The organism is Acinetobacter sp. Tol 5, assembly GCF_019702905.1.
Taxonomy (GTDB): Bacteria; Pseudomonadota; Gammaproteobacteria; order Pseudomonadales; family Moraxellaceae; genus Acinetobacter; species Acinetobacter bereziniae.
In genome coordinates, this window is the sequence record NZ_AP024708.1 from 1,268,774 (window position 1) to 1,326,444 (window position 57,671).

43 protein-coding genes (1 of these 43 cut by a window edge) are annotated in these 57,671 nt (G+C 39.6%); 28 read left to right on the forward strand and 15 right to left on the reverse strand.

Annotated elements, in window-relative coordinates; all coding sequences use genetic code 11:
* From TOL5_RS05910 to gltA, 3 genes are all read right to left on the reverse strand, one after another.
* Nucleotides 1–1,343, reverse strand: the 5' portion of a protein-coding gene (locus tag TOL5_RS05910) for an aminopeptidase P family protein (RefSeq protein WP_221260675.1). It extends 460 nt beyond the left edge of the window; the window shows 1,343 of its 1,803 coding nt (coding positions 1–1,343); it begins with the start codon at nt 1,341–1,343; its stop codon lies off the left edge, out of view.
* Entirely contained in the window at nt 1,340–2,908 is a 1,569-nt protein-coding gene (locus TOL5_RS05915) for a peptide MFS transporter (RefSeq protein WP_221260676.1), read from the reverse strand. The genes TOL5_RS05910 and TOL5_RS05915 overlap by 4 nt, the downstream gene beginning before the upstream one ends.
* Before the next feature lie 263 nt (nt 2,909–3,171).
* Nucleotides 3,172–4,446: a citrate synthase gene (gene gltA / locus TOL5_RS05920; protein WP_004829431.1), complete on the reverse strand. Its 1,275-nt coding sequence runs from the start codon at nt 4,444–4,446 to the stop codon at nt 3,172–3,174.
* 1,078 nt (nt 4,447–5,524) lie between these two features.
* Between gltA and sdhC the strand changes: the two genes are divergently transcribed.
* The 9 genes from sdhC (at nt 5,525) to sucD (ending at nt 17,326) form a co-directional block, all read left to right on the forward strand.
* On the forward strand, nt 5,525–5,914 hold the full coding sequence (gene sdhC, locus TOL5_RS05925) for a succinate dehydrogenase, cytochrome b556 subunit (protein WP_004829430.1): 390 nt from the start codon (nt 5,525–5,527) through the stop codon (nt 5,912–5,914).
* Complete coding sequence (sdhD, locus tag TOL5_RS05930) at nt 5,914–6,279, forward strand: succinate dehydrogenase, hydrophobic membrane anchor protein (RefSeq protein WP_004717289.1); 366 nt, start codon at nt 5,914–5,916, stop codon at nt 6,277–6,279. Before sdhC ends, sdhD begins: the two co-directional genes overlap by 1 nt.
* Nucleotides 6,280–6,291: 12 nt before the next feature.
* Nucleotides 6,292–8,190 carry an FAD-dependent oxidoreductase gene (locus TOL5_RS05935; protein ID WP_121774311.1) on the forward strand — a complete coding sequence of 633 codons (1,899 nt, stop codon included), beginning with the start codon at nt 6,292–6,294 and terminating at the stop codon, nt 8,188–8,190.
* A gap of 14 nt (nt 8,191–8,204) precedes the next feature.
* Nucleotides 8,205–8,915 carry a succinate dehydrogenase iron-sulfur subunit gene (locus tag TOL5_RS05940; protein ID WP_004829428.1) on the forward strand — a complete coding sequence of 237 codons (711 nt, stop codon included), beginning with the start codon at nt 8,205–8,207 and terminating at the stop codon, nt 8,913–8,915.
* Nucleotides 8,916–9,539: 624 nt separating this feature from the next.
* Complete coding sequence (locus TOL5_RS05945; protein WP_005032931.1) at nt 9,540–12,377, forward strand: 2-oxoglutarate dehydrogenase E1 component; 2,838 nt, start codon at nt 9,540–9,542, stop codon at nt 12,375–12,377.
* The gene (odhB, locus tag TOL5_RS05950) at nt 12,377–13,591 is read left to right on the forward strand and encodes a 2-oxoglutarate dehydrogenase complex dihydrolipoyllysine-residue succinyltransferase (protein ID WP_121774312.1); all 1,215 of its coding nucleotides are present in this window, start codon (nt 12,377–12,379) and stop codon (nt 13,589–13,591) included. The genes TOL5_RS05945 and odhB overlap by 1 nt, the downstream gene beginning before the upstream one ends.
* A gap of 60 nt (nt 13,592–13,651) precedes the next feature.
* Nucleotides 13,652–15,088 carry a dihydrolipoyl dehydrogenase gene (gene lpdA / locus TOL5_RS05955; protein WP_121774313.1) on the forward strand — a complete coding sequence of 479 codons (1,437 nt, stop codon included), beginning with the start codon at nt 13,652–13,654 and terminating at the stop codon, nt 15,086–15,088.
* Nucleotides 15,089–15,256: 168 nt separating this feature from the next.
* Nucleotides 15,257–16,423 (forward strand): ADP-forming succinate--CoA ligase subunit beta, encoded by a 1,167-nt coding sequence (gene sucC, locus TOL5_RS05960; protein ID WP_121774314.1) that lies wholly within the window; start codon nt 15,257–15,259, stop codon nt 16,421–16,423.
* A gap of 12 nt (nt 16,424–16,435) precedes the next feature.
* The gene (gene sucD, locus TOL5_RS05965) at nt 16,436–17,326 is read left to right on the forward strand and encodes a succinate--CoA ligase subunit alpha (RefSeq protein ID WP_004829423.1); all 891 of its coding nucleotides are present in this window, start codon (nt 16,436–16,438) and stop codon (nt 17,324–17,326) included.
* Nucleotides 17,327–17,422: 96 nt separating this feature from the next.
* Here sucD and TOL5_RS05970 read toward each other — a convergent pair whose 3' ends face one another.
* Nucleotides 17,423–18,184 (reverse strand): 3-oxoacyl-ACP reductase, encoded by a 762-nt coding sequence (locus tag TOL5_RS05970; RefSeq protein ID WP_004829422.1) that lies wholly within the window; start codon nt 18,182–18,184, stop codon nt 17,423–17,425.
* A gap of 724 nt (nt 18,185–18,908) precedes the next feature.
* Between TOL5_RS05970 and TOL5_RS05975 the strand changes: the two genes are divergently transcribed.
* The 5 genes from TOL5_RS05975 to TOL5_RS05995 all read left to right on the forward strand — a co-directional run bounded on the left by TOL5_RS05975 (nt 18,909) and on the right by TOL5_RS05995 (nt 34,284).
* Nucleotides 18,909–23,615, forward strand: coding sequence for an Ig-like domain-containing protein (locus tag TOL5_RS05975; RefSeq protein WP_221260677.1), 4,707 nt, complete (start codon nt 18,909–18,911; stop codon nt 23,613–23,615).
* The gene (locus tag TOL5_RS22400; RefSeq protein ID WP_228740320.1) at nt 23,509–26,988 is read left to right on the forward strand and encodes an Ig-like domain-containing protein; all 3,480 of its coding nucleotides are present in this window, start codon (nt 23,509–23,511) and stop codon (nt 26,986–26,988) included. Before TOL5_RS05975 ends, TOL5_RS22400 begins: the two co-directional genes overlap by 107 nt.
* Nucleotides 26,988–33,167, forward strand: a complete 6,180-nt coding sequence (locus tag TOL5_RS05985) for an FG-GAP-like repeat-containing protein (protein WP_228740311.1) — start codon at nt 26,988–26,990, stop codon at nt 33,165–33,167. The genes TOL5_RS22400 and TOL5_RS05985 overlap by 1 nt, the downstream gene beginning before the upstream one ends.
* Nucleotides 33,168–33,443: 276 nt before the next feature.
* Nucleotides 33,444–33,923 (forward strand): hypothetical protein, encoded by a 480-nt coding sequence (locus TOL5_RS05990; RefSeq protein WP_227561518.1) that lies wholly within the window; start codon nt 33,444–33,446, stop codon nt 33,921–33,923.
* A 139-nt stretch (nt 33,924–34,062) separates the two neighbouring features.
* A complete protein-coding gene (locus TOL5_RS05995) occupies nt 34,063–34,284 on the forward strand; it encodes a hypothetical protein (RefSeq protein ID WP_221260678.1) in 222 nt (73 codons plus the stop codon).
* A gap of 187 nt (nt 34,285–34,471) precedes the next feature.
* Here the strand turns inward: TOL5_RS05995 and rsmD are convergent, their stop codons facing one another.
* Both rsmD and mrdA read right to left on the reverse strand, forming a co-directional pair.
* The gene (gene rsmD / locus TOL5_RS06000; RefSeq protein ID WP_035300050.1) at nt 34,472–35,020 is read right to left on the reverse strand and encodes a 16S rRNA (guanine(966)-N(2))-methyltransferase RsmD; all 549 of its coding nucleotides are present in this window, start codon (nt 35,018–35,020) and stop codon (nt 34,472–34,474) included.
* Between the two features lie 4 nt (nt 35,021–35,024).
* Nucleotides 35,025–37,091: a penicillin-binding protein 2 gene (gene mrdA / locus TOL5_RS06005; RefSeq protein ID WP_005032912.1), complete on the reverse strand. Its 2,067-nt coding sequence runs from the start codon at nt 37,089–37,091 to the stop codon at nt 35,025–35,027.
* A gap of 276 nt (nt 37,092–37,367) precedes the next feature.
* On the opposite strand from mrdA, the gene TOL5_RS06010 reads away from it, so the two are divergent.
* The 5 genes from TOL5_RS06010 to TOL5_RS06030 all read left to right on the forward strand — a co-directional run bounded on the left by TOL5_RS06010 (nt 37,368) and on the right by TOL5_RS06030 (nt 40,851).
* On the forward strand, nt 37,368–37,907 hold the full coding sequence (locus TOL5_RS06010; RefSeq protein ID WP_005032911.1) for a hypothetical protein: 540 nt from the start codon (nt 37,368–37,370) through the stop codon (nt 37,905–37,907).
* Nucleotides 37,908–37,967: 60 nt separating this feature from the next.
* Nucleotides 37,968–39,284: a membrane protein gene (locus TOL5_RS06015; protein ID WP_005032908.1), complete on the forward strand. Its 1,317-nt coding sequence runs from the start codon at nt 37,968–37,970 to the stop codon at nt 39,282–39,284.
* 83 nt (nt 39,285–39,367) lie between these two features.
* A complete protein-coding gene (gene adk, locus TOL5_RS06020) occupies nt 39,368–40,021 on the forward strand; it encodes an adenylate kinase (protein WP_004829407.1) in 654 nt (217 codons plus the stop codon).
* Between the two features lie 91 nt (nt 40,022–40,112).
* On the forward strand, nt 40,113–40,328 hold the full coding sequence (locus TOL5_RS06025) for a hypothetical protein (protein ID WP_121774718.1): 216 nt from the start codon (nt 40,113–40,115) through the stop codon (nt 40,326–40,328).
* A 172-nt stretch (nt 40,329–40,500) separates the two neighbouring features.
* The gene (locus TOL5_RS06030) at nt 40,501–40,851 is read left to right on the forward strand and encodes an SH3 domain-containing protein (protein ID WP_046761604.1); all 351 of its coding nucleotides are present in this window, start codon (nt 40,501–40,503) and stop codon (nt 40,849–40,851) included.
* A gap of 346 nt (nt 40,852–41,197) precedes the next feature.
* On the opposite strand, the gene nth is transcribed toward TOL5_RS06030, so the two are convergent.
* Together nth and TOL5_RS06040 are read right to left on the reverse strand one after the other, a co-directional pair.
* Entirely contained in the window at nt 41,198–41,875 is a 678-nt protein-coding gene (nth, locus tag TOL5_RS06035) for an endonuclease III (protein WP_046761589.1), read from the reverse strand.
* Entirely contained in the window at nt 41,872–42,672 is an 801-nt protein-coding gene (locus TOL5_RS06040) for an RnfABCDGE type electron transport complex subunit B (protein WP_042087562.1), read from the reverse strand. Before TOL5_RS06040 ends, nth begins: the two co-directional genes overlap by 4 nt.
* A gap of 347 nt (nt 42,673–43,019) precedes the next feature.
* On the opposite strand from TOL5_RS06040, the gene gdhA reads away from it, so the two are divergent.
* On the forward strand, nt 43,020–44,363 hold the full coding sequence (gene gdhA / locus TOL5_RS06045; RefSeq protein WP_042087559.1) for an NADP-specific glutamate dehydrogenase: 1,344 nt from the start codon (nt 43,020–43,022) through the stop codon (nt 44,361–44,363).
* A 96-nt stretch (nt 44,364–44,459) separates the two neighbouring features.
* On the opposite strand, the gene TOL5_RS06050 is transcribed toward gdhA, so the two are convergent.
* The 4 genes from TOL5_RS06050 to rlmH all read right to left on the reverse strand — a co-directional run bounded on the left by TOL5_RS06050 (nt 44,460) and on the right by rlmH (nt 47,488).
* A complete protein-coding gene (locus TOL5_RS06050) occupies nt 44,460–44,879 on the reverse strand; it encodes a DUF4377 domain-containing protein (RefSeq protein ID WP_042087557.1) in 420 nt (139 codons plus the stop codon).
* A gap of 242 nt (nt 44,880–45,121) precedes the next feature.
* Nucleotides 45,122–45,892 carry an META and DUF4377 domain-containing protein gene (locus TOL5_RS06055; RefSeq protein WP_042087556.1) on the reverse strand — a complete coding sequence of 257 codons (771 nt, stop codon included), beginning with the start codon at nt 45,890–45,892 and terminating at the stop codon, nt 45,122–45,124.
* Between the two features lie 166 nt (nt 45,893–46,058).
* Nucleotides 46,059–46,835: a dioxygenase gene (locus tag TOL5_RS06060; RefSeq protein WP_121774719.1), complete on the reverse strand. Its 777-nt coding sequence runs from the start codon at nt 46,833–46,835 to the stop codon at nt 46,059–46,061.
* Between the two features lie 170 nt (nt 46,836–47,005).
* On the reverse strand, nt 47,006–47,488 hold the full coding sequence (rlmH, locus tag TOL5_RS06065; protein WP_004829391.1) for a 23S rRNA (pseudouridine(1915)-N(3))-methyltransferase RlmH: 483 nt from the start codon (nt 47,486–47,488) through the stop codon (nt 47,006–47,008).
* A 182-nt stretch (nt 47,489–47,670) separates the two neighbouring features.
* Between rlmH and TOL5_RS06070 the strand changes: the two genes are divergently transcribed.
* The 3 genes from TOL5_RS06070 (at nt 47,671) to TOL5_RS06080 (ending at nt 50,670) form a co-directional block, all read left to right on the forward strand.
* Complete coding sequence (locus TOL5_RS06070; protein ID WP_392390145.1) at nt 47,671–48,585, forward strand: M28 family peptidase; 915 nt, start codon at nt 47,671–47,673, stop codon at nt 48,583–48,585.
* A gap of 80 nt (nt 48,586–48,665) precedes the next feature.
* Nucleotides 48,666–49,562, forward strand: coding sequence for a site-specific tyrosine recombinase/integron integrase (xerA, locus tag TOL5_RS06075; protein ID WP_162987692.1), 897 nt, complete (start codon nt 48,666–48,668; stop codon nt 49,560–49,562).
* Between the two features lie 736 nt (nt 49,563–50,298).
* Nucleotides 50,299–50,670 (forward strand): hypothetical protein, encoded by a 372-nt coding sequence (locus TOL5_RS06080; protein ID WP_004829387.1) that lies wholly within the window; start codon nt 50,299–50,301, stop codon nt 50,668–50,670.
* A 6-nt stretch (nt 50,671–50,676) separates the two neighbouring features.
* On the opposite strand, the gene TOL5_RS06085 is transcribed toward TOL5_RS06080, so the two are convergent.
* The 3 genes from TOL5_RS06085 to TOL5_RS06095 all read right to left on the reverse strand — a co-directional run bounded on the left by TOL5_RS06085 (nt 50,677) and on the right by TOL5_RS06095 (nt 52,400).
* A complete protein-coding gene (locus TOL5_RS06085; protein WP_004829386.1) occupies nt 50,677–51,222 on the reverse strand; it encodes a GNAT family N-acetyltransferase in 546 nt (181 codons plus the stop codon).
* A gap of 63 nt (nt 51,223–51,285) precedes the next feature.
* On the reverse strand, nt 51,286–51,840 hold the full coding sequence (locus tag TOL5_RS06090) for a GNAT family N-acetyltransferase (protein WP_121774722.1): 555 nt from the start codon (nt 51,838–51,840) through the stop codon (nt 51,286–51,288).
* 65 nt (nt 51,841–51,905) lie between these two features.
* Complete coding sequence (locus TOL5_RS06095) at nt 51,906–52,400, reverse strand: Lrp/AsnC family transcriptional regulator (protein ID WP_121774723.1); 495 nt, start codon at nt 52,398–52,400, stop codon at nt 51,906–51,908.
* A 114-nt stretch (nt 52,401–52,514) separates the two neighbouring features.
* On the opposite strand from TOL5_RS06095, the gene TOL5_RS06100 reads away from it, so the two are divergent.
* The 5 genes from TOL5_RS06100 to TOL5_RS06120 all read left to right on the forward strand — a co-directional run bounded on the left by TOL5_RS06100 (nt 52,515) and on the right by TOL5_RS06120 (nt 57,667).
* Nucleotides 52,515–53,123: a LysE family translocator gene (locus TOL5_RS06100; RefSeq protein ID WP_121774724.1), complete on the forward strand. Its 609-nt coding sequence runs from the start codon at nt 52,515–52,517 to the stop codon at nt 53,121–53,123.
* A gap of 478 nt (nt 53,124–53,601) precedes the next feature.
* On the forward strand, nt 53,602–54,351 hold the full coding sequence (locus tag TOL5_RS06105) for an electron transfer flavoprotein subunit beta/FixA family protein (protein ID WP_004829381.1): 750 nt from the start codon (nt 53,602–53,604) through the stop codon (nt 54,349–54,351).
* Between the two features lie 17 nt (nt 54,352–54,368).
* A complete protein-coding gene (locus tag TOL5_RS06110) occupies nt 54,369–55,301 on the forward strand; it encodes an FAD-binding protein (RefSeq protein ID WP_121774725.1) in 933 nt (310 codons plus the stop codon).
* 819 nt (nt 55,302–56,120) lie between these two features.
* Nucleotides 56,121–56,789 carry a hypothetical protein gene (locus TOL5_RS06115; protein WP_227543995.1) on the forward strand — a complete coding sequence of 223 codons (669 nt, stop codon included), beginning with the start codon at nt 56,121–56,123 and terminating at the stop codon, nt 56,787–56,789.
* A gap of 23 nt (nt 56,790–56,812) precedes the next feature.
* Nucleotides 56,813–57,667, forward strand: coding sequence for a zinc ribbon domain-containing protein (locus tag TOL5_RS06120; protein WP_046761584.1), 855 nt, complete (start codon nt 56,813–56,815; stop codon nt 57,665–57,667).
* Nucleotides 57,668–57,671 lie beyond the last annotated feature (4 nt).

Below are 57,671 nucleotides of genomic sequence, written 5' to 3' on the forward strand. Positions count from 1 at the left end.
TCAATGCCTTCTGGGAAGACAGTTTGAGCAAGCGCAATATGACATTTCAATACCAGCGTATAATCACGTTTTTGTTCAATACTTGTGTTTCCGATAGGAACAACTCGGGTGATATCTGTTGTACCATCTGCATACTGTGCACCTGAATCAATCAGTAACAAGCCGTCACCCGTGATTTCACTGAAACTTTCTTCAGTTGCTCGATAATGCGGTAGTGCCCCATTGGCATTAAAACCTGCAATCGTTGAAAAACTTAGTCTTAGAAAGTCCTTTTGCTTGGCGCGAAAACCAGTGATCATCTCATCAATCGTCAATTCATTGATGGATTCATTATTTGTTAGCGCTGTATCTAGCCATTGAAAAAAATGGCACAAAGCAACCCCATCTTTGATCATGGCATTGCGCACATGCTGAATCTCTGAGGGGTGCTTTTGGGATTTAAATAATGTGCTGGGATTAATGTCTTGAACTAAATGGCTTTTCTGCTCAATCGCCTGTGTATGGGCAATCGATGTTTTTGCTGGATCAATTAAAATATTTTGTTGTTTAAGTTCGACCAAAAACTCGATGCTGGCGTTATAAGGTAAGATTTCGATGTTATCCAAAGCAAATCTTCGCTGCATTTCAGTCGAAAGTTTTGCATCATCAATGAAAAGCACAGTTCGAGAATGATCTATAAATAAGTGTGCTAAGAACACGGGATTATATTCAACATCACTGCCTCTGCAATTTAAAATCCAAGCAATATCATCGAGTGCAGAAATAAAATGCCCCGTTGCTTTTTTCTGAATAAGTTTGTGACGGATCGCAATTATTTTTTCTAAACGTGTTTGTGCATTGAAATCATCTGCCATTTGCCAAATGGGTTGTAGGGGCAGTGATGGGCGTTCAGTCCAAATTTCATCAATTAAATCGAAGTCTGTTTGGATGAAGAAATTGTGTTCTCTTGCAAGCGCAGATAATGCGCTATATTGTTGAGTTGAAATGGTATTTCCATTGACACAAATTTTTGCATCTTTGGCTAAATGTTGTGAAAGCCAAGACAAATGTGTTGAAGCAGGATCAGGTGTCTGCTTTTGTAAAACGTAACCTGTATTTTCCAGTTGCTGTTCAGCTTGTACCCAATATCGACCATCTACCCATAAACCTGCAAAGTTTTGAGTGACTACAATTGTGCCAACTGAACCTGTAAAGCCTGTTAGCCATTGGCGTATTTTCCAATAATCAGGTAGATACTCTGACATATGTGGATCTGCACTCATGGCGATAAAAGCATCCTGCTGATATTTCTTCATAATTGTACGAAGGTTTTCTAATTTGTTGGCAGGTGATAAAGCGTTCATACTTTTTCCAATTGCATATCAAGAGATTTTTGAGAGGGAGTCGATGATTGATTGAGTAATTTACGAATCGGTTTTTTCATTAACCATAGAACGAGTGCCCCTAGAAGTAAAGCGATGACACATCGCATAAATAGGAGGGGTAATTGCTCAACTTCATTGATAGAAACATGACCACCGATTAAACCTGCCATCAAATTCCCTAAAGCAGATGCTGTAAACCAAAGTCCCATCACTTGTCCACGAATGATGGTTGGAGCAAGTTTGGTCATTGTTGAGAGCCCAACAGGGCTTAAGCATAATTCACCTAGCGTTAAAAGCAGGAGGCTTGATGCGATCCACAATGCAGAAACAGTTCCACCATTTTGGGTGATCAAGTAACTGGCAATGCTCATCACGAGGAAACCACCCGCAGCGAGGAGTAAAGCAATAATGAATTTGGTGATATAGCTAGGGTCACGATTTTGTTTGCCCAATTTAACCCAAAGCCATGCCAGGATCGGCGCGAAAATAATAATGAAAAGTGGGTTAATCGATTGAAACCAAACGGCGGGTATTTCAAAGCCAAAGAATTGGCGGTCTGTAAAGTCTTGGGCGAAAAGATTAAAAGATGTTGGTTTTTGTTCAAATGCTGACCAGAACAGTGCAGCAGTGATAAGTAAAATAAAACAGATGATGATTTGTTTTTTCTCGGTATTATTCAAACCTGCAAAGAGCAATAGATAGCAGAAATATAAGGCAATACAAATACAAATTGTGATTGTGAAATATGTGGCGATCTGAATTGGATTGATGTTGATTATGCCAAGAGAAACTAGAGCGATAATCAGACCAACAACTGCAAGAAATCCTATGATCATTTGGGGTGCTTTAGGATTGTAATGTACAGGACGAGCCCAGTTATTTTCATTGCCACGCACATGATTAAATTGTTTTAATTGAGGCACAGTGATTAACTTAAAAATCAGTAAGGCGATTAACATTCCAACCCCACCGATACCGAATCCCCAGTGCCAACCATGTTCTTTTACCAATAAACCAGTCAATAGTGGGGCAGTCAATGAACCTAGATTAATTCCAATATAAAAAATGGAAAATCCTGCATCACGCCGTGAATCTTGAGCCTGATATAAAGTGCCAACAATGACGGAAATACAGGTTTTAAATAAACCAGAACCGACCACAATCAAAACTAAACCAAAATAAAAAAAGAAATGTCCAAATAAGGCTGCCAATGCAATGGATAAATGTCCGAGTGCGATGATCAGTGAGCCATACCACACAGCGCGCTCTTGACCGAGATAATTGTCAGCAACCCATCCACCCAATACGGTCATTAAATACATACTGCCTGCAAATAAGCCGACAATTGCTGATGCTGTTGGACGATCTAAACCGAGACCGCCATCAGCAACTAAAGCCGCCATATAGAGGATTAATAGAGGGCGAATACCATAATAGGAAAAACGTTCCCAAAGCTCGGTAAAAAATAAACCTTTTAATGGCTTAGGGTGACCAAAAAAAGCTTGGTCTGGGTCGTGCACTTGTTTGGATAAATGTTGAGGCATCTTCAATTCCTTTGAAAATGTATGATTAAAAATTTTTAAACAATATATAAAATAAAGTTATTGGTTGGATGTTTTATAAAGTAGTGATTTGTAAGCTTTATCGAGAACATATGAATTTGAGCTTTCAATACTTATTATTAATATTGTTATATTTTGATTTTTAAAAGAATTTTAAAATAAATAGATTGTGCCAGCTGGTATGAATATGTAATAAAAAACCACCCCAAAGGGTGGTCTCTTGTTCGATCTGAACGCGTAACGAATTAACGTTTGATATCGCGTTGAGTTTCGCCAGTATAAAGCTGACGAGGACGACCGATCTTGTAAGGTCCGCTGTGCATTTCTAACCAGTGGCTGATCCAACCCACAGTACGTGCAAGCGCAAAGATTACAGTAAACATTTCTGTTGGGATACCAATCGCTTTAAGGATGATACCTGAATAGAAGTCAACGTTCGGGTAAAGTTTACGTTCAATGAAGTACGGGTCGCTTAACGCAATACGTTCAAGTTCCATTGCAAGCGCAAGTTGTGGATCATTGATACCAAGTGCACTTAACACTTCGTCACAAGTCTCTTTCATAACTTTCGCACGTGGATCGAAGTTTTTATAAACTCGGTGACCGAAGCCCATAAGTTTAACTTCTTTAGTTTTAACTTTTTCCATGAACGGCGCAACGTTTTCTACAGTGCCAATTTCATCAAGCATCTTAAGAACGGCTTCGTTTGCACCACCGTGAGCAGGTCCCCAAAGCGCAGCAATACCTGCAGCAATACAAGCGTAAGGGTTAGCACCAGTAGAACCAGCTAAACGTACTGTAGACGTAGAGGCATTTTGTTCATGGTCAGCATGAAGCGTAAAGATACGGTCCATTGCTTTAGCAAGAATAGGGTTAACTTTATAGTCACGATCTGCTGGAGTAGCAAACATCATGTATAAGAAGTTTTCAGCATAGCTTAAATCGTTACGTGGATATACGAACGGTTGACCGATAGTATATTTGTAAGTCCAAGCAGCTAAAGTAGGAATTTTAGCAACTAAACGAACTGCAGTGATTTCACGGTGATCTACGTTTTCAACGTCAAAACCATTGTGATAGAACGCAGATAACGCACCTACCACACCACACATCACAGCCATTGGATGAGCATCACGACGGAAACCATTGAAGAAACGGCTTACTTGGTCATGAACCATAGTGTGGTTGCGGACTTTGTTTTCGAAGTCTGATTTTTGTTCAGCAGTTGGAAGCTCACCGCTTAACAATAAATAGCAAGTTTCTAAGTAAGAAGCTTGAGTCGCAAGTTGAGCAATAGGATAGCCACGGTGTAAAAGAACGCCTTTATCACCATCGATGAAAGTGATTTTAGACTCGCAAGAAGCTGTCGCCATAAAACCAGGATCAAAAGTAAAGTGACCTGAAGCCAACACATCCTTAACGTCGATTACATCTGGGCCCAATGTGCCGCTGTAAATTGGTAATTCAATTTTTTTGCCATCAAGCTCTAGAACGGCTTTCTTGCCAGTTGCTGCAGACATTCAATAGATCTCCTGTCCTGGTGGATATTTTATCTAACTTGCTTAGTCATCTTGTAATGCACAAGTCAGACGGATCAAAAATTGCTATTTAGCTTAGTGAGTACTGAAATTTTGTCAATTATACTTATGGATGAAAAAGTCATGTTTTCATCTACAGTTAGTCCAACTTTAACCAGTTAGATTGAGCATCAAATTTCAGAGTCGGTCAGTATAATAAGGTAAATTCAGAGTGAGGTGCAGAAAAATAATTAGGATTGCTAGACAGGAAATGGCATTTTAGACCAATATTTTGATGTTTTTGTAAGCCAAATTCCTTAGATTCCATGTTTTAAAAACTTCTAAATTTCACGACTTACATAGCTTTTAATGTAATGGCAGTATGAAAAGCATCCAAATGAAATGATGAAATATTTATTTTCATTTTAGTGCTTAATTGATTAAAAAATAGTTTTTGCAATCTAGTTTTTGGTACAAAAAACACCCAAAACAACCGTTAAATCAGGTTTTGCATGTTGTTAAAACAAGCAAATGTGCGGAATATTGAGCAGTCAAAATTGAATTATTCACAAACTAAGTCGTTCTTTCTTATTGTAAAGCTTTAAATTAAATCACAGAATAAAATAATGACCATTAAAAATGAAAATAAAGCGATATTTAGAAGCGACATAATGGGTATCTGTATAGGGTTAAATTGAATACAGCATTTAAAATTCTAGGATAATGGTAGGAGAGGACGCTTTTGTCCGTATTGTTGTGCTTTAGTCTAAATTTATGAAAATAATATCCACCATTATGATGTCGAAAAGTATTATGTTTAAAAATCATAAAAAATAAAGAGATAGCGCTAAATGCTTGATTTGAAATACTGATATAAGCTTACAAATGAATGTAAATGATTCTTATTTGAGTGTTTTTTAAAGAAAAAGCCAATTCCGACAGTTTGTAATTTGACTGTTCACGTTTTATAATTCAGTGTCGTTTAAAGTTCAGACAATTTAACTTGTCTGACAATGCTAGCTTTCCTTCGAATTAATTCCAACAAACTCCGGATGGAGTTTTTACTTACAGGATGCCCGCTGTGAAAAGCAACAGACCTGTCAATTTGTCCATGGGTCAAGTTTTAGATGTAAACTTAAAATCCCCTGTGGCTATTGCATCAATTCTACACCGTCTTTCAGGTGTCATCGTATTTTTACTCGTACCGGTACTTTTGTGGCTTTTAGACAAGTCTTTGTCTTCGCCTGAAGGTTTTGCTCAAGTTCAAGCAATCTTTGGTGGCTTCGTTGTACGCTTCATCGTATGGGTATTTGTCGCTGGTTTATTATTCCATTTCATTATGGGTATTAAGCATCTACTTGCTGACCTAGGTTTTGCTGAAGAGTTGCAAAGTGGTCGCGTAGCAGCAACTATTGCATTAATCTTGGCTGTGATAGCAATTATCGCATCATTCGTATGGATTGTTCTCTAATGAAAAGTGCTACAGGTTTAACGGGGTCAGGTTCTCGTGATTGGTATATCCAACGCGTAAGTGCTGTTGTTCTAGCTGTTTATACTGTTGTGGTATTAGGTTGGATTCTGTGCAATGGCGGATTTAACTATGAGCAATGGTTCGGCTTTATGATGACACTTCCAATGAAGATTTTATCTTTATTGGCAGTCTTATCTCTTGTTGCGCATGCTTGGATTGGCATGTGGCAAGTATTCACTGACTATGTGACTACTCGTCAAATGGGGCCTTCAGCTTCAGGTTTACGCATCGTGTTAACTTCAGCAGTGATTATTGCTGTAATTGCATATGCGATCTGGGCAATCCAGATTTTTTGGGCGAATTGATAGGAAGATGTCATGGGCGCTTTAACCCCTAAAGAAGATTATTCAAATATTCCAAGCCAGTTCTTCGATGCAGTCATCGTTGGTGGTGGTGGTTCAGGTATGCGTGCTTCATATCAACTTGCTCAAGCAGGTTTGAAAGTTGCAGTGCTAACTAAAGTATTCCCAACACGTTCTCATACTGTTGCGGCACAAGGTGGTATCGGTGCATCACTTGGTAATATGCAAGATGATAACTGGCACTATCACTTTTATGACACAGTAAAAGGTTCTGACTGGTTAGGTGACCAAGATGCAATCGAGTTCATGTGCCGTGAAGCACCTAAAGTTGTTTATGAACTTGAACACTTAGGTATGCCATTTGACCGTAACGCTGACGGCACAATTTATCAACGTCCGTTTGGTGGTCACTCTGCGAACTATGGTGAAAAACCAGTTCCTCGTGCATGTGCTGCTGCTGACCGTACAGGTCATGCGCTTCTTCATACGCTGTATCAAAGCAATGTGAAAATGGGTACTCAATTCTTTGTTGAGTGGATCGCATTGGATTTAATTCGTAACGAAGCAGGTGATGTACTCGGTGTAACTGCAATTGACCAAGAAACAGGCAAGATTGCAGTATTCCAAGCAAAAGCAACTTTATTCGCTACGGGTGGTGCTGGTCGTGTTTATCGTGCATCGACCAATGCTTATATCAATACGGGTGATGGTCTAGGTATGGCTGCACGTGCTGGTATTCCATTACAAGATATGGAATTCTGGCAATTCCACCCAACGGGTGTTGCTGGTGCGGGTGTGTTGTTGACTGAAGGTTGTCGTGGTGAAGGTGCAATCCTTCGTAACAAAGACGGCGAACCGTTCATGGAGCGTTATGCACCAACTTTGAAAGACTTGGCACCACGTGACTTCGTATCACGTTCAATGGACCAAGAAATCAAAGAAGGTCGTGGTTGTGGTCCTAAAGGTGACTATATTCTTCTTGATATGACGCACTTAGGTGCGGACACGATCATGAAACGTTTACCTTCAGTATTCGAAATTGGTAAGAAATTTGCCAACGTGGATATTACCAAAGAGCCTATTCCAGTGGTACCAACAATCCATTATCAAATGGGTGGTATTCCAACGAATATTCATGGTCAAGTGGTTATTCCTGAAGTAGCTAAAAATGAACCAGGCTTCTATGCTGGATTTGATAAAGCAGCCAATGAATATACAACCAATGGCACAATGAATTACACAGTACCTGTAAAAGGGTTCTATGCAATTGGTGAATGTTCATGTGTATCTGTACATGGTGCAAACCGTCTGGGTACTAACTCACTTCTTGACTTGGTTGTATTCGGTAAAGCTGCAGGTGAGCACATCATTGATTATGTGACAAAACACCACGGTGATGATTATCAACCACTTCCAAATGATGTGCTTGAAAACACTTTGAAACGTATTCGTCATTTAGATGATTCAACTTCTGGTGAAAATGCCCAAGAAGTTGCAGATGCGATTCGTGACATCGTTCAAGACCACGCAGGTGTATTCCGTACTCAAGCATTGCTTGATGAGGGTGTTAAACAAATCCTTGCGATTGAACCACGTGTACGTAACATTCATTTGAAAGACAAATCAAAAGTATTTAATACAGCACGTATTGAAGCTTTAGAAGTTGAAAACTTATATGAAGTCGCAAAAGCAACCTTGATTTCTGCTGCTGCGCGTAAAGAATGTCGTGGTGCGCACACAGTTGTGGATTATGAATTGCCTGCTGATGATGAGCACTATTCATATGGTCGCCGTGATGATGAGTGGATGAAACATACGTTATGGTATTCAGCAGATAATCATCTTGAATACAAACCTGTACGTTACAGCCCATTGTCTGTAGACCCAATTGAACCTAAACCACGTACATTCTAATCGGGAGAGATAAGATGAGTAGAGGTACTCGTACGTTCGAAATCTACCGCTATGATCCTGATAAGGATAAAGCGCCGTATATGCAAACTTTTAAACTAGAGTTGACAGATAAGCATCGTATGTTGCTTGATGCACTTCTAGCATTGAAAGTTCAAGACGAATCATTGACATTCCGTCGTTCTTGCCGCGAAGGTATTTGCGGTTCTGATGGTGTGAACATCAATGGTAAAAACGGTCTTGCTTGCTTATGGAACTTGAACGATTTACCTGAAAAAATCGTCATTCGTCCATTACCTGGTTTGCCAGTGGTTAAAGATTTAGTTGTGGATATGAATCAGTTCTACGATCAGTATGACAAAATTCAGCCATTCCTGATCAATAATCAACCTGCGCCACCTAAAGAGCGTTTACAATCTCCAGAAGAGCGTGAACACTTAAATGGTTTGTATGAATGTATTCTTTGTGCATGTTGTTCAACTTCATGCCCATCATTCTGGTGGAACCCGGATAAATTCTTGGGTCCTTCAGCATTGTTGAATGCATATCGCTTTATCATTGACTCTCGTGATACAGCGACTCAAGACCGTTTATCACGTCTTGATGACCCATTCTCATTGTTCCGTTGTAAAGGAATCATGAACTGCGTATCTGTATGCCCTAAAGGTTTAAACCCAACAAAAGCAATCGGTCATATCCGTAGCATGTTGCTTGACCAAGCAGGTTAATACGACGTCAATAAAGAGCGCACATCCTAGATGTGCGCTCTTTTTTTTATGCAAATTCATTGAGGAGAGAGCAGGAAAAGAGAATGTTGTTTTTTATTGTGATGATTTGCGATAAAAGCGTTGAAAACAGAACAACTGACCCGATATAAATGGAGGGATAATAATTGATTATTTCTTGTATGTATTTCGCTAATTTATAGATGGTATGTGTCAAAAAAATCAATTGAAGTGGCAGATCATGTTACGATTTAACAAACCACTATATGTGAAAAAGTGACTTTGTTTTTGGTACATTTTTTCAACATAAGTGTGACTCAGATCGGTTTATAAATCTTTTTTATAGATGCCGTTTAGAACCGCTTTAGAAAAAGCAAAAAGTCTTTTGTTTTTTCTAAGTCGATTTGCAAAAAATTGCTCAGCCTCGGTTGAGTATATAAGTGAGTGATGATGCCAATGAAGGCGTTATGATTCATTGTATGCATTAGTAATAAGCTAATGTTTATAACGCCCCATGGTCATTAGTACCTGATGGGTGAATGTCAATTTACCGATTTGGCATTATCAATCATGGGAGTGCTTAAAAAGCACCCTCTAATGTTTTTGCAATAGGAAATGGGTCCACAAATGCAAGAAGTTGCTGACGCATTGCGTCTTGATACTGAACTTTCCGCTGACAGCGCAGCGTATATTGAAGAGCTTTACGAACAGTACCTTTCTTCTCCAACCTCAGTAGGTGAGGATTGGCGTCAATATTTCGATAAATTCCCTAAAGGCGACCAACCACACGGAAATATTCGTGAGCAATTCTTATTATTAGGTCGTAATTCAAGTCGTGTTCAGCCAGTGGTTCAAAGCGAAGTAAGTACTGAGCATGAACGTCGTCAAATCGGTGTATTGCAACTGATTGCAGCATATCGTAACCGTGGTCATCAAAAAGCAAAACTTGATCCACTTGGTTTGGCTAAACGCGAAGACGTGCCTGATTTAGACCTTGCTGCCCATGGTTTAACCAAGTCTGATTTAGATACGGTTTTCAATGCGGGTAACTTGGCGATTGGTAAAACTGAAGCCACTTTAGGTGAAATGGTTAACGCAATGGAAGCGACGTATTGTGCTTCTATTGGTGTAGAATATATGCACATCGTTGACACAAAAGAAAAACGTTGGATTCAGCAACGCCTTGAAAGTGCGCGTGGTCAATTTGGCTTTTCAGCAGATCAAAAGAAACATGTACTTGAACGCTTAACAGCGGCTGAAGGTTTAGAAAAATTCCTTGGCAATAAATATGTTGGTGCTAAGCGTTTCGGTGTGGAAGGTGGTGAATCTTTCATTCCTATGGTAAACGAACTGATTCAACGTGCAGGTTCTGTAGGTTGTAAAGAAGTCGTTATCGGTATGCCTCACCGTGGTCGTTTAAACTTACTTGTCAATATCATGGGTAAAAACCCTGCTGATTTATTTGGTGAGTTTGAAGGTAAAGCACTGAATAAAAAAGGTTCAGGTGACGTAAAATACCATCAAGGTTTCTCTTCAAATGTAATGACACCTGGTGGTGAAGTTCACTTGGCTTTGGCATTTAACCCATCACATTTAGAAATCGTTGGACCTGTTGTTGAAGGTTCTGTACGTGCTCGCCAAGTCCGTCGTAAAGACATTGGTGGTGATGACGTATTGCCAGTGATTGTTCACGGTGATGCTGCATTTGCAGGTCAAGGTGTCAACCAAGAAACCTTCCAAATGTCACAAACTCGTGGTTATACCGTAGGTGGTACAGTTCACATTGTAGTGAACAACCAAGTGGGTTTCACAACCTCTGATCCACGTGATGCGCGTTCAACAGAATACTGTACTGATATCGCTAAAATGATTCAGGCACCGATCTTCCATGTCAATGGTGATGATCCTGAAGCAGTATTGTTTGTTTCTCAATTGGCACATGATTTCCGTCACACATTCCGTAAAGATGTTGTGATTGACATGTTCTGTTACCGTCGTCGTGGACACAACGAAGCAGATGAGCCAGCAGCAACTCAACCGATGATGTATCAAGTCATTAGCAAAAAGCCGACGACCCGTACGCTTTATGCTGACCAATTGGTACAAGAAAAAGTATTAGACCGTGCATCTGCTGATGCGATGGTTGAAAAATACCGTGAAGATCTTGAAGCAGGAAATCACGTTGCAAATGCATTGGTGCTTGAGCCAAACAAAAAAATGTTTGTTGATTGGACACCATACCTTGGTCATGACTATACCGATGATTGGGATACAACATTCCCGATTGAGCGTTTAAAAGAACTTGGTACAAAAATGCGTGAGCTTCCAGAAGGCTTCGTGATGCAACGCCAAGTTTCAAAAGTGATTGATGATCGCTTTAAAATGCAAACAGGTGAAATGCCACTCAACTGGGGTGCAGCAGAAACTCTAGCATATGCTTCTATTCTTGATGATGGTTATTTGGTTCGTTTGACAGGTGAAGACGTTGGTCGTGGTACATTCTCACACCGACATGCAAAACTACATAACCAAGTTGATGGTTCTGTTTACATCCCACTTTGTCATATCAAAGAAAATCAACCACGTACTGCAATTTATGACTCTTTATTGTCTGAAATGGCGGTTCTTGCATTCGAATATGGTTATGCAACAACATTGCCAAAAAGCTTAGTGATTTGGGAAGCTCAGTTCGGTGACTTTGCAAACTGTGCGCAAGTGGTAATTGACCAATTTATCTCATCTGGTGAAACCAAATGGGAGCGTGTTTGTGGTTTAACACTTCTTCTTCCACATGGTTTCGAAGGTCAAGGTCCAGAGCATTCATCTGCACGTCTTGAACGTTTCTTACAGTTATGTGCTGAAGAAAACATGCAAGTGATTACACCAACAACACCTGCACAAATTTTCCATGCAATGCGTCGTCAAGCGGTACGTCCAATCCGTAAACCGTTGATTGTGACTTCGCCTAAATCATTGCTTCGTCACAAACTTGCAACATCTACTTTAGATGAGCTTGCAACTGGTACGTTCCAGACTGTGATTGATGAAGTGGATCAAATCAACAAACAAGATGTAACACGTGTTGTACTTTGTGGTGGTAAAGTTTATTACGACTTACTTGAAAAACGTCGTGAAGAAAATTTGAACATTGCAGTTGTACGTGTTGAACAGTTATATCCGTACCCAGAAAAACGTCTTGCAGAAGTTCTTGCGACATATCCAAACGTGAAAGAACTCGTTTGGTGTCAAGAAGAACCGAAAAACCAAGGCGCATGGTTGTTCATTGCTCCTCGTTTATATGAAGGTGTAATGAAATCTGGTCTACAAGTTCAAATTAGCTATGCAGGACGCGAAGCTTCAGCTGCACCTGCATGTGGCTCACCATATTTGCATGCAAAACAACAAGCTCAGCTCGTAAATGACGCTTTAGCGATCGTGGCTGATCAATCAGGAGAATCTAAATAATGGCAACCGAAATTAAAGCACCTGTGTTCCCAGAGTCAGTTGCTGACGGAACAATCGCAACTTGGCACAAACAACCAGGTGAAGCAGTATCACGTGATGAAGTGATCTGTGATATTGAAACGGATAAAGTTGTTTTAGAAGTTGTTGCTCCTGCTGATGGTTCTATTTCTGCAATCATCAAAAATGAAGGTGATACAGTTCTTTCTGCTGAACTAATCGCAACATTTGAAGAAGGTGCAGTTTCTGGTGCAGCTCAAACTCAAGCAGTTCAATCTGAAGAGAAAGTTGAGCAAGCTGCTGCACAAACTCAAGCAGGTAATGCACCTGTTGTTGAGCGTGCTCAAGTGCAAGATCAAGCACCTGCAGTACGTAAAGCACTTACTGAAACAGGTATTGCTGCTGCAGATGTTGATGGTACTGGTCGTGGTGGTCGCATCACCAAAGAAGATGTTGCCAATCATCAAACTAAACCAGCTGCTGCTCCTGCAACCCCATTGAGTGTTGCTGTAGGTGAGCGTATCGAGAAACGTGTTCCAATGACGCGTTTACGTAAACGTGTTGCTGAGCGCCTTCTTGCTGCAACTCAGCAAACTGCAATGTTGACAACGTTTAACGAAGTGAACATGAAGCCAATCATGGAAATGCGTAAGCAATACAAAGATGCTTTCGAAAAACGTCATGGTGCACGTCTAGGCTTTATGTCATTCTTCGTTAAAGCGTGTACTGAAGCGCTTAAACGTTATCCAGCTGTAAATGCATCAATTGATGGCGATGACATCATCTATCATGGTTACTATGATATTGGTGTTGCGGTTTCTTCTGATCGTGGTCTTGTTGTTCCAGTTCTTCGTGATACTGACCGCATGAACTATGCTGAAGTTGAATCTGGTATTGGTGCATATGCTGCTAAAGCACGTGAAGGTAAATTGTCTATCGAAGAAATGACTGGTGGTACGTTCACAATTACCAACGGTGGTACTTTCGGTTCATTACTTTCAACGCCTATTTTGAACCAACCACAAACTGCAATCTTAGGTATGCACAAGATCCAAGAGCGTCCTATGGCAGTGAATGGTCAAGTTGAAATTCTTCCAATGATGTATTTAGCGCTTTCTTATGACCATCGTATGATTGATGGTAAAGAAGCAGTTGGTTTCTTGGTAACGGTTAAAGAGTTACTTGAAGAGCCAGCTAAACTTATCCTTGACCTTTAATTCTTTAGAATAACATCACAAGCTTAGGGCGATCCTCTAGGCTTGTTCTTGGAGATAAGCATGTCTCAACAGTTTGATCTTGTTGTAATCGGCGGTGGACCAGGTGGTTATGAAGCGGCAATTCGCGCTGCACAACTTGGTTTTAAAGTTGCGTGTATCGAAAAACGTGTACACAAAGGTAAGCCATCTTTAGGTGGTACTTGCTTGAACGTGGGATGTATTCCTTCTAAAGCATTATTAGATTCTTCACATCACTATGAAGACACACTTCATGGCTTAGATGTACACGGAATCTCAGTTGAAAATGTACAACTTGATCTTCAAAAGCTTCTTGCTCGTAAAGACAAAGTTGTTGACAATTTAACTGGCGGTGTTGCTCAGCTCCTTAAAGGAAATGGCATCGAATGGTTACAAGGTACTGGTAAATTACTTGCGGGTAAAAAAGTTGAATTTACACCATTAGAAGGTGGTGACGTTCAAGTTTTAGAGCCTAAATATGTGATTCTTGCGACTGGTTCTGTTCCTGTAAATATTCCAGTTGCAAAAGTAGATGAAGACTTAATTGTTGACTCTACTGGTGCACTTGAATTCCAAGAAGTACCTAAGCGTTTAGGTGTGATTGGTGCTGGTGTAATTGGTCTAGAACTTGGTTCAGTATGGCGTCGTCTGGGTGCTGAAGTTGTTGTGTTTGAAGCATTAGATACATTTTTACCAATGGCGGACAAAGCTTTGGCAAAAGATTATCAAAAACTTTTAACGAAACAAGGTTTAGATATTCGTATTGGCGCTAAAGTTTCTGGTACTGAAATCAACGGTCGTGAAGTGACTGTTCAGTACAACCAAGCTGGTGAAGATAAAACTCAAACTTTTGACAAATTGATTGTTTGTGTAGGTCGTAAAGCATATGCAGAAGGTTTGTTGGCTGAAGATTCAGGCATTAAATTGACTGAGCGTGGTTTGGTTGAAGTAAACGATTGGTGTGCAACATCTGTTGATGGTGTATATGCGATTGGTGACTTGGTGCGTGGTCCAATGCTTGCACATAAAGCAATGGAAGAAGGTGTAATGGCTGTTGAGCGAATGCACGGTCATGCTGCACAAGTAAACTATGACACCATTATTTCTGTGATCTATACACATCCTGAAGCGGCTTGGGTAGGTTTAACTGAAGAACAGGCTAAAGAAAAAGGTCACGAAGTTAAAACTGGTCAATTCCCGTTTGCTGTGAATGGTCGTGCTTTAGCTGCAAATGAATCAGCAGGTTTTGTGAAATTCGTTGCGGATGCTAAAACAGATCGTTTATTGGGTATGCATATCATCGGTCCTGGCGCTTCAGACATCGTACACCAAGGTATGATTGCGCTTGAGTTTGTATCTTCTGTAGAAGATTTACAATTGATGACTTTCGGTCACCCAACATATTCAGAAGTCGTTCACGAAGCTGCTCTTGCAGTTGATGGTCGTGCGATTCACGCCATCCAACGTAAACGTAAATAAAACAAAAAAGAGCGGTTTCGACCGCTCTTTTTACTTTTGATGGTTGTTTTTAATTGAATAATCATCTAAGAATACAACAACAATTTTTAATAAATGCCAATAGTTATTGTGATGGAAGTCTAGGTATTGGTGTGTCATAACAATGTGAAAAGTAGTAAAAGGTAAAAGATGAATCTACATGAGTATCAAGCGAAAGCGCTGTTGAAAAAATATGGTATGCCAGTTCAAGAAGGCATTTTAATCACTACTCCAGAAGAAGCATCAGCAGCATTTGACCAGATTAGTGGCAAATTCGCGGTGATGAAAGCCCAAGTTCATGCAGGTGGTCGTGGTAAAGCGGGTGGTGTGAAAGTTGTTAAGTCAAAAGAAGAAGCAGCTGAATACGCAAAAAATTTATTAGGTACGCGATTAGTCACCTATCAAACTGATGCAAATGGTCAGCCTGTAAATAGTATTCTTGTTTGTGAAGATGTATACCCAGTAGAGCGTGAATTGTACCTCGGTGCAGTTGTCGATCGTTCTAGCCGTCGCGTGACCTTTATGGCGTCGACTGAGGGTGGTGTGGAAATCGAAAAAGTTGCAGAAGAAACACCAGAAAAAATTATTAAAGTTGAAGTTGATCCATTGGTGGGTTTATTGCCTTTCCAAGCACGTGATGTTGGCTTCCAATTGGGTCTTAAAGACAAACAAATCAATCAGTTTGTAACGATTATGACGGGTGCATATAAAGCATTTGTTGAAAATGATTTTGCATTGTTTGAAATTAACCCACTTTCAGTTCGTGAAAATGGTGAAATTTTGTGTGTAGATGCAAAAGTTGGCATCGATTCAAATGCGTTATATCGTTTACCTGAGATTGCTGCAATGCGCGACAAATCTCAAGAAAATGAACGTGAGCTAAAAGCATCTGAATTTGATCTAAACTATGTTGCATTAGAAGGTAACATTGGTTGTATGGTGAATGGTGCAGGTCTTGCGATGGCGACCATGGACATTATCAAACTGTACGGTGGTCAGCCTGCTAACTTCCTTGATGTAGGTGGCGGTGCAACGAAAGATCGTGTTATTGAAGCTTTCAAAATTATTCTTTCAGATAGTTCAGTACAAGGTGTTCTGATCAATATCTTTGGTGGTATTGTTCGTTGTGACATGATTGCTGAAGCGATTATTGCAGCGGTTCAAGAAGTAAATGTGACTGTGCCTGTGATTGTTCGTTTAGAAGGAAACAATGCAGAGTTAGGTGCAAAATTACTTGATGAATCAGGTTTAAAATTAATTTCTGCAAACGGTTTAGCCGATGCGGCAGAAAAAGTTGTTGCTGCAGTGAAAGCGTAAGGAGTATCAATCATGAGCGTATTAGTAAATAAAGACACAAAAGTATTGGTACAAGGCTTTACGGGTAAAAATGGTACATTCCATTCTGAGCAATCAATTGCATATGGCACAAAAGTTGTTGGTGGTGTAACACCAGGTAAAGGTGGTCAAACGCATATCGGTTTGCCTGTATTTAATACGATGCGTGAAGCAGTAAAAGAGACAGGTGCTAATGCAACCTCGATCTATGTTCCAGCTCCATTTGTATTGGACTCAATCGTTGAAGCGATTGATTCAGGTATTGAATTGATCGTTGTGATCACTGAGGGAGTTCCGACTTTAGACATGCTTAAAGCAAAACGTTACCTTGAAACTTATGGTAATAATGCTCGTTTAATCGGTCCTAACTGTCCAGGGATTATCACACCGGGTGAATGTAAGATCGGGATCATGCCAGGTCATATCCATCAGCCAGGTAAAATCGGGATTATTTCACGTTCTGGTACATTGACTTATGAAGCAGTTGCACAAACAACCAAGCTTGGTCTAGGTCAGTCGACTTGTATCGGTATCGGTGGTGACCCAATTCCGGGTATGAACCAAATTGACTGCTTAAAACTTTTCCAAGAAGATCCACAAACTGAAGCAATCATTATGATTGGTGAGATTGGTGGTTCTGCGGAAGAAGAAGCTGCTGAGTATATCCAGTCAAATGTCACTAAACCAGTGGTGGGTTATATCGCTGGTGTTACTGCGCCTAAGGGTAAACGTATGGGACATGCTGGTGCGATTATCTCTGGTGGTAAAGGTACTGCTGAAGAGAAATTTGCTGCATTTGAAAAAGCAGGCATGGCATATACACGTAGTCCTGCTGAACTCGGTTCAACAATGCTTGATGTATTGAAAAAGAAAGGTTTGGCTTAATCCCAGTATTTCAAAAATGATCTAAAAATGAGAGCCTTAAGGCTCTCATTTTTGTTTTAACTGTTTATTTTATTTGCTTCAATCTTCGCTATATCATTAACCTTTGACTAAGCCACCGTCAACGATGAGGTTTTGTCCTGTCACTGCTCTAGACCAAGGCGATAAAAATAACAATATTGCATCTGCAAACTGCTCAGGGGTTGTGACTTCTTGTAATGGTGTCGATGCAGCAATTAAGTCAAAGACTTGATCTGGTGTTGCACTACTGGCATCAGTCTTACGTAATAGTCCACCTGAAAGCATATTGACATTGATTCCATACTGTCCAAGATCATGTGATGTTGTTCGAGTAAAAGCCAAAAGTGCTGCTTTCGCTGCTGTATAATCATGATATGGAACCACAGGATTTTGTACGAGGTTTGTTCCAATATTAATAATACGACCAAAATGATCTTTCTTCATATCTTCTAAGGCAGCTTGAGTTGTATTTAAAGCTGCTTTAACAGCACTGTCTAATTGCTGTTGCATGCTATGCCAACTCAGCGCTTCGACTTTAGGACGTAAGTCTCCATCAAATTTAAAAGATAAAAGTGCATTATTAATGACTGAAGTAATTGCATGCCCATAATGCAATTTAGCTTTTTTGAACATCAAGTTCACTTGGTCTTCGTCAGTCACATCTGCCTTGTAAATAAATACTTGTTCAGCATGTTCTCTGGCAAGTTGTTGTGCGGATTCTTCGCTATTGAAATAGTTCACAACAACCCTTGCACCTTCTCGTATTAAAGCATGAGTAATGGCAAGACCTAAGCCACGTGCACCACCCGTAACGAGAATAATTTGATCACGTATTTCCATGCGAATCATCCACTGAATTGAAATAAGTTAGAGTTTAGCATTTTTATGCTAAGCATTTAAAATGGGTTAATCTTGTATAAATTTTAGTATTTTATTTTAAATATTAGCCTAAAGGCTTTTGCATTAGTTAAACAATGATCAACATTTCATAGTTGAAAAAGTTTCACTACTTCTAAGAAATTATCTTAAAAGCATCATTTCCTAAGAACAACAAAATTATAGATATAAGCGCCGAAATTCTCTTGTGTATTTACGACAAGATGGTGGGTATAACAAAGATGGATGTTTGGTTAAAAGTAAACTTATATTTTTTAACATTTCATTCTTGGATTATTTGAATTTGACTATTTATCTAGTGTGTTTTGGTTTGCATTAATTTTGTATATTGTGTTCTATTTAATGTTAAAAATTAAATGTATTTTATAACGATGATTATTTAATTTAATAGATTATTAAATTTGATAAAAACAATAAATAATAAGGTGTTGAAAAATATTGATTTAAATTATTTTATTTAATTTTTGATTAATTTTTTTTATAAAATCATTAAAAAACATAAATATATGTTGTGACTTTTTATATTAGTTATTTTGTTTAGTGCGTTTTATATTTCAATAATAAAATACTAAAAAATAGTTCAATTCAATTAAGAGTGCTCTCAAAAACGTTGCAAATAAAAACATGAAATTCAAAACATTTAATGAAATTATAAAGGGAAAAAATTATGTTAAATATTCAAATAGTTTCTAAAGAAACTCATCAGGTTTTAGACTTAAAGGGCTCAACCGATGTGAAGTTGGTTGAAAATTCAGTTGTTATTATTAATGTGAAAAAAGAAGATATTGCATCAACAGAAAGAGTGGGAAATGCATTGGTCATTCTGTTAAAAAGTGGTGAGAAAATTTCAATTGAGAATTTTTTTGCTAGCCATTCAGATAATGACATTGTTTTAAAAGATGACCAGAATAAATTATTTTTGTTGGAATTAAATCAGACACAAGATGTTTTAGAAACTATAAACTATATTTCTATCAATGATATAGAACCACTTCTATATCATGATGCAAATATTGAGATTCTACCTTGGGTGATTGGTGGAGCTTTAGGTATAGGTGCTATTGCTGCTATAGCCAATAACGATTCATCCATTGATAAAAAAAATGGAGATGTGACTCCACCCAATCAGCCTCTTGTTCATTCGACTAATGGTCGTTTAATTACAGGAACAGCAGAAGCAGGAAGCACAGTAAATATTACTGATAGTTCAGGTAAAGTCATTGGTACTACAACAGCAGGACCAGACGGTAAATTTACATTTACACCAACAACCCCTATTCCAGATGGTACAGCGCTTAAAGTAACAGCTGTAGATGCATCTGGAAATGTTAGTCCGCCTGCGCAAGTCATTGTGGATAGTACTGCACCAGCTCAACCTATCGTTAATCCTACAGACGGTAGTCCAATTACAGGAACAGCAGAAGCAGGAAGCACAGTAAATATTACTGATAGTTCAGGTAAAGTCATCGGTACTACAACAGCAGGACCGGACGGTAAATTTACTTTTACACCAACAACACCTATTCCAGATGGTACAACGCTGAAAGTAACGGCTGTAGATGCATCGGGAAATGTTAGTCCGCCTGCGCAAGTCATCGTGGATAGTACTGCACCAGCTCAACCCATCGTTGATCCTACAGACGGTAGTCCAATTACAGGGACAGCAGAAGCAGGAAGTACGGTAAATATTACTGATAGTTCAGGTAAAGTCATTGGTACTACAACAGCAGGACCAGACGGTAAATTTACATTTACACCAACAACACCTATTCCAGATGATACAGCGCTTAAAGTAACAGCTGTAGATGCCTCGGGAAATGTTAGTCCGCCTGCGCAAGTCATTGTGGATAGCACTGCACCTGCTCAGCCCATCGTTAATCCTACAGACGGTAGCCCAATTACAGGGACAGCAGAAGCAGGAAGTACAGTAAATATTACTGATAGTTCAGGTAAAGTCATCGGGACAACAACAGCAGGACCAGACGGTAAATTTACATTTACACCAACAACCCCTATTCCAGATGGTACAGCGCTTAAAGTAACAGCTGTAGATGCATCGGGAAATGTTAGTCCGCCTGCGGTAGTAATAGTAGATAGTACAGCACCAACAGTCATTATTAGTATGAGTGATACGATTCTAACTATAGGTGAATCAGCGCTTGTAACGTTTAGTTTTAGTGAGATCGTAAAAAACTTTGGTAATGATGATATCTTGGTATCAAATGGGACGTTAAGTCCAGTAAGCAGTAATGATGGTGGTCTAACTTGGACAGCCATTTTCACACCCAACGCAAATTTCTTGGCAAGCAATAATAAAATTAGTGTGATTGCAGGAAGTTTTACAGATATTACAGGTAATGTTGGTATTGGTGGTGTTGGTCCCAACTTTGCTATCAATACTACAACTGCCCCAGCAGCACCAGTGGTCAATGTCACAGGCAATCCAGATGGTTCGGTGACGGTAAGTGGCACAGCTGAGCCAAACAGCAACATTGAAATCCGCTATCCAGATGGCAGTACTGTGACGACGCCTGTGGACAGTTCAGGTAATTACGGACCTGTGACTTCTGCGATCAACCAACCGACAGGTACGGTGAGTGGCACAGTGACCGATGCTTCAGGCAACACTGGACCAAGTACCAGCACCAACTATGTTGACAACATTGATCCAGCAGCGCCTGTGGTCAATGTCACAGGCAATCCAGATGGTTCGGTAAGTGTCAGTGGCACAGCTGAGCCAAACAGCAACATTGAAATTCGCTATCCAGATGGCAGTACTGTGACGACGCCTGTGGACAGTTCAGGTAATTATGGACCTGTGACTTCTGCAATCAACCAACCGACAGGTACGGTGAGTGGCACAGTGACCGATGCTTCAAGCAACACTGGACCAAGTACCAGTACCAATTACGTTGACAACATTGATCCCGCAGCACCAGTGGTCAATGTCACAAGCAATCCAGATGGTTCGGTGACGATAAGTGGCACAGCTGAGCCAAACAGTAACATTGAAATCCGCTATCCAGATGGCAGCACAGTCACCACAGCGGTGGACAGTTCAGGTAATTATGGACCTGTGACTTCTGCAATCAACCAACCGACAGGTACGGTGAGTGGCACAGTGACCGATGCTTCAGGCAACACTGGACCAAGTACCAGCACCAACTATGTCGACAACATTGATCCAGCAGCGCCTGTGGTCAATGTCACAGGCAATCCAGATGGTTCGGTAAGTGTCAGTGGCACAGCTGAGCCAAACAGCAACATTGAAATCCGCTATCCAGATGGCAGTACTGTGACGACGCCTGTGGACAGTTCAGGTAATTATGGACCTGTGACCTCAGCGATCAACCAACCGACAGGTACGGTGAGTGGCACAGTGACCGATGCTTCAGGCAACACTGGACCAAGTACCAGCACCAACTATGTTGACAACATTGATCCAGCAGCGCCTGTGGTCAATGTCACAGGCAATCCAGATGGTTCGGTAAGTGTCAGTGGCACAGCTGAGCCAAACAGCAACATTGAAATTCGCTATCCAGATGGCAGTACTGTGACGACGCCTGTGGACAGTTCAGGTAATTATGGACCTGTGACTTCTGCAATCAACCAACCGACAGGTACGGTGAGTGGCACAGTGACCGATGCTTCAAGCAACACTGGACCAAGTACCAGTACCAACTATGTTGACAACATTGATCCAGCAGCGCCTGTGGTCAATGTCACAGGCAATCCAGATGGTTCGGTAAGTGTCAGTGGCACAGCTGAGCCAAACAGCAACATTGAAATCCGCTATCCAGATGGCAGTACTGTGACGACGCCTGTGGACAGTTCAGGTAATTATGGACCTGTGACTTCTGCGATCAACCAACCGACAGGTACGGTGAGTGGAACGGTGACCGATGCTTCAGGCAACACTGGACCAAGTACCAGTACCAACTATGTCGACAACATTGATCCAGCAGCACCAGTGGTCAATGTCACAGGCAATCCAGATGGTTCGGTGACGATAAGTGGCACAGCTGAGCCAAACAGTAACATTGAAATCCGCTATCCAGATGGCAGCACTGTGACGACGCCCGTGGACAGTTCAGGTAATTATGGACCTGTGACTTCTGCAATCAACCAACCGACAGGTACGGTGAGTGGCACAGTGACCGATGCTTCAGGCAACACTGGACCAAGTACCAGCACCAACTATGTCGACAACATTGATCCAGCAGCACCAGTGGTCAATGTCACAGGCAATCCAGATGGTTCGGTGACGATAAGTGGCACAGCTGAGCCAAACAGTAACATTGAAATCCGCTATCCAGATGGCAGCACTGTGACGACGCCCGTGGACAGTTCAGGTAATTATGGACCTGTGACCTCTGCGATCAACCAACCGACAGGTACGGTGAGTGGCACAGTGACCGATGCTTCAGGCAACACTGGACCAAGTACCAGCACCAACTATGTCGACAACATTGATCCAGCAGCACCAGTGGTCAATGTCACAGGCAATCCAGATGGTTCGGTGACGATAAGTGGCACAGCTGAGCCAAACAGCAACATTGAAATCCGCTATCCAGATGGCAGTACTGTGACGACGCCTGTGGATAGTTCAGGTAATTATGGACCTGTGACTTCTGCAATCAACCAACCGACAGGTACGGTGAGTGGCACAGTGACCGATGCTTCAGGCAACACTGGACCAAGTACCAGCACCAACTATGTCGACAACATTGATCCAGCAGCACCAGTGGTCAATGTCACAGGCAATCCGGATGGTTCGGTAAGCGTCAGTGGCACGGCTGAGCCAAACAGCAACATTGAAATCCGCTATCCAGATGGCAGCACTGTGACGACGCCCGTGGACAGTTCAGGCAATTACGGACCGGTGACCTCAGCGATCAACCAACCGACAGGTACGGTGAGTGGCACAGTGACCGATGCTTCAGGCAACACTGGACCAAGTACCAGCACCAACTATGTCGACAACATTGATCCAGCAGCACCAGTGGTCAATGTCACAAGCAATCCAGATGGTTCGGTAAGCGTCAGTGGCACGGCTGAGCCAAACAGCAACATTGAAATCCGCTATCCAGATGGCAGCACTGTGACGACGCCCGTGGACAGTTCAGGCAATTACGGACCGGTGACCTCAGCGATCAACCAACCGACAGGTACGGTGAGTGGCACAGTGACCGATGCTTCAGGCAACACTGGACCAAGTACCAGCACCAACTATGTCGACAACATTGATCCAGCAGCACCAGTGGTCAATGTCACAGGCAATCAACCAACCGACAGGTACGGTGAGTGGCACAGTGACCGATGCTTCAGGCAACACTGGACCAAGTACCAGCACCAACTATGTCGACAACATTGATCCAGCAGCACCAGTGGTCAATGTCACAAGCAATCCAGATGGTTCGGTGACGATAAGTGGCACAGCTGAGCCAAACAGCAACATTGAAATCCGCTATCCAGATGGCAGCACAGTTACCACAGCGGTGGACAGTTCAGGTAATTATGGACCTGTGACTTCTGCAATCAACCAACCGACAGGTACGGTGAGTGGCACAGTGACCGATGCTTCAGGCAACACTGGACCAAGTACCAGCACCAACTATGTCGACAACATTGATCCAGCAGCACCAGTGGTCAATGTCACAGGCAATCCGGATGGTTCGGTAAGCGTCAGTGGCACGGCTGAGCCAAACAGCAACATTGAAATCCGCTATCCAGATGGCAGCACTATGACGACGCCCGTGGACAGTTCCGGTAATTACGGACCGGTGACCTCTGCGATCAACCAACCGACAGGTACGGTGAGTGGCACAGTGACTGATGCTTCAGGCAACACTGGACCAAGTACCAGTACCAATTACGTTGACAACATTGTGCCAACACAAATCGCAACGATTACAGGTGTAAATGACAATGTCGTCCCAAATACGGGTCATATAGATAACGCTGGATATAGTAATGACACATCACCACAAATTTTAGGTGAAATTAGTGCTGTTTTAGGTGCAACAGAAGTCGTTGCGATTTATCGGAATGATGGTAATACAAATATTAGAGTTGGAACGGCAACCATTACAGGTACTGGCACAACTTGGGTATTTGATGATAGTGGTTTAAGTGATGGCATAAGTTACACCTATACTGCACGTGTAGAAGATGGTGCTGGTAATCAGGCGAATTTATCAAATGCATATGTATTGAACATAGATACAACCCCACCTTCAGCAAGTACAACGATTAATATCGTTTCGATTACTGATGACACTGGGCTGAATACAACCGATTTTATTACCAATGATACCAGTCTGACAATTAACGGTACGGTTGGAACTTTGGCAGTGGGTGAAACTGCACAAATCAGTATTGATGGCGGTTTGAATTGGATTGATCTGACTGTAAATGCAGGAACATGGCATTATGAGGATATTCGGATACTTTTTGAAGGAGAATATACTTATCAAGTACGTGTAGTTGATGCAGCTGGAAATATTGGTCAGAGTGATGATCAGATAGTGATTGTTGATTTAACAGGACCTTCAGTCAGCACTTTATTGAATATTACATCTATCAGCACAGACAGTGGGACGAGTTCGACGGATTTTATCACCAATGACCAATCAATTACCGTGAATGGTGTTGTCGGTACATTGGCAGCAGATGAACAAGTTCAAATAAGTGTGGATGGTATCAATTGGGTAAATTTAATCGTTATAGGAGGTACATGGAGTTACCAAGACCCTCGGGTTTTAAACACAGATGGTGATTATACATATCAGGTTCGTATTGTTGATATTGCAGGTAATATTGGTGCAACAGACAGCCAAACAATACAAATAGATACGGCTGCTCCAACACAGAATGCATTTATTAATAGTTATATAGATTTAGTTGCCCCTAATACAGGATTAATGGGAGACAATACAGAAACCAACGATACTACCCCGACATTAATTGGCTCGGTCTCTGCTGGGGTGCAAGCGGGCGATATTCTTGAGTTATATGAAAATGGTACATGGATCGCATCGATTACATTGAGTGCTGGTGATACCACTTGGACGTATTCATTGTCTGGTTTGAGCAACGGTGTGACTTATCAATATACTGTTCGTATTGTTGATATTGCTGGTAATACAGGTGTGATGTCACCTACGTTTACATTAACTGTTGATACTATGGCGCCGACTACAACTGTTAGTATCGACAGCTATACAGATGATGTAGGTCTTTTTCAAGGAAATTATAATAACAATACAACAACGGATGACACCACACCGCTCTTAAAAGGTACTTTGAGTAGTGCTTTAAGTTCAGGGGAGGTTGTTGAAATTTATGATGATAGTAATGCGCTGCTAGGTGTTGCTGTTGTTGATGCTACAGGAACAGGATGGAGTTTCCAATTACCATCACTGAGCAATGGAAGTTACACTTATTATGCAGTCGTTGTTGATGCGGCAGGTAATCATGGGACAAATTCTGCGAACTTCACACTGACAATTGATACGCTTGCACCCACCCAGACCACTACTATTGACAGTTTCACTGATGATTTGGGCACGAATACTGGAGATTATCCAAGTGGCTCACATACCGATGATACAGCGCCTCGGTTAAATGGAACCATCAGTGGTGGTGCATTGGCTGCAACGGATGTTGTCCTCGTTTATGAAGGGACAACACAAATAGGTGTTGCAACCTTAAATGCCAGTCGCACAGCTTGGACCTTTGATGTTGCAGGTTTAGTGAATGGTGACAATAAAAATTATACAGCAGTTGTTGCGGATGCGGCGGGGAATTTAGGAACTTTTTCATCTCCAGCATTTAGAATAATTGTTGATAATGTGGCGCCAACACAAACCGCAAGCATCACCAGTTATGTTGATTTTGCTGGTCCTGTTATTGGAATCTTTGGCAATGGTACAACAACGGATGATACTAAGCCTACATTGAATGGTACACTGAGTAGCTTAATTCCAGCGGGTACAGAAATTCGTATTTATGAAGGTTCTGTTTTTATTGGTGTGGCTATGACTACAGGTGGTACAAGTTGGTTTTTCGAATTACCTACATTAGCCGATCCAAGTACCCACACTTATACAGCCAGAGTTGCAGACGAAGCAGGCAATGAATCTCCTGCATCAGCACCATTTACCCTGACAGTTGACTCCACTGTATTACCTGAAGCTATCAATATTAATGCTTTTAACGACAATTATGGCGAAAATATGGGGTATTATTCATCAGGTAGTCAGACTGATGATACCTCGCCAGAATTAATAGGAGTTTTAGGCGCTGCATTGAACCCTGGAGACAAAGTATTGGTGTATCAAGTTGATCCAGTACTGGGTACACCAACACTGTTAGGGGAAGCAGATGTTTTTGAAACGTCTTGGAGTTACGTGCTCTCTGGCTTAAGTGATGGTCGTTATTATTACCGTGCAGAGGTGGTGAACAGTTTTAATAGTGTGTTAGCACAATCCAATTTACTGGACTTGATTGTAGACACGATTGCACCGACAGAGGTTCCATCAATCACTGTTTATAATGATACTGTAGGATTATTTCAAGGTGATTTTATCAGTGGTACAACGACTGATGATACGCACGCGCTTTTAAAAGGAACACTTGATACTGCGTTAATGTCAGGCGAAAGTTTACATATCCATGATAATAATGGCAATTTGGTTGGTATTGCTCAGTCACAGGCACAACTTGGTCTTTACCTTTATCGTTAGTGACAGATGGTACTTATACCTATACCGCTGTTGTGGTCGATCAGGCTGGTAATGAAGGACCTGAGTCAGCTGCCTTCACATTAATATTGGATACAACACCACCAACTCAACAAGCGATCATTAATAGTTTTACAGATGATGTCATCATGAACACTGGTGATTATGGATCAGGTAGTTATACCAATGATACGCTGCCTGTTTTAAACGGTACACTCAACACAGGTTTAGGTGCCAATGAAGTATTGCGTATATATGAAGGCTCAACCTTTTTAGGTATTGCAACCGTTACAGGTTTAAATTGGACTTTTGAATTTACAAACATTTTAAGCAACGGTAGTCATGATTTTACTGCACGTGTGATGGATGCTGCGGGCAATCAAGGACCGATATCCAACGCCTTTAATTTAATCGTTGATACCATCGCCACCTCACAAACAGCCAATATTAACAATTATATTGATAGTTCGGGTGCTGTTACTGGATTGATGGGGAGCAATACTACGACGGATGATACCACCCCAACCTTGATTGGGGCGGTCACGGCAGGCGTACAAGCTGGTTATACCATTAACCTTTATCAGAATGATGTTTTAATCACTTCAATCGTATTAGCAAATGGTCAGACTTCATGGAGTTATACACCGAATATCTTAGGTTTTGGCACATATAATTACTATTTCAAAGTTGCAGATCAAGCGGGTAATGAAGGCACTGCAAGTCCGATCTTTAGCTTAACTGTTGATGCAACAGCCACACTCAGTTCCATCATGACCGATACCGCTTATGGTCAGGCAGGCAATTACTCTACCAATAATGATGCAGTCAATACTGATTTGATCACTCGTGATAGTACACCAATATTGAATGGTACCATCAGTCGTGCTTTGGAAGCGAATGAGCAAGTGACGATTAGTCTGGATGGTGGGAACAGTTGGATTGTGGTACAAACGACTTTGGGTGCAACCAGTTGGGCGTATACTCCACAATCATCTGGTTATACAGTATCGACAATTGTTCCATTACAAGTACGGATTGAAAATACCGTGAATGGAACGCATGGCTCAACCACTACAACGACATATACCGTTGATTTAATAGCACCATCGATGACTTTGAGTAACCCAGACTTTGTCAATCCTGGTTCGATCGATGCTGATGGTGACAAAACAATTCTTGCAGGTGCGGTCCAGTTTAACAGTAGTGTAGATGGTACAGCTGAAGTTGGCAGTGTTGTGGCGCTGATCAATGATATAAACAACGATGGTATTTATACAGAAGGTGTCGATAGTGTCCTCAATGTTGCAACAGTCGCAGCAGGTGGAACATGGAATATGTCATTGAGTTTGACAGCAGGTCAGTACCATCTGGGTTATGTCATTTGGGATGCAGCAGGGAACCGTAGTCGTCTAAGCATGACTTCTGATGTAGATGTTGTGAACAACTTGGGTAATGCGCCATATACCAACAGTGCTTTTGGTACCAATGCAACATTGGGTTATGGTAGCAGTATGGTCATTAACACGAATGGACACTGGACTTTTGTCAATGACCAAGCGGTTTATGCTGGTGCTTCAACGACAAGTTATACCACCACAGCTTTGACACTCACATCTGGTACGGTCAGTTCATATTCTTTCGGTGATTACAATCTGGATGGAAATATTGACATCATCGGCACAGACAGTGCTGTAACTTCGACTGCCCCGATTTGGACGGGCATTGCTGGCGGAGGTTTTACTGCTGGTAATGTAAATGCTGGACAGCTTATCGCTCGTGGTGGTTCTGTATTCTTGGATATGGATGGTGATGGATATTTGGATGCTGTGGTTGGTGATAGAGGAAACGACTCCTCAGCATTTTTGAAAAATAATAGTGGTGTATTCAGTGTCTATGGACGGGCATCAGGTAACCCGACAGCCACTGGTCTAAGTACATTGACCATGGATCGAGAAAATTCAGCAGTAGATTTAAATAATGATGGTAAAGTCGACCTCGCTTTGCATGCTACCACTAGCCAATCAGGGGTAACAGGCGCTTATACATTAAGTTTGTTGCTAAATAGTGGTAGTAGCAGTGCAACGGGTGCGAACTGGACTGAAACACAGGTCATTACCAATGTGTTCGGAGCCGCTAGAGCAGATGATTCGACCACCCCATTATCGATGACTTGGGCAGACTTTAATGGTGATGGTTATCTCGATTTATATTTAAATACAACTCAAACAGGAACCTCCGCCAATAGCAAAATTTTCCTCAATAACGGTGGTAGCTTATCAAGCAATGGAATTGCAATTGCAAATGATAGCCTAGCTGGAGAAGCATCTGTTGCTGTCGACTGGAATGGTGACGGCAAAATGGATGCAATAGAGGTCGATTATACGACGGGTATTGCGAATCTATATACCAATAACGGTAATGTGGCTACGGGATGGGCGACTACGCAATTGGCTGATATGGGAAATAGCACGTTAAATGGTATCGCCGCTGCTGACTATGATTGGGATGGTGATATTGACCTGTTAGCCAGTTTTAATACGAGTACACAGACACAGTTAATCAGCAACACCAACCAAGTCAAAGATGGAACAGCTTTGCATCTGCGTATTGTGAATGCAGAAGGTCATAACGTCTACTATGGTAATACCGTCCAGTTGTTCGATTCTTCGGGGCGTTTAGTATCCACCCAAATCATAAATCCACAATCAGGAAATTGGGTCAATGATGGTTCTGCTTTGGTCAACATTTTCGGATTGGATCCATCACAAAGCTACACAGTCAAATTATTGGCGAATGATCACGGCGTCACGACGACGTACTCATGGAACGTTACTCCAGGCAGTGCGGTTGACGCACAAGTGTTGACCACAACAGCTGTGACCACTGCCAATGCAACAACATTGGTAGGCACTGGCTATAACGATACTTATGTGGTTTCTAATGTGGTAGGGGGCACCACAGCTTATAACGGCGGTGGTGGCTGGAATTTACCTGTTATGAAAGGCGAAAGCAAAACTTGGGTCGCTTCAGGGGGTATGGATATTATTGATTTCCGTAATGCATCTACAGGTGTAACGGTTAATCTGCAAGCTGGTACGGTATCGGGTTGGGGGACGGTTAGTAATATCACCAATGTTGAAGGAGTGCGAGGTAGTGCACAGTCCGACACATTGAGCGGTAATGCGTTTGATAACATCTTTGAAGGTCGTGGTGGGGATGACATTATTAACCTAGGTTCTAACGCTGGAAATGATCGTTTAGTGTATAACCTGATCAATCCTGCTGATCATGTGACTGGAGGGAATGGTACTGATACGATCAATGGTTTTGTGGCTGGGAGTTTAGCTTTTGCGCCGAATTCTGATGCAGATATCATTGATCTGAGCGGTTTATTGACAGCTTATACTGGCACAGCCTATGTCTACTTTGATGCTGGTACTGGAAGTTATATGCTGGATAGAGCGTCTATAGGTTTGTATAAATATTTGCAAGTCAGTACAGTGGGTAACGATACAGTTATTTCAGTTGATTTAGCGGGTACTGGGAACTTCACTACTCCCTTATTGACACTCAAGAACATCAGCTTAAGTCTGGAATACTTATTGGCAAATGGACAACTGTTACTGGGTTCTTCAACTGCCGCTTTAATTCATATCAATGCGCAAACCACTACAGATACTACGCCAATCGTGAGTGGAACCATTCCTTATGGCTTAAATATTGGTGAGGTTTTACAAATAACCGTAAATGGAACGACCTATAGTACGGCAAACAATACTGTGGTCGTAGATCCTATCAATCACACTTGGTATGTGCAATTGCCTGTCGGTGTAGTCAATGTCGGGCGCTATGATGTAGTGGCAAACATCGTGGATGCGAATGGCTCGATAATCATGAGTGATGCAAGTCGTATGGAATTGGAAGTGCTCAGTTCCTCAGGTTCATTGACGCCTGCTTGGGGGGATGCTGATGTTGGTAATGTCCTTGGTGGTGCAACCATGACACTGGGGCAAAATGGTTTATGGTCATTCTTCCAAACCAGTACAACGAGTGATGTTGGAACGATCTATAACAGTACTGGGTTGAATACCTATACCAATGTCAGTGTGACTGGCGGAAGTGGTGGATTGTCAGGTGCATCATTTGTTGATTTTAACCGTGATAGTTTTATGGATATTTTCACAAATACCAGTACAGGTGCTTCATCGCAAAGTGTATGGACCACGACCGATGGTATCAATTATAACCATCAGATACTGGTAAGCGGCACATCGATGTGGAATGGTGCTGTGGTTGCTTATGATAAAACAGGTGATGGTTATCTTGATTTTGCCTATGGTGATACTGGCGGTGATTCAATGACATTCATTACCAATACGGCTGGAAGCTTATCCTTAATGGCTGGTGGAGCACAAGGTAGACCAGTAGGAATTACAGGAAATACTGATTCTGAGGTTTCTGCAGTCGATTTGACCAATGATGGTGCTGTAGATGTGATTCAGCATACAATTTCTTCCTCGACACCAACAGCAGGTGGTGCTTATGCCTTGACTTTATTGACCAATGTACAAAGTGCTGTTAATACGTTTATCCAGACAAATATTGCAGGCGTATTTAGAACAGGAGCAGCAGGTGATCCAGCTTCTGCGACCGCGATGACATGGGCTGACTTCAACAATGACGGTAAAATGGATTTATTCCTTGGCGCTGGTCGAAATGCTGCAAATACTGCGGATAGTACAGTGAGCCGTGTTTACTGGAACAGTGGCACAGGAAGTCTGTTTGGAACAGCTTCTGGGACTGCGGGCGGTCAGGCAACTTACCTTTCAGATACTTTAGATGGTGGTGCTTCAGTCGCAGTGGATTGGAATCATGATGGTAAAATGGATATTGTGGAATTGCCGCGTTCTGGCGTCAGTGCAGTACCAAACCTATATACCAACAATGGGGCAGGAAGCTTTACGCAAAGTACACTGGGAACTGCAATTACAGGTGTGAATGGAGCTTTAGCAGTAGATTATAATTGGGATGGTGCAGTCGATGTATTGGCTTATAAAGGCGATGCCAATACGATCTTATTGCAAAACAACAATATGGTTGCAGATGGTACCAGTTTGCATTTACGTATTTTGGATGCCAATGGTCTAAACGTCTACTATGGCAACACTGTACAGCTTTACAATAGTGCGGGTACATTAGTCACATCACAAATATTGAATCCACAATCAGGTGTATTTGGTGCAGATGGTTCAGGTATCGTCAACTTCTACGGCTTGAATGCGAATGACAGCTACACCGCTGTATTGATTAAGAGTGTCAATGGTGTATCTCAGGATGTGGGTGGTTCAGCAAGCCTAGGCGGAAACAGCATTGAAAATATTAACCTCAGCTGGGCAGGTTTAACCGCTGGTGCAGCGACCCAAGCTTATGTCTTATCAGGTGAAGCAACGACCAACGTTGCGAATGGTAAATTCATCGGTACTGGTTATAACGATATTTTCTTTGCAACAGCAGGGACAGACAGTTATGACGGTAGTGGTGGAACGGCAGTGGATTTATCTGGCAACAGTAATTGGAGTGCAACTGGAGGTTTGGATACTGTTGACTATAAACTGGCAGGCAGCACTTCATTGACCATTGATTTGTCTAATATGAGTGCTCAAAACACTGGTTTTGGAACAGCGAGCTTTAAGAACATTGAAGCTCTTGCTGGTGGGAATGGGAATGACACGTTTACAGGCAATACAGCCAATAATCAGTTTGAAGGGCGTGGTGGTAATGACAACTTTAATCTTGCCAACGGTGGTCAAGATACTTTGTTATATAAAGTATTGTTAGCCGATGCAACGGGTGGCAATGGTACAGATAGTGTGAATGGCTTTAAAGTGGGTACAGTTGAAGCCACAGCTGACGCAGACCGTATTGATCTGAAATCTTTATTGATTGGGTATACTGCTGATAGTGATGGCGCTGCACATTATGTGAATGGTATTGCAACGCTTGATTCTGGTGACAATATTGGCAGTTATTTGCAGGTGACCCATAGTGGTGGCAATACTGTGTTGAGTATTGATCGAGATGGTGCAGGTGGTGCATATGCTATGACTAATCTGCTTACACTGAATGGTGTAAATACTGAACTTGAAACATTGTTAGCGAATCATCAGATTATCATTGGTTAAGTTCGCTTAGTTAAAAGAGCTGTCATTTTGGCAGCTCTTTTTTATTTATAATTCTCTAATTTCTTGCAAAAATCAAATTGAGTATATGCTTTAACTTAACTTTAAATATGATACATTTAATATAACCTATCACATATTTTTCGCATCTATATAAACCACAAAATTCATCGTAAATTGATCACCTTACTTATGCGATTTTTCTGCAAGTTTTACTTCATACTGATTATTCTATTTGGATTGAATTCACAGCTCTATGCTTTGGATCAAGTGATCGTTATGCCTGAATCTGCTGCGATCGAAAATTTAGAAGGTCAGCAAGACGCTCAACAATCAGATATTGAATTGGAACAAGAGGCTTTATTTCATATTGAAAATCCAGAAAATAGCCTAAGCTATCTTGATGAAATTAAAGATCAAAATGAAGATTTTTTACAACAAAGTGAAATTCAGAAAAAATTAGCGGAGGAGCATGAGCAGCAATTGGCAGATTATTCAATTTTGAGTAATCAATTTTATGAAAATGATCGAATTCGGATCTTTAATTATACAGCTTATAATGTACAACAATTAAAAACTTCATTGATCAACCCAAACTCAAATAGTGCCTCTGTAAATGAACTTTATCTGTCCTTTGGTTACGGAATTGAGTTTAAGATCAATGCTTTAAATAGAGTGGGTTATGAATATATTTCCAGTTTTCCCTATGATCGAGGACAACTCATACGACTATTTTGGATTCATACATTAACCTATTAATTTAAAGAATATTTTTATCTAAAAATAAGTAGTGTGAATAAATCATGTTGATATAACTACACGTTGAAACACAAGCTTGCGTTGAACTTCACATTACACAGTTAAGCTTAAAAAATAAGATGAATAGGACGCTACTGTCATGATGAAGAAAATTATTTTACTCGGTGTTTTAGGTGTTTCACTCACAGGCTGTATTGTTGCACCATACGATGATGATCATCGTGGTGGGCATGGTCGATATGATCATCGTGATCGTGATCGTGATCGTGATCGTGACCGTTGGGATCATCGTCATGATCGTGACCGCGATCGCTATGATCGAGATCGCAATGATCGTGACTGGAATTGGAAAACGCGTTAATTATTGATTGTAAAAATGGGCTGTAAATGCCCATTTTTTATACGCAAATTGATCAATCAAATTCATGTGATGAATTTATTGTTTAATCATATAAAGCTTTTATTGCCATGCTTTACTTCTCAAGTTTAAATAAATTTGCGCTAGATAGAACAAAATGATGTACAAATTAAATTTGATCAAATCTCCATCATATTATTTTTTTAAACAAGCCTGCTTGTACCACACCAGCTTTGGTTTGTTTTTGCAGTTGCCACGTTGCAGGTAAATTCAATTGATTTAAAGCGCGATCTGCTTCAACATAAATCAATGCGTCATTAGACAAATATGGATCAGCTTTTTGAGCCAATTCTTCCCATAAATTTAAACTATAGGGTGGGTCTAAAAATACCAAATCAAATTGTTCATTCAGGTTGGACAACGCTTGTTGTGCTGTCTGAATTTTAAGTTGGCAATTTTCTACTTTGAGTAATTGAATATTATCTTTTAAAAACTTTGCCTGTTTAAGATTTGGTTCAATCATCACTACATAACGCGCACCACGAGATAATGCTTCAAAACTTAAAGCACCTGAACCTGCACAGAGGTCCAGCACTTTAGTATTTTGAATATCCCACATCAACCAGTTAAATAAAGTTTCTCTAACACGGTCAGGTGTAGGGCGCAAACCCTCAATATCAGCAAAAGGGAGAACACGTCGTTTCCATTCTCCACCAATAATTCTTAATTGGTTTTTCACTTTATTATTCACTGATATCAGCCTCATTAGATGGTGCGGTAGCTGGTTGCGGAGTATTGTTTCTATGCCCTTGAGTATTGCTATGATTCTGCGCTGAATTGGTTGCTGAGTTTGGCTTTGGTTTAGGCATTGCATTAGGATCAGCTGCAAGTGAAACATCACCACTCGGCAATTCACCCGGTTTGATCCCAGCAGTCATTAAACCGCCACTGACCTGATGATTGAGTGGAGCAATTGGATTTTTCTTACGTGTTAATAGCCAATAATCAAAAACTGGACGGGCAATTTTTGCAGCAGAACCCCCATGACGACCATTTTCCCAAATCACTGCAATGGCAATTTCAGGATTTTCAGCAGGCGCAAAGCCAACAAATAGACCGTGATCGAGCTGACGAGCTGTAAGTGCAGCTTCGTTATAACGTTTTCCTTGAGCAATACTCTTGACCTGCGCCGTCCCTGTTTTACCTGCAATTTGATACATTGGTGTACGAATACCACGACCTGTACCAGATTGAATCACGTCCACCATTGCGTCACGCATTTTGACCCAGTCATCATCGGTACCGCTAAAATTGATTTTTCCTGTAGGTGCGTTATGCACAGGATGTTTTTTTGCACCTTTGGATTCGCGTAAAACATGTGGTGTTACATGCGCACCATGATTGGCGGTAATCGCCGTTGCCATAGCAAGCTGTAAAGGTGTTGCAGTAAATGCACCTTGTCCAATACTCACAGAAATCGTTTCACCCTTGAGCCATTTGCTCTTACGGGTACGCATTTTCCATTCTGGGCTTGGATAAAGTCCTGTACTTTCACTCGGTAAATCTACTCCAGTTTTTTCGCCAAAACCAAATTGGCGCATCCACTCGTTCATACGGTCGATACCCATTTGATAAGACAAAATGTAGAAATAGGTATCACAAGAAACGACGATGGATTTATGTAAATTGACAGAGCCGTGTCCTGTTTTTTTCCAGTCACGGAATTTATGCGAGTCGCCAGGTAAATGGAAATAACCTGGATCAGAAATAGCAGTGCCCCAATCCACAGTTTTAAAGTGAATTCCCCCTAATCCTTCCATTGGCTTGATGGTTGAACCCGGCGGATAAGTTCCTTGAACAGCACGGTTATAAAGCGGTTGATCGAGATTATCACGCAAGGCAGTATAGTCATCATGCCCGATCCCAGTGACAAATAAATTGGGGTTAAAGCTTGGACTGGAGACGAGTGCTAGAATCTCACCTGTACGAGGATCAATAGCAACAATAGCGCCACGACGGTCTTTCAGTTGTTCAGCTGCTACGGTTTGTAAACCATAATCAAGTGAAAGATAGAGATCATTACCACGCGTTGATTCTTTACGACCTAAATGGCGTAGCACATTCCCGTGCGCATCGGCTTCAATAGATTCATAACCTGGAACTCCGTGTAATAAATCTTCATAAGATTTCTCTACACCGATTTTTCCGATTAAGTTGGTTCCTGCATAACTGTCTTTATCAATGGATTTAAGTTCTTTGTCATTGATACGACCTACATAACCAATCACATGTGCAAATAACTCGCCATGTGGATAGTAACGTGTCATCTGCGTTTCGATATCTACCCCAGGAAACTGAAATTTAACTTCACTGAAGCGTGCAATATCTTGCTCAGTTAAATTCAGTTTTAAGGTGACACGTTCGGTTTTTTTAGAGGTTTTAATACGACTATTAAAACGGTCAATATCTTCTTGACTCAGATTTAAAATAGGAATTAAACGTTGAACAGTACCCTCAATATCTTCGACATCAGCTTTACTCAAGGTTGCAGTAAAAACAGGGTAGTTGTCAGCCAATAAAATACCATTACGGTCATAGATATAACCACGTGCAGGCGCAATCGGCTGTAAGCGTATACGGTTTTTATCCGATGCTTCGCTAAACTCTTGATGATGAAAAATTTGCAGATAAGCATAACGTGCAATCAGTAGACACATAAAAAATGAAACAATACCAATCGCAAAAAAAACACGGCTGCGAAAGATGCGTTTTTCTTGTTGGACATTTTTTAAAGGAAACTGCTGCTTCATACGTCGTCGGCTTTGAATACTGAAATTGGAGAGTGCGAGGGCGAAACATTTTACCCTAGATTGAGGATTAAAAAGTAAAAAACACAAATAACTCGTAAAAATTTATTTTAACTAAATACTCGAACAAATCATGTTCGATCACATGGTGCGGATTTGACCTTAGCGACATTAAATTTATAGTGTTTTGTATATGAGTGCTAAAATAATTCTGTTAAAGTCGAGCATTAAGGATAAAGAACTCGACCCAAGTTAACGTTAGGGGTAATGGAGAAAATAATGAGAAAAATATTTCCCTTATTAATATTAGTTGCTGTAGGAAACTTCGCGCATGCTGATGTTAAAGAATATTTGCCAGATTTGAAGGGAATTTTACCAGAGGCGAAGATTAAGCCTGAGGATGCATCTAAATGGAACTTTGGTGCAGGTGTGACTCAACAAATCGTTCACTTCAATGCTGAGTGGGTCAACCCTTATGGAATTGCCTATACCAAATTAGGTGCTTTTTATAATGGTGACAATGCATTTGCTGGACAAGTTGGTTATCGAATTCCTGTTGCATTAAATGGCACTGACAAAAATGGATTCTATGTGGGACTGTATGGTGGCTCACTTAAAAGTAAAAAAGTAGACGGAAGTGATGAGGTTCAATATGGTGGTGGGGCTGATATCGCTTATGTTTTATTGAATAAAGAACGTATAAGTACATTCAGTGTGGGTATGGGTGCAGGAAGTGAACTTCATAATAAAAATGGAGATATGATCTTGGAAACTCGCCCTCAGATACAATTCGCTTATACTTTAAGTGTAGGTTTTTAAAATTTTATGATTTTATACAGATCCTTCGACCGCCAATAGAAATAAATACGAGAGTCATGCATGTTGGAATACGTTAATGGTTTGTGGCACGCTTTTACGGCTAGACCCGATCATCTTGCTATCTTAAGTATCATTCCTGTGACTGCCTTTGTAACTTGGGCACACGTTTGGATGGCACTGAAAATGGTATTCTATCCAATTACGTTTTGGGGATTTCATTTAGGTCCTTTACCCGTAGGTTGGCAAGGCATTGTGCCACGTAAAGCTGGACGAATTTCTGGCATTATTACCGACAATACCTTATCTAAATTGGGTTCTTTGCGTGAGTTCCTGGATGCAATGGATCCAGAAGATATGGCGCGCATCATCGGTGAGCAAGTCGGTTTTGAACTTGAGCATCTGATCGATGAAGTGATGTTGGATCGCAATGCTGTATTATGGGAAAATTTACCTTATTCCATCAAGCGTCGTATTTATGGTCAAGCACATAAGCAATTACCAGGTACCTTAAAAGAACTTGTGACCGAACTGACCATGAACGTTGAGTCACTGGTCAATATGCGTGATATGGTGGTCAATCAAATGGAAGGTGACCGCCGTTTGATGGTGCGTATGTTTTTAAAAGTCGGTCAGAAAGAAATTAATTTTATTTGGCATATTAGTGCTGTTATTGGAAGTTTTTTTGGTATTTTTCAAATGTTTGTGTACGTTTTTGTACCACAACATTGGACTGTTCCGTTCTTTGCAGCAGTGTGGGGGTTTCTCACCAACTGGATTGCAATCTGGATGGTATTTAACCCTATAGAACCGCATTACATTCGTTACCCACAATTTTTTGAACGTACAAAAAATCGAAAATTTCCATGGATTAAACCTGTTATTCCTCGAATAGGCACATATAATGTTCAGGGCGCGTTTATGAAACGCCAAGAAGAAGTGTCAGAAGTCTTTGCAAGTGTAGTGACTGAAGACCTCATTACGTTAAAATCGATCATGACAGAAATGATGTATGGTCCAAAGAAAGATAAAACGCGCCGTATTGTGAAGCGTCATATTAACGAAATTATGGAAACTCCATTGGTTCGTACGTCTTTACAATTGTCTTTGGGACCTAAAGAGTATGCAAAACTCAAGACAGACTTGATTGATCGATCAATTGAAATTACGATGGTGCCTGTTTGCGACCCAGCGTTTAATGCGAGCCGTGCACAGAAAATTTTTCAAATGTTTAAAGAGCGGATTAGAGAGTTAACGCCGAAAGAGTTTCAAAATTTGTTACGTCCTGCATTTCAGGAAGACGAATGGATTTTGATTGTACTGGGTGGTGTCACTGGATTCTTTGCTGGTTTAATACATTTATTTGTGGCTTTCTTATAAATTTGATGCCATTACGATGATAAGTTTTAATTTGTCATGGCAAACGGTATCATAAATATTGTTTTAAATGAGGATGTTTTTTTATGCGCATTATATTACTCGGACCACCTGGAGCAGGTAAAGGTACACAAGCTCAGTTGATCTGTAAGCGCTACAATATCCCACAAATTTCAACCGGTGATATGCTCCGTGCTGCGATTCGTGAAGGTACTGAATTAGGTCTTAAAGCTAAAAGTGTAATGGAGTCAGGCGGTCTAGTATCTGATGAGCTTATTATCGGTCTAGTAAAAGAACGTATTGCACAACCTGACTGCGTGAATGGTTGTATCTTCGATGGTTTCCCTCGTACGATTCCGCAAGCTGAAGCTTTGGAAAATGAAGGCATCACGATCGATCATGTGATCGAAATAGAAGTGCCTGATGAAGAAATCGTAAAACGCCTTTCTGGTCGTCGCCAACATCCAGCATCTGGTCGTGTTTATCATACGATCTATAATCCACCTAAAGTGGAAGGTAAAGATGATGAGACAGGTGAAGATCTTGTTCAACGTCCAGATGATGAAGAAGCAACCATTCGCAAGCGTTTAGGTTCTTATCACAATGAAACTGAACAATTGGTAGGTTTCTATCAAGGTCGTGCAGCTTCTGGAGAAAATGCACCGACTTATAATAAATTAAACGGCTTGCGTGGAATCGAAGACGTTCAAAAAGATTTATTTGCTATTTTAGATAAATAATCCTTTAAGTTAAAACTTGACCTTAAAGTTTTGACAATCGAAGAGACCTGATTCATATTAGGTCTCTTTTTTTGTTAGCGTGACATTTAGCATGAAGCTTTTATTAATTGCCTTGGTCATTATCAGTGTTCTGGTTTTATTGGGCTTGTTGTATATGAGCTTTAAATTGTTACGCAAAGCGCAAAAAGAAGAAATGCAACAACGCCGCGAGATGAGAAAAACAGGTGAATACCAAGTTCATCCTCAAGTGGCAGAGGAATGGAAACGACTCGAAAAAATTAAGAAAGATTTGGAAAATAAAAAATAAAGCATCAAGGACAAATGCTAAGGGGTAAATACATTCTTATCCATCATGGATGTTCAATATTCAAAACAGATGAGTTTTGCTGATTGAAAGATGTAAGCAAATAATTATAAATACTTTTTCTATCAAGCTACATGTTATATTTAAAGCACACTATTATAAAAAGACGATCAAAATGAAATGGATTGCCATAGCCAAACATAGAAGTGAATATATAGCGCCGATTACTTTTTCAAAGGGGACTTTGCTAAAGATAGGAGAAAAATATCAAGGCTCGGAGAATTGGGACAATTGGTATTTCTGCAAAGTTGATGACGGATTAGAGGGCTGGGTTCCTGCACAAATCATTGAATGGGTTGATAAGCTTCAAGGCTATGCAAAAGCGGATTATACAGCGAAAGAGTTAAATGTAGATCAGGGCGATCTATTGGTCGGCGAAGAGCAATTAAATGGTTGGATGTGGTGTAGTAGATCGTCTGATGGGCAATCAGGTTGGGTGCCGTTAGAGGTACTCAATCAAATTTAATAGAAATTATACTAAGTCATTATTTTAGCATAAAAATTTTATAATAACGTGAGTTCGATGCAACCATACCTTTAACTTATTGAAAAAAATAAATCTGTGCGGAGTCTTGCTGAGTTTTCATCCATTTTTTGGATCAGCCTGCGGCTCACCGCAAAACTCGTCATCCACCAGCAAGATATTTAATCAGTCGCAGAAACAATATCTTATAAAAGTAGTCCTGCCTCGAACAGTTGCGGATGACGTTTCCGAGTATCATATTTCATCAAGGATTTTTTATCGAACTCAGGTGATAATAAAGCAATGATTAATCAAATCTTCGATGCTATCAATGGTGCGGCTGGTTGAATTAAGCCGATTTGATTTCTTTTGTCGCTCCAAACTCATATTTGTCAGGCCAATTACAAACGTCTGATACCACACATTCATGACATTTTGGCTTGCGCGCGATGCAACAGTAACGACCATGTAAAATGAGCCAATGATGTGAGTCGATGATAAATTCTTTTGGAATGACTTTGATCAGACGATGCTCAACCTCAAGCACATTTTTACCTACTGCAAGCCCTGTGCGATTACCTACACGGAAAATATGTGTATCTACAGCCATAGTGGCTTGACCAAAGGCTGTATTCAAGACAACATTTGCTGTTTTACGTCCCACCCCGGGTAATGCTTCTAAATCAGCACGATTATCAGGAACTTGGCTGTTATGTTTCTCAATCAAAATTTTACATGCTTTGATGACATTTTCTGCTTTGGAATTATATAAACCAATGGTTTTAATATATTCCTTTAAGCCTTCCACACCCAATGCATAAATTTGTTCAGGAGTATTGGCAACAGGAAATAATTTATCGGTGGCTTTGTTGACACTGACATCTGTTGCTTGAGCTGATAGTGTTACAGCAACCAAAAGTTCAAATGGTGTGGAATAATTCAGTTCAGTTTTTGGATTTGGACGTTGTTCACGAAGTCTTTCAAAGAAAATTTGAATCTGTTTTTTTGTCATATTTTTTACAGTCATTCACTTTCTCCTTGTAAAACAGATAATTGTCGTAATAATTGGTCAAGTTGATCTTGCTTATTTTGATCGGCTCGAACACTGAGCTGTTTTTCTAATTTTTTAATTTGTGTACGTAGTTTAGCCAGTTCAATGGTGGTTTTCGCATCTGTAACGATGGGTTTCTTTTGAGGTGCTTCTACGATTTCAATCGTCGGTAAAGACTGACTGTTTTGAGTAATCTGTGCAAATAACTCTGTATCAATCTCTGCACGAACTACAGGACCTTTACGATGAATACGCTGTTTTTCTTCACGTTGAATATGCGCATAGTAGCGACTGCGTAAATCATTTTGTTCGAGTAGGCGTTGCTCATTATTTGGGATGGGTTGAATATCTTCAACTAAGTCGATGCAGTCTACAGGGCAGGGCGCAATGCACAACTCACAGCCTGTGCAAAGATCTGTCAGTATGGTGTGCATTAATTTTCCTGAACCAATAATGGCATCTACAGGGCAAGCACTTATACATTTTGTACATCCGATACATTCATCTTCACGAATCACTGCCTTCATCCGTTGCGGGCGACCATCGCTTTGAATTGGCCACACACTCGGTTCTGCAATCAGTTTATTTCGATGAAGCAATTCTGCCAAAGCGTCAGCAACAGGTTGTCCCCCGGGAACACATTTATTGGCATCTTCACCTTCCACAATGGCTTTGGCATAGGGTAAACATCCATCACGGTGACCGCAGAGTCCACATTGTGTCTGAGGCAAAATTGCATCTATTTGCTGAATGATGGAGAGAGATGAATTCATGTGACTAAAGACTTTAAGCAAAAATAAATAAGAGCTGGGGAAAAGCGTAGCGATGATGCGGATTTTAGCATGTTTTATGCTGAAAATCTTTGCTCTAAATTAGCGCTAAAAATGCGCTAATTTAGATCAAAATTAAGGTGTATTTTATGGAATAAAATGCCAATAATTAGACTATTTTTTATAGCTTGATTAGAAATTATCATATTGAATTTAAATATTATTTGAAAAAACATTTGAAAAAAGGTTGTGGATTGTCCACAAAAGCGATTAAATACTTTGCGCCAAAATTTATCATTTTATTGAAAAGTTTGACCTTTTTTGTATCATTTTCTGCTGAGGAATGAACGTTGAAATATAGTAGCCTGAATGACTTTTTAAATTACGTAAAAGCACGTGATCCGAATCAACCAGAGTTTTTGCAAGCTGTGGAAGAAGTGATGACCAGTTTATGGCCATTTATTGAAAAGAACCCAGAGTATGCTGAACAAGGTTTGCTTGAGCGTCTTGTAGAGCCTGAACGTGCTATTCAATTTCGTGTTTCTTGGGTAGATGACAAAGGTCAAACACAAGTTAACCGCGCTTTCCGTGTCCAATACAATTCTGCAATTGGTCCATTTAAAGGCGGTATGCGTTTTCATCCATCTGTAAATCTTTCGATTTTAAAATTCCTAGGTTTTGAACAAACATTTAAAAATGCTTTAACCACATTACCTATGGGTGGTGGTAAAGGCGGTTCTGACTTTGATCCTAAAGGTAAGTCAGAAGGCGAAATCATGCGTTTCTGTCAAGCATTGATGATCGAACTTTATCGCCATTTAGGTTCAAACACCGATATTCCAGCGGGTGATATTGGTGTGGGTGGACGTGAAGTGGGTTATATGGCTGGGATGATGAAAAAACTCAGCAATGACACTTCATGTGTATTTACAGGTAAAGGCTTGTCTTTTGGTGGCTCATTGGCTCGTCCAGAAGCAACAGGTTTTGGTACAGTTTATTTTGCTGAAGAAATGCTTAAAACTCGTGGGGATAGCTTTAAAGGCAAAACTGTCGCTATTTCTGGTTCAGGAAATGTAGCTCAATTTGCAGCAGAAAAAGCAATGTACTTGGGTGCAAAAGTAGTTTCTCTTTCTGACTCGAATGGTACAGTCTATGTAAAAAATGGTTTTACCAACGAACTCCTTGCAGAAGTGATGGAGCTTAAAAATGTAAAACGTGGACGTATTTCCGAATTTGCTTCGAAACATGGCTTTGAATACTTAGAAGGTCAACGTCCTTGGTCAATTCCATGTGATATTGCTTTGCCATGCGCAACACAAAATGAATTGAATGAAGATGATGCCACAGTGTTGCTTGAAAACGGTGTAATCTGTGTTGCTGAAGGTGCAAATATGCCTTCTACACTTGAAGCTGTTGAAAAATTTGTTGAAGCTAAAATTCTTTATGCGCCAGGTAAAGCATCGAACGCAGGTGGTGTAGCAACTTCTGGACTTGAAATGTCTCAAAACTCAATTCGTTTGGGTTGGACTTTTGAAGAGGTTGATGAGCGCTTGCATGCCATTATGAAAGAAATTCATCGTAATTGTGTGAAATATGGTACGCAAGAAGACGGTACAGTTAACTATGTAAACGGTGCAAATATTGCTGGTTTCGTAAAAGTTGCTGATGCAATGTTAGCGCAAGGTGTATTCTAATATAGAGAAGCGATTTTTCGAATTAGATCAAAATTTTTTCTTAAACCGAGTTAAGTGATTAGCTCGGTTTTTATTTGATCAAGATACAATTTTTCTTTAAGGTTGAGCTGTCGTTTCAACAATTGAATCAAACGTATACTGGTATTGAGATTGATCTGCTGCTGGATGCAAAATCTCGGTACGTTTTACTTTAATAATTTGGGTTAATTTAGGATTGTGTGTAAAACCATCAATGCTGTCATAGAAATAACTCGGTTGTTTTTCAAGATATGTTTTTTCTCCTGTTGAATTGATAGTTAATTCGCGAACTAAAAGGCATGTTTGTGGTGCTACGCCTTCACACGGTTTGGTCTCTGGACTAACTTCTAAAAAAATCATTGTCGTTGGCTGTTTTTTAGTTGCATGCTGTTGTGTAACTTGAGTTTCAACAGGGGCTTTGGACTCAGTTTGAGGTTGTTTTGTGCATGCAATCATCAACAAAGGCAAGAGTAGAACAGGGCTTAATTTATAATTCATCGTATTTACCATGTATTGATGTTAAGTAAAAGTATTGATTACAAAGGTAGATCAGCGATAACTTGAATCAGTTGTGATTGAGTATGTTGGTGAATCAATTAAAAGCCTGCTGAATAATTTTAGATTTTTAAATAAGGAATCAAACAATTTAATCTTTTAAATAAGTAAATTAAGTTAGGTGTTATATCAATAGGTTTAACTCAAAAAGAAAAGCTGAAGTTTAACTTCAGCTTTTCATTAAATTATTTTACAGTTTCACGCTCAATAATCATGTCTTGCACATAAGCATATTTAGACTGATCAGCAGCAGGATTTTTAATTTCATAACGTTTTAAACGTACAACTTGGCGTTCACCTGGATTATGTGTAAAGCCTTCGATTTGGTCATAGAAATATGTCCAATCTTTGTCTACTTGAGTTTTTACGCCGTTGTCAGCATATTTGATTTCACGTACTTGAAGGCATTGCATTTTCATCACGCCAGCAGAACATTCTTTAGTTTCTGGGCTAATTTCTAAGAAAATAGTTTCGCCTTGGCTTTGATATTTCGTTTCAGGTGTCATTTTACCTGTAAACACAACTTTACCGCCTGTCGCATTCACTAAAGTTAAAGTTGGGCTTTCAGTATTGGCTGTGTCAAGTACAAAAGCAGTCTTGCCTGCTTGGAACAATGAAGCAGCAAAGCTTTCTTGCTTCATTAATTCAGGTGAACACATCATGTTTGTAGATGCAATATTGCCTGTAACAAGCAAGCCATTTTCAACTTTTGCACTTGTCATTAAACGGTTACAACCTGTAGCGACACTTAAGCGTTGATCAGCAAAGTTAAGCACAATCGGTTGTTTAGTTTCAGCTGGTTGGTATGACCACTGATAAGCATTTAAAGTTTGTTGAGCAGTACCTTGTTGTTGTAATACTTTCACAGCGGTATCACCTAATTTTTGAATATCACCCGATTGACAAGCAGCAAGCGCTAAAGGAAGTACAGCTAAAGCTAAATATTTGAATTTCATATTCTATTCACGTTATTGAAAACTAGGCACAGGATAAAGCATTGTCCATAAAAAGATATGGAGACAGTTTATTAGTTCGGTTTCAAAATGTATCCATATAACTAAAAATTAAACAATACTTAACAAATTGTTATCAATTGTAATGAATTTGAGCCAATTCAGCAATTTAGTCGAAGCGATAAATATCCATACCTAATGCACCCATCGAAAAACTGCTATGTACAATACTAAAGCGATGCCCAGTTCCCATTGCAAAAAAGAGTGGTGCAAAATGTTCGAGCGTAGGGTGGTTTTTTTCGATATAGGGTAAAGCGTCCCACTGCAATACTGCATCATAATCACTATGATTTAATTTACTTACGACATAATTTCTAAAGCTTGAAGCCCACTGAGGAACACGGTTATTTTGATCTTGCCAAGATAACTCTCTTAGATTGTGTGTAATGCTACCTGAGCCTATCAGTAAAATTTGTTTTTCGCGTAATGGGCGAAGCGCCTGACCAATTGCATAGATCTGATCAGCATTCATGGTCATCGGTAAGGAAATTTCAATCACTGGAATGTCTGCATCAGGATACATGTGTAACAGAGGCATCCAAACGCCATGATCACGTGGACGTGTACTATTTGCATGCGCAGAGAGTTGAGCTTCAGCCAGTAAATGTAAAATTTCTTCGGCGAGTTCAGGATTTCCCGGTGCAGGGTAACGCATCTCATAGAGTGCTTGAGGAAAACCTCTAAAATCATGCCATGTTTCAGGTCGTACACCTGTATTTACTTCCAGTGCATCACTTTCCCAATGTGCTGACATCACAACGATCGCTTGTGGTACGGGAAGATTTAGCCCAAGTCGATGTAAAGCAGGACCAACTTGTTCGGGATCTAGTGCAAGCATGGGTGAGCCATGTGAGATAAATAAACCGGGAAGTGTTTGTAAGTTCATATCTTTGCGCCTAAATGATCGTTGAATAAATCAAAAGTCCATTCTAACTCAATGAATAATTGGGCGTCAGTGTTCTACTTCAATATCCTGTTGCATGAATACAACATATTCTTTAAAGCTGAAATTATCGATCACAAGATATTTAGGCGTGTAAATCGATATTCCTAAAATTAACCTGCACGATGATAAGGGTGGTTATGATTTATACTCATCGCACGATACAGTTGTTCGATTAACATGACACGCACCAATGGATGAGGAAGTGTTAGTTTAGAAAGCGACCAGTGCCACGCCGCTGCTTTGCGAACTGCTTCTGAATGACCATCGGGTCCACCAATTGCAAGCACGACATCATTACCTTCGAGCATCCAACTTTTCATGGTTTCAGCCAGTTTTTCTGTACTGAATTCACGACCACCTACCTCAAGCGCAATTAATGTTTCACCTTGTTTGAGTTGACCAAGAATACTGTCACCTTCGATTTGACGGTATTTTAAAATATCTGCTTCTGAATCATTTTTGCCACGTTTAGCCATGGGTAATTCAATAATTTGAGTTTGTACAAAAGGCTGAATTCTTTTGAAATAATCTTCAAAACCAGTTAGTACCCATGCAGGCATTTTTTGACCAATAGTCAGAATACGGATTTTCATATTAACAATTTCAAACGCTGGAATTACGCCATTATAACGTGATATTGGTTATCCTCAGGCATACAACAAAAACTGTTTTTCCTATTGCTGTTTTTTTAATGATGTTTATTGCATAACTTTTATTGAGTTTATCTATGTTGATGCATTGTCTAATGACTAGAATTTTAAAACAAATGATCCTGATGCTTGTACTGAGCTTTATACTCCCAATATGGGCTATGGCAGCTCAGCCTCTCAATATTCAGCAAGCTGAACCTGATCGGCTTAATAGCTACCTAAAACAAGTGATTCATCCTCAAGCTTTTAGAAATTATCAAAATATACAAGAGCTGGATCGCGTTGCTGCCTTTATTAAACAACAAGTCGAACAGTTTTCTATTCCATGTGAATATCAAACTTACGCGGTTGATGGAAAAAACTATCGTAATGTGGTTTGTCATTTGCAAATGGGACATGCCAAAAAAGTGATTATTGGGGCGCATTATGATGTTTATGGTAATTTCAAAGGTGCAGATGATAACGCCTCTGGCGTTGTTGGACTGATAGAGACGGCTCGAATTTTGGCAACAAATCGACGCCAGTTAAAGCAAAATATTGATTTTGTGTTTTATACCTTGGAAGAGCCGCCTTACTTCCGTACAGAACACATGGGCAGTTTTATCCACGCCCAGTCAATATTAAAACAGAAAGATCAAATTCAAGCGGTCTATATTTTGGAAATGATCGGGTATTTCGATCATAAAAATGTGCAAGATTACCCATCAGGATTGGCTGCATTTTATCCCAAACATGCAAATTTTATTGGTGCTGTGAGTGATTTTAGCTCACGCGCAATAGGTGAAAAATATTGTTCGTCTATGAAAAATCTAAAGCGTTTGGATTGCCAAAGACTCATTGCACCATCATTTGTCAAAGGTGTGGATTTTTCTGATCATTTGAATTATTGGCGTTTCGATATTCCTGCTATTATGATTACCGACACGGCATTTTTTAGAAATAAGCATTACCATACTCCAGAGGATACGGTTGAAAAGCTTAATTTAAATAAAATGGCTGATGTGGTTGATGGTCTAGTCAATACTTTGTTAAAAGACTAATTCTAGGTATGTTTTTCATCAGTCAAAATTACTTTAAATAAGGAGAGCTTATGCAATACGGTGCAATGCAATTGCTCTCAATGTGGATGAAAGATCGCAAAATTCAAAATCAGTCTGAGCATACATTGGATGCTTACTTTCGAGATGTATCGAATTTTATTGATTTCTGCTATGACAAACAGCTTGAATTAAAACAAGTAGAAGCATCAGACTTACGTGAATATGTGGCTTATCGTGTTGAACATGATCAGCTTTCCACCAGTAGTCTACAGCGCCATTTGACTTCGATTCGTCAATTCATGAAATGGGCAAAACAAGGCGGTTACTTGGAAATCAATGCTGCTGATGATTTTCAATTGAAACGTCAACCTCGACCATTACCTGGGATGATTGATATAGAAACGATCAATCAAATCATGGATCAAGCAGAACCCGAAAAACCAGTAGAAAAGCAATTATGGGTGAGAGATAAAGCGATACTTGAGTTGCTCTATTCCAGTGGTTTACGGCTTGCAGAAATTCAGCGTTTAACGATTCGTGATATTGATTTCAATCGGCATTTATTAAGGATCACAGGGAAAGGCAATAAAACTCGAATCGTTCCCTTTGGCTCTAAGGCGCGTGAGAGTCTAGTCGAATGGTTGAAAGTTTATCGAATTTGGCAAGGCGAATTTAGTCCAGATGCTTTTGTTTTTATTACGCAACGTGGCAATAGTATTACACCTCGACAAATTGAAAATCGTGTGAAGTATCAAGCCTTACGAGCAGGAGTAAATGTTGATTTACACCCTCACTTACTGAGACATTGTTTTGCCAGTCATATGTTGTCTAATAGTGGTGATTTAAGAGCGGTTCAAGAAATGTTAGGGCATAGTAATTTAACCACGACTCAAATTTATACGCATGTCGATTTCGATCGTTTGGCACAAGTCTATGATCAAGCACACCCAAGAGCATCAGCTGCAAAAATAAAATAAAAATAAGTAAAACAACGTTGAATAGTTTTTAATTCATGTGAAATTTGGTTTATTGATAAGAATAACTAAACATTTTGTAAATATTTAGCTTGATGGAAAATAAGAATGCTGAGTATTTAAGTATATCATTGATGTAAATAATACTCAGAAATTGATTTATAAATAAACCATTTATCAAAAAGGCATTAGGTGGTTAAATGGATGAATATAACTATTGGGTTAGTCTTTACTCGATAATTTTTAGTGTACTGATTGCGTCCTTGAGCCTTAATTCTACTACTTGGATAAAAGATAAATTCAATAAGATTTTAGCGTTCTTCGTTTTTACGGGACTATATTCTTTCATTTTAAGTTATTTTTTTGGCAAAGCCTTTATTGGTTATACTCAACAAGAACGATTATATAAATTTATTTTTGATGGCTATAGACATCACTTATTTCATGGCAATATATATCTAATCCTAACTTGTATATTATTCTTTATTCTAATAATTAGATTGTTGAGGAAAAGAAGAACAGCTGCATGTTCGTGAGTACATTCGATTGATGACGGAAGTCCATCTAAGTTGTTAAAAACTTCTCATCATTGAGAACATGCACACAGATTAGACACATTTAGCACAGAAAAAAGTCGAATAGATAATTGTTTTTAAAAATGCTCTCATGTATATCTAAGTTTCGTATTTATCAAATACATTTTTATTGATTCAATTTTGCAAAAAATTTAGGTCTTTCAATGATCCCCGAACTTGAACAAAAATATAAGCAACTGACTGAAGCTCAAAAAGAGATTTTTAAGGGCTATGGCTTACGTCAAATTAAGCATTTTGTAGAATTTAGCTTACCCAAAATTGAGGCGACATTGCCTGAAGCGGGGAAGGTCTTGGGAATTAATGCTGAAGGAAAAGTCCAAGCAATCAATACCCAAACCAATCAAACTTATCTATGGATATCAGATCAGCAATGGCAAGCGGCTCATACTGTTTCAAGCCATATTGATTTAAAAGAAGATTTTATTGAAATTTGGCAGGTGCTGGAGCTTGAAAAGCAAGATTTGATTGATTTAAGTCATATCCATCGTGATTTTTTAGAGAGCATTGCCAAGTAAGATCTCTTAGTCTTGAAAATCCTGTTTTTTAATTCGATATAACTTTTCCTCTCGTAGTGGATGATGATCATCAAAATCAGGATGCAAGAAGTCATGTGAAAAACGCATTCCGATTTTTTCCATGACTTTTTGTGAAGAAAAATTATGTTTTGCAGTAAAAGCAACAATTTCTTCAAAACCCAATTCTTCAAAAGCAAATCGTAAACAGGCATGAGCACCTTCAGTTGCATAACCTTGATTCCAAAATTTAGGATCAAGTCGCCAGCCAATTTCGATACACGGTGAAAAATCAAACTTTGAAGGTTGTGGATGTAGCCCGATGCAGCCGATGAATTCTTGAGTTTCTAATAGTTCAACAGCCCAAAGCCCCCAACCTTTGATTTCAATAAGGTATTTGATTTGATTGGCTAATTCATCACTTTGCTGGCGATTTAATATTTTGGGGAAAAACTGCATAACTTCAGGATTGGAGGTTATTTTTGCAAAAGCTTCTAAATCAGAAGGTTGCCATTGTCGAAGCAAGAGTCGATCCGTACATAATTCATAAATCATCGTTGATGGGCATCCTTACTTGTTTATTATTTGCTGATGTTTGAATCTTAGCATGTTTACTTTTTAAAGGTTTGGGTTGGATATACGATAAAGTACATGTTCTGCTAGCGCATGTTGCGCATCTAAAGCTGGATGTTGAAAAGAGCAAACATACTGCATTCCCAATCGCTGCATCACTTTTTCAGAAGGTCGATTGGACATAGCTGTAAATGCGACGATCTGTTTTAAAGCCAATCGCTCAAATGCAAATGTTAAGCAAGCTTTAGCAGCTTCTGTTGCATAACCTTTATTCCAATAAGGTCGATCAAGACGCCAGCCAATTTCAACACAGGGTGAAAAACAGAACTTTTCTGGTTGGTCAGCTAATCCAACAAAACCAATAAATTGTTGATTTTCTTTTAACTCGACAGCCCACATACCCCAGCCATAACTTGCGATAAGATGTTGAAATCTTTCTGCTAAAAGATCGCTTTGTTGTTTACTCAGTGTAGATGGAAAATACAACATCACTTCTGGATCTGCATTTAAATGTGCAAAAGCATCTAAATCGCTCGCTTGCCATTGTCTTAAAATTAATCTCGGTGTTTCTAACTGTATCGGAGAACTAAATTTTTTCATTGTGTTGCCTTCAATGATTATAATTGCCTAATCGGTGCTTAGATCATTCATACCAACTTTAATGATTACAGGTCTTCTAAGGGAAGCTGAAAACTTTGTTTGATGATCTGACTGGGTACATCCGTTTTGACACTGGTGATACCATTTTTCTTGGTCAAATGGGTCGATTGAAATTTACGGTAACTTTCCAGATCGGGAACGACTACTTTTAACATCGCATCACACTCTCCCAAAATGATATAGCACTCCATGACTTGAGGAAGTTCTTTCATGGCTTCTATGAATGTATCAATGGTTTCAGCATCTTGTCCCAACAGCCAAATTCGTGAAAATAAAATCAATTGAAACCCAATTTTTTGTGGATCTACCACAGTAGTGTAATTCTGAATGACTTTAGCATCTTCCAAGAGACGAACGCGTCTAAGACAAGAGGAAGGTGATAAGCCAATTTCACGGGCTAAATCGTTATTCTGGATTCGACCATTGGCTTGTAAGGTTTGAATGATATTTTTATCAATACGATCTAACTTTATTAGAATAGTCTTAGATGAAATTTTCATAAAATAGAATTTAATTCGAAAAATAATTAGAATTATAGAATATTTGAAATCCTATTTTAAGCGTTTTCACAGATACTATTTTCTTCTCTCATTCAGACAGAAAGGAAAATTGAGATGTCTGTATTTGTACTTTTTGCCTTAACGGTGCTGCCGTTAATTTTCACACCAGGACCTGATATGTTATTTATCCTGTCACAAGTGATAGGTAAAGATGCGAAATCAGGCATGATGGCGACGCTTGGGGTTTGTTCGGGATACTTGGTTCACTCGATATTGGTTGCACTCGGAATTGCGGCAATCATTGTGTCATTTCCAGTTTTGTTCGAAACCATTCGCTATTTGGGAATTGCTTACTTGTTATATCTAGCTTTTCATCTAATTAAGTCTGTATTTAATACTAAACAAATACAGATTGAGCAAAAAGCGGTATCGAATCCTATTCATAAAGGTTTTTTTACAGCGTTATTGAACCCTAAAGGAATGCTGATATATTTTGCAATTTTACCGCAGTTTATTGATAAGTCAGGAAATACGGTTACTCAAGGTTTTGCATTGTCCTTTATTTTTATTGCTTTGATCTTTGTGGTGTATTGCAGTTTGAGTTTGGTTGTTGCCAAACTGACGCAAAAACAACAGATCAATGAACGTAATCAAAAATGGATTGATGGCGGTTCTGGAACATTATTGACCCTTGCGGCAGCTTGGCTAATCGTAAATTCATAAAACCATAAAGATAAGACGGGATTAAAATCATGCTCGTTTTATCTTTTTTTGTATTTTGTTACAAGTTTAATGCCTAAATAATCACAAATTTAATGAATAAACATTGTGAGAAAAATTGCTGAATCTGTCTGAAATGACAAAGCCTATATTTGTAAATTTTTTATGTTGGCATCCCGTTGATTGATTGATAATTTATCTTAATCATTTTGATTATTTATACAGAATTTATACAAATAATGTTATTTATCAATATATAAATATTGTCGAAATAGTATTCTTATACGTCTTAGTTAAACCTTTTAGAAAAAATGTGAACTGTACGTTCAGGCTTTTTTAAGACTTTTTAGCGCTGTTTTGTGAATTGTGACTTGACCGAAATGCCAATCACATTGCAAGATAGGACACCTAAATAATTTTAAATGAAGCGTTATTATAACTCTTCTTAACATTTACTTTTGCTAAAACAGCCGAGGATTACATGAAGGCTCTTGTTGCTGTAAAACGTGTGGTTGATGCCAACGTTAAAGTTCGCGTTAAACCGGACAATAGTGGGGTAGACCTTACTAACGTTAAAATGTCAATTAACCCATTTTGTGAAATCGCAGTGGAAGAAGCGGTTCGCTTAAAAGAAAAAGGAACAGTTTCAGAAATCGTTGTTGTTTCTGTTGGTCCTAAAGAAGCGCAAGAACAAATTCGTTCTGCAATGGCTTTGGGTGCAGACCGCGGTATCTTGGTTGAAACTACAGATGAAATTGGTGCTTTAGAAGTTGCTAAAATTCTTAAAGGTGTAGTTGAACAAGAACAACCACAACTGATCCTTTTAGGTAAACAAGCGATCGATGATGACTCGAATCAAGTAGGTCAAATGCTTGGTGCATTATTAAATGCAGGTCAAGGTACATTTGCTTCTGTTGTAACTGTAAATGGCGACAAAGTTCAAGTTACTCGTGAAGTAGATGGTGGTTTACAAACTGTAGAGCTTAACACGCCTGCGATCATTACTACTGACTTACGTTTGAACGAGCCACGTTATGCGGCACTTCCAAACATCATGAAAGCACGTAAAAAACCGCTTGATACGAAATCTCCTGCAGATTATGGCGTTACGGCAGCTTCTAAACTTAAAACAGTTAAAGTTGAACCGCCTGCAGAGCGTAAAGCTGGTGTGCAAGTGAAGTCTGTAGACGAGCTTGTTGAAAAACTTAAAAATGAAGCGAAAGTGATCTAATACAGAAGGATAAAATCATGAGTATTTTAGTTATCGCTGAGCACGACAATAAGACACTTAACGGTGCAACTTTAAACGTTGTTGCTGCAGCTCAAAAAATCGGTGGTGATGTCACTGTATTGGTTGCAGGTTCTGGTGCTCAAGCAGTTGCAGATGCTGCTGCAAAAGTTGCTGGCGTAAGCAAAGTTTTACTTGCTGATGATGCTGCTTATGCAAATCAGTTGGCTGAGAATATTGCGAAACTTGTTGCTGAATTAGGTAAAGGCTATACCCATATCCTTGCTGCTTCTACAACAACTGGTAAAAACATTCTTCCACGTGCTGCTGCACTTTTAGACGTAAGCATGATTACTGATATCATTGCTGTTGAAGGTCCAAAAACTTTCAAACGTCCAATCTATGCAGGTAACGCGATTGCAACAGTTCAATCTGATGAAGCAATTGTTGTTGCAACTGTACGTGGTACTGCATTTGACCCAGTTGCTGCTGAAGGCGGTTCTGCTGCGGTTGAATCAGTTGCTTCTACAGGTGATGCTGGCATTTCTAAGTTTATTTCTGAAGAAATCGTGAAATCAGAACGCCCAGAATTAACAGCAGCTCGTATTGTTGTTTCTGGTGGTCGTGGTGTTGGTTCTGGTGAGAACTACCATAAAGTACTTGATCCACTTGCTGATAAGCTTGGTGCTGCTCAAGGTGCTTCACGTGCTGCCGTTGATGCTGGTTTCGTTCCAAACGACATGCAAGTTGGTCAAACAGGTAAGATTGTTGCACCAGACCTTTATGTTGCTGTTGGTATTTCAGGTGCGATTCAGCACTTGGCAGGTATGAAAGATTCTAAAGTGATCGTTGCGATCAACAAAGATGAAGAAGCACCAATCAATGCAGTAGCTGATTACTGGTTAGTGGGTGATTTGAATACTGTCGTTCCAGAGTTAGTTTCTAAACTTTAATTCTAGAATTCAGTGTCAAAAAAGCGCTTAGGATTTCCTTAGCGCTTTTTTAGTTTTTGAATGATTGAAGTTAATACAATATAAATCAGATCATTAACATGGGTATTTTAAAGCGTTTGTATTGAACGTTTATTTTGAATTTTAGGCTCCAATAGCCTTTTTTATACATATCTTAAAGAACTATAATTTAAGATCAATAGATCATTGCCTTAGTGATCTGTCCACAAAAGGCATTCTCAATTGCTATGCTTAAACCGTCTTATTATTCATATAAGTGATTTAATATTAATTATTTACTTCAAATGAACTGTAGATCTTTTATACGAATTTTTAGAAGCTTTGGATGATTTAATTTGCTTTGCATTTTTGAATTATAAATTGTCTATGAATCGTGATGCGACATAGAAGTTGCCATAGAGAGTGGGCTGATACGATAAAAAAACCAGGCACTGCTTTGTTTGCAGCGCAAAAATACGTTTAAACAAGTAAACTCAAACCTTAACTGGTTTATTGTTTTTTTAATTTAAAACAAGTACGTCATTTGTTTAGTTTTGCTTTATAACTTGATAAAATTAAATAAAATATTGTGATATTATTAGATTTAGTGTTCACTTTTGTGATTTTGTTAACATTTAAAATTAATTAAACTTAATTTTAAAAATAAAACTCTAAAGGTGGAGTCAACATATTATAAATTGAATAGGAAATACTTTGAAAATCTCTAATCAAAAAAACATTACACAAAAAATCACGGCACAAAAAGTCATAGTATTGATCTTGCCTATGATGCTCACAGGTTGCTTTTCAATCACACACCAAATGTTAAAAAAATCTGCTGTAAATACTGAGAATATTGTTGTTTCTCAGTCGGATGATGTATTGGTTGGTTTGGCACAGCGACAACAGCAATACTATTTTATTGGACAGCACTATATTCTTGAAATACCGAAGAAACAATTGAATCTTGAGAGCTTACAATCTGGTTTAAACATACAAAAAATAATCATTAATGAAAATCAGCCTTTGCAAGTGAACGTGAATATTGCAACTCAACAACAGCAAGGGTTAAATATTATATTACGTTATGAAAAAGCTGATCAGACGTTATCTGAAAAAGAACGCCAAACACTACAGCAGAACGGTTTTAGCAAAACTACAATACAGCCTAATTGGAGTAAAACTTTCAAATCTGATTTTAAATTTTATAAAATTGGAGCGCAAACACAGTTAAATTTTCAGCCTTATACTGGGACATTACAGAAAATTCCTGTACAAATTAGCTTCTTTAAGCAAAAGAAATCATTTGATGCTGTACAAGCGCTAGACAATACTTTTAATATGGTATTGGCAGGCGCGTTGGATGTAGTGACTTTACCTTTTCAAATTTTAACAGTATCTGTGATCCGTGAAGGTATTCATCAGACCGCGGAACAACGAAAAAAATCTGAATCTCAACCTGCACAGAAAACTTTACCGCAGACTCAATAATTTAACTTTAAAATAGAAAAAATATGAAGTGTCCTAAATGTAATGCTGAAAATATTAATGAAGCTGTCAAATGCGGCATTTGTGGTGCTCGCCTAAAACATATTAAACAGAATAATATATTTACAGGGAGCAGTAATGTTGAATCGTCCGTACGCCGAGAAAATAAAAAAGCACCAACACCACCAAAACAGGGCACTCCACCTGAGTCAAAATCATTAACAGAAAGCTTAATGGATAAAAATGTTTCAATTGAGGATAAAGCACGGATTTTTTTAGATTCTTGGCAGGATAAAGCCAAAGACACTTGGGGAGATACACAAAATCCGAAGAAAAAGAAAAATTTAAAAATTGTATGGATACTTTTAGCGGTTTTTATGTTTGGTCCAGCCGTGTTGGGCATTGTTGCGAGTGTCGTTATTCCAGCTGTAATGTCAGTGATTGGTATTACAAATGTCGATCATTCTGCTACAGATGAAGATGCTGAGGCGACAGATGTTGCAACAGCCGCCGCTGAAGATATAAATGCGGATGATGAAATAGATAGTATTAAAAATCAGTTATTTTCTCGCTATAGCGCAGTAGAAGAATTTCAGAAAGATATCGAAAAGTATTATCAGAAAACAGGGAAACTACCTACGCAGTTGAAGCAATTAGAACCCTATACTGAAACTGGTTTTAGTGATTATACTTATCAATATTTTGCGGTGGGTCAAAATGGCTCAATCGTTGGGTTATTTCGACTGGAACCAGAAAAAAAGATCTATGCTGTACCTGAAATTCGACATAAAAAAATTGTAGGGTGGATGTGTTATAGTATTGGTATAGAAGATGATTTGCTCAAAGACTGCCAATACTTAGACCATGATCCTTTTAAGTAATCGT

Excerpts from the sequence above, each read along its gene's own strand:
- TOL5_RS06120 (WP_046761584.1), top strand. The coding sequence starts at position 56,813 with ATGAAGTGTCCTAAATGTAATGCTGAAAATATTAATGAAGCTGTCAAA.
- TOL5_RS05995 (WP_221260678.1), top strand. The coding sequence starts at position 34,063 with ATGATGAAGAAAATTATTTTACTCGGTGTTTTAGGTGTTTCACTCACA.
- TOL5_RS05915 (WP_221260676.1), bottom strand. The coding sequence starts at position 2,908 with ATGCCTCAACATTTATCCAAACAAGTGCACGACCCAGACCAAGCTTTT.
- TOL5_RS05945 (WP_005032931.1), top strand. The coding sequence starts at position 9,540 with ATGCAAGAAGTTGCTGACGCATTGCGTCTTGATACTGAACTTTCCGCT.
- TOL5_RS06030 (WP_046761604.1), top strand. The coding sequence starts at position 40,501 with ATGAAATGGATTGCCATAGCCAAACATAGAAGTGAATATATAGCGCCG.
- TOL5_RS06080 (WP_004829387.1), top strand. The coding sequence starts at position 50,299 with ATGATCCCCGAACTTGAACAAAAATATAAGCAACTGACTGAAGCTCAA.
- TOL5_RS22400 (WP_228740320.1), top strand. The coding sequence starts at position 23,509 with ATGTCACAGGCAATCAACCAACCGACAGGTACGGTGAGTGGCACAGTG.
- TOL5_RS06100 (WP_121774724.1), top strand. The coding sequence starts at position 52,515 with ATGTCTGTATTTGTACTTTTTGCCTTAACGGTGCTGCCGTTAATTTTC.
- TOL5_RS06085 (WP_004829386.1), bottom strand. The coding sequence starts at position 51,222 with ATGATTTATGAATTATGTACGGATCGACTCTTGCTTCGACAATGGCAA.
- TOL5_RS05975 (WP_221260677.1), top strand. The coding sequence starts at position 18,909 with ATGTTAAATATTCAAATAGTTTCTAAAGAAACTCATCAGGTTTTAGAC.
- TOL5_RS06115 (WP_227543995.1), top strand. The coding sequence starts at position 56,121 with ATGTTAAAAAAATCTGCTGTAAATACTGAGAATATTGTTGTTTCTCAG.
- TOL5_RS06040 (WP_042087562.1), bottom strand. The coding sequence starts at position 42,672 with ATGAATTCATCTCTCTCCATCATTCAGCAAATAGATGCAATTTTGCCT.
- TOL5_RS06025 (WP_121774718.1), top strand. The coding sequence starts at position 40,113 with ATGAAGCTTTTATTAATTGCCTTGGTCATTATCAGTGTTCTGGTTTTA.
- rlmH (WP_004829391.1), bottom strand. The coding sequence starts at position 47,488 with ATGAAAATCCGTATTCTGACTATTGGTCAAAAAATGCCTGCATGGGTA.
- sucD (WP_004829423.1), top strand. The coding sequence starts at position 16,436 with ATGAGCGTATTAGTAAATAAAGACACAAAAGTATTGGTACAAGGCTTT.
- TOL5_RS06105 (WP_004829381.1), top strand. The coding sequence starts at position 53,602 with ATGAAGGCTCTTGTTGCTGTAAAACGTGTGGTTGATGCCAACGTTAAA.
- TOL5_RS05935 (WP_121774311.1), top strand. The coding sequence starts at position 6,292 with ATGGGCGCTTTAACCCCTAAAGAAGATTATTCAAATATTCCAAGCCAG.
- adk (WP_004829407.1), top strand. The coding sequence starts at position 39,368 with ATGCGCATTATATTACTCGGACCACCTGGAGCAGGTAAAGGTACACAA.
- TOL5_RS06070 (WP_392390145.1), top strand. The coding sequence starts at position 47,671 with ATGCTTGTACTGAGCTTTATACTCCCAATATGGGCTATGGCAGCTCAG.
- TOL5_RS05940 (WP_004829428.1), top strand. The coding sequence starts at position 8,205 with ATGAGTAGAGGTACTCGTACGTTCGAAATCTACCGCTATGATCCTGAT.
- lpdA (WP_121774313.1), top strand. The coding sequence starts at position 13,652 with ATGTCTCAACAGTTTGATCTTGTTGTAATCGGCGGTGGACCAGGTGGT.
- TOL5_RS06055 (WP_042087556.1), bottom strand. The coding sequence starts at position 45,892 with ATGAAATTCAAATATTTAGCTTTAGCTGTACTTCCTTTAGCGCTTGCT.
- TOL5_RS06060 (WP_121774719.1), bottom strand. The coding sequence starts at position 46,835 with ATGAACTTACAAACACTTCCCGGTTTATTTATCTCACATGGCTCACCC.
- TOL5_RS05970 (WP_004829422.1), bottom strand. The coding sequence starts at position 18,184 with ATGGAAATACGTGATCAAATTATTCTCGTTACGGGTGGTGCACGTGGC.
- TOL5_RS06090 (WP_121774722.1), bottom strand. The coding sequence starts at position 51,840 with ATGAAAAAATTTAGTTCTCCGATACAGTTAGAAACACCGAGATTAATT.
- TOL5_RS06050 (WP_042087557.1), bottom strand. The coding sequence starts at position 44,879 with ATGAATTATAAATTAAGCCCTGTTCTACTCTTGCCTTTGTTGATGATT.
- TOL5_RS06015 (WP_005032908.1), top strand. The coding sequence starts at position 37,968 with ATGTTGGAATACGTTAATGGTTTGTGGCACGCTTTTACGGCTAGACCC.
- sdhD (WP_004717289.1), top strand. The coding sequence starts at position 5,914 with ATGAAAAGTGCTACAGGTTTAACGGGGTCAGGTTCTCGTGATTGGTAT.
- TOL5_RS05990 (WP_227561518.1), top strand. The coding sequence starts at position 33,444 with ATGCCTGAATCTGCTGCGATCGAAAATTTAGAAGGTCAGCAAGACGCT.
- TOL5_RS06110 (WP_121774725.1), top strand. The coding sequence starts at position 54,369 with ATGAGTATTTTAGTTATCGCTGAGCACGACAATAAGACACTTAACGGT.
- TOL5_RS06095 (WP_121774723.1), bottom strand. The coding sequence starts at position 52,400 with ATGAAAATTTCATCTAAGACTATTCTAATAAAGTTAGATCGTATTGAT.
- sucC (WP_121774314.1), top strand. The coding sequence starts at position 15,257 with ATGAATCTACATGAGTATCAAGCGAAAGCGCTGTTGAAAAAATATGGT.
- nth (WP_046761589.1), bottom strand. The coding sequence starts at position 41,875 with ATGACTGTAAAAAATATGACAAAAAAACAGATTCAAATTTTCTTTGAA.
- gltA (WP_004829431.1), bottom strand. The coding sequence starts at position 4,446 with ATGTCTGCAGCAACTGGCAAGAAAGCCGTTCTAGAGCTTGATGGCAAA.
- odhB (WP_121774312.1), top strand. The coding sequence starts at position 12,377 with ATGGCAACCGAAATTAAAGCACCTGTGTTCCCAGAGTCAGTTGCTGAC.
- TOL5_RS06010 (WP_005032911.1), top strand. The coding sequence starts at position 37,368 with ATGAGAAAAATATTTCCCTTATTAATATTAGTTGCTGTAGGAAACTTC.
- mrdA (WP_005032912.1), bottom strand. The coding sequence starts at position 37,091 with ATGAAGCAGCAGTTTCCTTTAAAAAATGTCCAACAAGAAAAACGCATC.
- xerA (WP_162987692.1), top strand. The coding sequence starts at position 48,666 with ATGTGGATGAAAGATCGCAAAATTCAAAATCAGTCTGAGCATACATTG.